General features: G+C 67.9%; 35 protein-coding genes and 2 pseudogenes. 12 read left to right on the top strand and 25 right to left on the bottom strand.

Annotation, left to right across the window (positions count from 1 at the left end; translation table 11 throughout):
- Positions 1–125 precede the first annotated feature (125 nt).
- The 4 genes and pseudogenes from IC63_RS08780 to IC63_RS17455 form a co-directional block, all read right to left on the bottom strand.
- Positions 126–821: pseudogene (locus tag IC63_RS08780) on the bottom strand (phage tail tube protein); the annotation flags it as partial.
- Between the two features lie 24 nt (positions 822–845).
- A complete protein-coding gene (locus tag IC63_RS08785; RefSeq protein WP_036719251.1) occupies positions 846–1,265 on the bottom strand; it encodes a hypothetical protein in 420 nt (139 codons plus the stop codon).
- Between the two features lie 33 nt (positions 1,266–1,298).
- Positions 1,299–1,814 carry a hypothetical protein gene (locus IC63_RS08790; protein ID WP_036719253.1) on the bottom strand — a complete coding sequence of 172 codons (516 nt, stop codon included), beginning with the start codon at positions 1,812–1,814 and terminating at the stop codon, positions 1,299–1,301.
- 8 nt (positions 1,815–1,822) lie between these two features.
- Positions 1,823–3,064, bottom strand: coding sequence for a helix-turn-helix domain-containing protein (locus IC63_RS17455; protein ID WP_198026289.1), 1,242 nt, complete (start codon positions 3,062–3,064; stop codon positions 1,823–1,825).
- Between the two features lie 143 nt (positions 3,065–3,207).
- On the opposite strand from IC63_RS17455, the gene IC63_RS08805 reads away from it, so the two are divergent.
- Positions 3,208–3,438, top strand: a complete 231-nt coding sequence (locus IC63_RS08805; RefSeq protein ID WP_232222563.1) for a DUF2188 domain-containing protein — start codon at positions 3,208–3,210, stop codon at positions 3,436–3,438.
- Positions 3,439–3,485: 47 nt separating this feature from the next.
- On the opposite strand, the gene IC63_RS08810 is transcribed toward IC63_RS08805, so the two are convergent.
- From IC63_RS08810 to IC63_RS17460, 14 genes are all read right to left on the bottom strand, one after another.
- Positions 3,486–4,115, bottom strand: a complete 630-nt coding sequence (locus tag IC63_RS08810) for a DUF6441 family protein (protein WP_036719261.1) — start codon at positions 4,113–4,115, stop codon at positions 3,486–3,488.
- A 5-nt stretch (positions 4,116–4,120) separates the two neighbouring features.
- Positions 4,121–4,432, bottom strand: a complete 312-nt coding sequence (locus IC63_RS08815) for a head-tail joining protein (RefSeq protein ID WP_036719264.1) — start codon at positions 4,430–4,432, stop codon at positions 4,121–4,123.
- On the bottom strand, positions 4,432–4,767 hold the full coding sequence (locus IC63_RS08820; RefSeq protein WP_036719266.1) for a DUF2190 family protein: 336 nt from the start codon (positions 4,765–4,767) through the stop codon (positions 4,432–4,434). Before IC63_RS08820 ends, IC63_RS08815 begins: the two co-directional genes overlap by 1 nt.
- Positions 4,768–4,844: 77 nt before the next feature.
- Positions 4,845–6,878: a prohead protease/major capsid protein fusion protein gene (locus IC63_RS08825; protein WP_232222564.1), complete on the bottom strand. Its 2,034-nt coding sequence runs from the start codon at positions 6,876–6,878 to the stop codon at positions 4,845–4,847.
- A gap of 4 nt (positions 6,879–6,882) precedes the next feature.
- Positions 6,883–8,394, bottom strand: coding sequence for a phage portal protein (locus IC63_RS08830; protein WP_036719269.1), 1,512 nt, complete (start codon positions 8,392–8,394; stop codon positions 6,883–6,885).
- 64 nt (positions 8,395–8,458) lie between these two features.
- Positions 8,459–11,065: a nitrate reductase gene (locus IC63_RS08835; protein WP_036719271.1), complete on the bottom strand. Its 2,607-nt coding sequence runs from the start codon at positions 11,063–11,065 to the stop codon at positions 8,459–8,461.
- Positions 11,062–11,397: a nitrite reductase small subunit NirD gene (gene nirD, locus IC63_RS08840; protein ID WP_036719273.1), complete on the bottom strand. Its 336-nt coding sequence runs from the start codon at positions 11,395–11,397 to the stop codon at positions 11,062–11,064. Before nirD ends, IC63_RS08835 begins: the two co-directional genes overlap by 4 nt.
- Complete coding sequence (gene nirB, locus IC63_RS08845) at positions 11,394–13,829, bottom strand: nitrite reductase large subunit NirB (RefSeq protein ID WP_036719276.1); 2,436 nt, start codon at positions 13,827–13,829, stop codon at positions 11,394–11,396. Before nirB ends, nirD begins: the two co-directional genes overlap by 4 nt.
- Positions 13,830–13,852: 23 nt before the next feature.
- A complete protein-coding gene (locus IC63_RS08850) occupies positions 13,853–15,082 on the bottom strand; it encodes an MFS transporter (protein ID WP_036719280.1) in 1,230 nt (409 codons plus the stop codon).
- 263 nt (positions 15,083–15,345) lie between these two features.
- A complete protein-coding gene (locus IC63_RS08855) occupies positions 15,346–16,473 on the bottom strand; it encodes a CmpA/NrtA family ABC transporter substrate-binding protein (protein ID WP_036719282.1) in 1,128 nt (375 codons plus the stop codon).
- A complete protein-coding gene (locus tag IC63_RS08860; protein ID WP_036719285.1) occupies positions 16,470–17,054 on the bottom strand; it encodes an ANTAR domain-containing response regulator in 585 nt (194 codons plus the stop codon). Before IC63_RS08860 ends, IC63_RS08855 begins: the two co-directional genes overlap by 4 nt.
- Positions 17,055–17,371: 317 nt before the next feature.
- Positions 17,372–17,662 carry a 4a-hydroxytetrahydrobiopterin dehydratase gene (locus IC63_RS08865; protein ID WP_052042046.1) on the bottom strand — a complete coding sequence of 97 codons (291 nt, stop codon included), beginning with the start codon at positions 17,660–17,662 and terminating at the stop codon, positions 17,372–17,374.
- Positions 17,663–18,134: 472 nt separating this feature from the next.
- On the bottom strand, positions 18,135–18,575 hold the full coding sequence (locus IC63_RS18790; protein ID WP_232222565.1) for an SOS response-associated peptidase family protein: 441 nt from the start codon (positions 18,573–18,575) through the stop codon (positions 18,135–18,137).
- Positions 18,532–19,467 (bottom strand): tyrosine-type recombinase/integrase, encoded by a 936-nt coding sequence (locus IC63_RS17460; RefSeq protein ID WP_232222566.1) that lies wholly within the window; start codon positions 19,465–19,467, stop codon positions 18,532–18,534. Before IC63_RS17460 ends, IC63_RS18790 begins: the two co-directional genes overlap by 44 nt.
- 393 nt (positions 19,468–19,860) lie before the next feature.
- On the opposite strand from IC63_RS17460, the pseudogene IC63_RS08880 reads away from it, so the two are divergent.
- From IC63_RS08880 to IC63_RS08890, 3 genes and pseudogenes are all read left to right on the top strand, one after another.
- Positions 19,861–21,085 (top strand): annotated as a pseudogene (locus tag IC63_RS08880) (IS3 family transposase).
- Positions 21,086–21,665: 580 nt separating this feature from the next.
- Complete coding sequence (locus tag IC63_RS08885; RefSeq protein WP_036719293.1) at positions 21,666–22,505, top strand: sulfotransferase family protein; 840 nt, start codon at positions 21,666–21,668, stop codon at positions 22,503–22,505.
- Positions 22,506–22,623: 118 nt separating this feature from the next.
- Positions 22,624–23,841 carry a polysaccharide pyruvyl transferase family protein gene (locus IC63_RS08890; RefSeq protein ID WP_036719297.1) on the top strand — a complete coding sequence of 406 codons (1,218 nt, stop codon included), beginning with the start codon at positions 22,624–22,626 and terminating at the stop codon, positions 23,839–23,841.
- Positions 23,842–24,093: 252 nt separating this feature from the next.
- Here the strand turns inward: IC63_RS08890 and ychF are convergent, their stop codons facing one another.
- Positions 24,094–25,191: a redox-regulated ATPase YchF gene (gene ychF / locus IC63_RS08895; protein ID WP_036719300.1), complete on the bottom strand. Its 1,098-nt coding sequence runs from the start codon at positions 25,189–25,191 to the stop codon at positions 24,094–24,096.
- A 148-nt stretch (positions 25,192–25,339) separates the two neighbouring features.
- Between ychF and trpA the strand changes: the two genes are divergently transcribed.
- From trpA to IC63_RS08910, 3 genes are read left to right on the top strand one after another with little or no spacing between them, the layout of a single operon-like run.
- Positions 25,340–26,137 (top strand): tryptophan synthase subunit alpha, encoded by a 798-nt coding sequence (gene trpA / locus IC63_RS08900; RefSeq protein WP_036719303.1) that lies wholly within the window; start codon positions 25,340–25,342, stop codon positions 26,135–26,137.
- 5 nt (positions 26,138–26,142) lie between these two features.
- Positions 26,143–26,724, top strand: coding sequence for a VOC family protein (locus IC63_RS08905; RefSeq protein WP_036719306.1), 582 nt, complete (start codon positions 26,143–26,145; stop codon positions 26,722–26,724).
- Positions 26,721–27,212 (top strand): GNAT family N-acetyltransferase, encoded by a 492-nt coding sequence (locus tag IC63_RS08910; RefSeq protein WP_036719309.1) that lies wholly within the window; start codon positions 26,721–26,723, stop codon positions 27,210–27,212. The genes IC63_RS08905 and IC63_RS08910 overlap by 4 nt, the downstream gene beginning before the upstream one ends.
- A gap of 10 nt (positions 27,213–27,222) precedes the next feature.
- On the opposite strand, the gene IC63_RS08915 is transcribed toward IC63_RS08910, so the two are convergent.
- A complete protein-coding gene (locus IC63_RS08915; protein ID WP_052042050.1) occupies positions 27,223–29,574 on the bottom strand; it encodes a ComEC/Rec2 family competence protein in 2,352 nt (783 codons plus the stop codon).
- 112 nt (positions 29,575–29,686) lie between these two features.
- Here IC63_RS08915 and gltX point away from each other — a divergent pair, with 112 nt between their 5' ends.
- The 3 genes from gltX (at position 29,687) to IC63_RS08930 (ending at position 33,864) form a co-directional block, all read left to right on the top strand.
- The gene (gene gltX, locus IC63_RS08920) at positions 29,687–31,081 is read left to right on the top strand and encodes a glutamate--tRNA ligase (RefSeq protein ID WP_036719313.1); all 1,395 of its coding nucleotides are present in this window, start codon (positions 29,687–29,689) and stop codon (positions 31,079–31,081) included.
- A gap of 53 nt (positions 31,082–31,134) precedes the next feature.
- Positions 31,135–32,427 (top strand): citrate synthase, encoded by a 1,293-nt coding sequence (gene gltA / locus IC63_RS08925; protein WP_036719315.1) that lies wholly within the window; start codon positions 31,135–31,137, stop codon positions 32,425–32,427.
- 126 nt (positions 32,428–32,553) lie between these two features.
- The gene (locus IC63_RS08930; RefSeq protein WP_036719318.1) at positions 32,554–33,864 is read left to right on the top strand and encodes an NAD(P)/FAD-dependent oxidoreductase; all 1,311 of its coding nucleotides are present in this window, start codon (positions 32,554–32,556) and stop codon (positions 33,862–33,864) included.
- Between the two features lie 5 nt (positions 33,865–33,869).
- Here the strand turns inward: IC63_RS08930 and IC63_RS08935 are convergent, their stop codons facing one another.
- The 4 genes from IC63_RS08935 to folK all read right to left on the bottom strand — a co-directional run bounded on the left by IC63_RS08935 (position 33,870) and on the right by folK (position 37,728).
- Entirely contained in the window at positions 33,870–34,478 is a 609-nt protein-coding gene (locus tag IC63_RS08935) for a DUF2062 domain-containing protein (RefSeq protein ID WP_036719322.1), read from the bottom strand.
- Positions 34,479–34,547: 69 nt separating this feature from the next.
- A complete protein-coding gene (locus tag IC63_RS08940) occupies positions 34,548–36,668 on the bottom strand; it encodes a RelA/SpoT family protein (RefSeq protein ID WP_232222567.1) in 2,121 nt (706 codons plus the stop codon).
- 26 nt (positions 36,669–36,694) lie between these two features.
- Complete coding sequence (rpoZ, locus tag IC63_RS08945) at positions 36,695–37,051, bottom strand: DNA-directed RNA polymerase subunit omega (RefSeq protein ID WP_036719325.1); 357 nt, start codon at positions 37,049–37,051, stop codon at positions 36,695–36,697.
- A gap of 65 nt (positions 37,052–37,116) precedes the next feature.
- Positions 37,117–37,728 (bottom strand): 2-amino-4-hydroxy-6-hydroxymethyldihydropteridine diphosphokinase, encoded by a 612-nt coding sequence (gene folK, locus IC63_RS08950; protein ID WP_036719328.1) that lies wholly within the window; start codon positions 37,726–37,728, stop codon positions 37,117–37,119.
- 26 nt (positions 37,729–37,754) lie between these two features.
- Between folK and IC63_RS08955 the strand changes: the two genes are divergently transcribed.
- Both IC63_RS08955 and IC63_RS08960 read left to right on the top strand, forming a co-directional pair.
- Positions 37,755–38,339: a LabA-like NYN domain-containing protein gene (locus IC63_RS08955; protein ID WP_052042054.1), complete on the top strand. Its 585-nt coding sequence runs from the start codon at positions 37,755–37,757 to the stop codon at positions 38,337–38,339.
- 73 nt (positions 38,340–38,412) lie between these two features.
- Positions 38,413–39,135 carry a PAS domain-containing protein gene (locus IC63_RS08960; protein WP_232222568.1) on the top strand — a complete coding sequence of 241 codons (723 nt, stop codon included), beginning with the start codon at positions 38,413–38,415 and terminating at the stop codon, positions 39,133–39,135.
- A gap of 5 nt (positions 39,136–39,140) precedes the next feature.
- On the opposite strand, the gene IC63_RS08965 is transcribed toward IC63_RS08960, so the two are convergent.
- Positions 39,141–40,571 (bottom strand): class II 3-deoxy-7-phosphoheptulonate synthase, encoded by a 1,431-nt coding sequence (locus IC63_RS08965; protein ID WP_052042055.1) that lies wholly within the window; start codon positions 40,569–40,571, stop codon positions 39,141–39,143.
- Positions 40,572–40,655: the final 84 nt, after the last annotated feature.

Below are 40,655 nucleotides of genomic sequence, written 5' to 3' on the forward strand. Positions count from 1 at the left end.
CCCTGCACGAATGCCGTGTTCGATGCGCTTCGCAAGATGAAGACCATGCGCCAGATCGAGGCGGCTGAACTGCTGGTCAACGCGAACAACTACTCCGTCGCCTACGTGAACGCGATCCTTGCGGGAAAGCGCACTTCCACCCGGCCCGTCAGCGCGGCCATGCCGAGGTCGGCCCCCTCGATGCGCCCGTCAGAGCGGATCGTCTCGATGCGGTCGAGGCCGTTGGAATAGGTGATCTCGGCCGAGATGACGTTGCCGAGGGGCGAGCCGTTCCGCGTGATCGCGCCATTGAAGTGGCCGAAACGCTGCAGCGCCAGCGAGGTGGGCGTGCCTGCGGCTGTGGTGGCGGCGACGTTCTCGCCCTGAGCCACCAACCGTGCGGTCGCCGGAAGCAGCCCCGACCGTGCCATCTGCCACGACAACTGATCGCAGACGCAGCCGGTGTACATCGCATAGCGCGGCACCTCGGGCATCGCCGTTTCGATGGACATGCTCGGCAGCGTCCAGTTGCCGGACTGGAAGGTGTGGGTCTTGGGCGTCGTGCCGGTGGTCGTGGGCTGACCGAAGGCCGCTTTCAGCCACAGGCCGAAGTTCTCGACATCGATCGGCACGACGACGTCGCCATCGGCGGTGACCGCGTCCTTGATTGGGGCCAGCGGATCGCGTCCCTGGCCCAAGAGTTCCGAGGCGATCAGCGGCTGCTCGGAGCCGAGCGTGGTGCTGGCGAAGGGCACCGTGCGATAGCCCGAGGCGGGCGCGGTGCCATAGACGGTCTCGAACGCAAGCGCCATCTGCGCCCGCGCCCCATGGGCTCGTGCCATCGTAGTCTCCTGTGGTGAAGGGGGTCAGCCGAGCGGGTCGGCCGTGGAATAGTGCAGGACGATCGGGATCACCGCCGCCTTCAGGCTGGCGGCGCCCTCGACCGGCAGATCGACCGGACGCGGCGCTTCTGCCTCGACCCAGTCGCAGAGACCGCCCATTGTGCGGTCGGCGGCGATCGCCGCGCCGATGCTGGCGCATAGCGTGTCGAAGGCTGCGTCACGGGTGGCTCCCTGCACGACCGCCTCGATCTCGGCCCGGTGCTGATAATGGTAGCGCAGCGGTGAAAGCGTCACCTCGGGCTCTCCCGGCTCGCCGTCGCGCAGGATCAGGAGGCCTGCGGCAGGCACGCGCTCGGGCAGGACGTCACCGCGGAGGGCGGTGGCGGACAGCGCCGATAGCCGCGCGTGCAGCGCGGCGAGGATGGTTTCGCGGGGGGTGGGCATGTTTCCGCCTTGGCACGTTAGCGGTTTGCACGGTCAGAGAAGTTCCCTGAAGCTCCCGATCTTCAGTCTGAAACGGTGGTTCGTCGCCCAATCGTCCTTGATGGCGTCAGCGACCTCTACACTTAGCAAACCTTCGACGATCATTTGTCTGGTCAGGTCGACCGTGCCGAGAAGGACCAAGCCATCGCTGATGCGGCGGGCTTCATTCGCAGCACGCCTGTCATCCAGCGCGACGCCGGCCCCAATCGACACCGCATGTGCGATCGTCGCACTTTCGCCGATACCAAGGCGATGCGTACCCGTGAGCTGCCCAAACATCTCCAAGGCTGCATCGCTCTCCACCCGGCAAACTTCGCAGCATCCTGCGGTCAACGCAGCTTCGAACCGCGCCAATTGGTCCCCATAGACCTCCGTGATTTCGCCGACGGCATGGTCTGTCACGAGGAACTGCGGTGAAAGGTTCCGGATCAGATCCATCCGATCGATGCGGAGGAAGTTCACCAGCACAGAGGTGTCTGTGACGAGGACAACGGGCGGAGGATTCAGCATGTTGGACGTCACTCAGCTCGCGCGGCCTCAGCAAGTTCGAGCAACTTGCGCCCATCGACGCCGATGGTCTTACCCACATCCAGAAGGCGTCCTCGCGAAATCTCGCCCAGCCGATAAGCCTCAAGGGCCAGGTGAGCCACGCGGCTCCGAAGCTCTCGGGTTCCTCTCTTGTTGCTGACTGGCGCCTCAATATCCTCGAAGAGGTCCAAGGCCCGCAGGTAGTCCTTTCCCGCTTCCTCTTGCTCGGGAGACAGCAGCAGGTCGCTTTCCGGCTGATTGATGTGGCGCAGGCTCTTCAGTCGATAGACCGCCGCCTGATAGCTTGCGCCGAACCTGTGCGCGATAAACGCGACGTCTTGAAAGCCGATCGTCTGGGAGCGAGGTGCCGGACGCAGCTGGCCCTGTATGCTTCCACCGGTCGCCACATCAAAGACGATCTGATCGGTACGTGCAGGCTGACCCTTGCCGAGCTGTCGCAGCTCTTCCTCGAGACCGGCCTCCGGAAGCAGGAAGGCTGCGGCGAAAGCGTTCGCGCGCTGTTCTATGCGCTCACGGCTGTTGTCGGCGCTGCTCACGCCAACCACACGGTCGCGATCAAGAAGGGCATGCGCATACTCATGCGCTAGTGAGAAACGCTGGCGCGCACGCACATGCGCCGCATTCACGAGCACTGCCATGCCAATGCTCGGATGATGCAGGAACAGTCCTGACATGGTGTGAGGAAGATCCACCACCGATGCCCAGATCCCCTGATCGCCCAGCAGTCCCGCCATGTCGGCAATCGGAGCGCTCCCAAGTTCGAGGCGTCTCCGTTCCTGTTCAGCGACCCGCTCGCCCTGAGCGACAGCTTCCCCGGTCGATCTTGGTACTGGCTCACGGTACGCAGGCGGCCCATCGCGCTCTTCACGCCCGAGCAACTCTTCCAAACTGACACCTTCACGGCAGATCTGCACGCAGCGGTCTACCTCGATCCGGATTTCCGGAGTTGCATCGATGCCAGGTGCAATCCGATGCAGCGCCACTACTACGTCTTCATCCGCGTCCGGAACGTCTGCGAGGAACCAGCTGACTGGCCGACGATAGAGGTCCGCCAGTCGCGCAAGTTCCATGGTGGATACCGCGCGGTTCCCTCCTTCGATCTGCGTGACAGCCGTACGGGGAAGGCCAAGAGCTTCAGCCACGTCACCCTGACTGATTGATGCGAGTTCTCGTGCCTCCCTCAGTCGACGGGACAATTCGATGCGATTCATGACGGGTTCCTCGGTGTGCATGTCGGGCTTCTCCCGGCCCTTGCATGGGCACAAGATAGGCTGCCAGAACCATAACGTCAAATTCTTACTTGAACGTTCGATTGTCACACACCACATCGTCGGCATGCCACCGAAAGGAGGTGATGGAAATGGCAGGCAAGAACCAGCACGTGGTTCGGCGCGAGGACGGTTGGGCAGTCTTTGGCGCTGGGAACAACCGCGACACGGCGCGTTACGGCACTCAGGCCGAAGCAATCAATCGGGCCACCGAGATTGCGCGCAACCAGCAGAGCGAAGTTCTGATCCACGGACGTGACGGCCGGATCCGCGAGCGCAATAGCTACGGAAACGACCCGTTCCCGCCCCGCGGCTGAGAAACGCGCGGAGGACCTTTATGGTCCTCCGCGCGACCACTCGCGCCTCAGAGCTGCCCCTCCACCCAGTTCGCCACAATCAGCCCCGGCACCGCGTCATGCGCCCGCTCCGCGTCCCGCGCGAGGTCCAGCCGCTTCGGCAGCTTGACCTGCGGCACCAGCAGGAAGATCGGCACTGTCACACGGTCCCGGCCGGTCTTCGACCGTGAGGCGACGGCAAGGCCCTTCGTGTTCAGCCGTCCCTCGGCCACCAGCAGGCTAGGTCCCCTGCGTCGATAGATGAACCGCAGGCGCAGGCCTGTGCGGCGTTCCCATTCGCCGGGGGTGATCCGGCCGCCGCGCCGGGACTTGCCTGCGGCGGGGAGCGGGATCGCTGGCCAGAAGCCGTTCTTCGAGCGGATCAGCGGGCCGGTGTCGTGCGCACCGACGATGACGGGGGCATAAGACCAGACCACGGTTGCCGCGTTCAGGCTGGGCGTCGCCTTGGGGAACTGCTCCGACCGGATGGTGCGGGCAAGCCGAGGCCCGAGCCCCGCGCCGGTGATCTGCAGCCGCCAGGCGGCCTTCAGCCCGGTTCCGGCCTCGCGGATCGCGGCCGACACGGCCCGCTCGCCCGCCGCGACCTCGGCCGCCATCATCGCGACGATGTCGGGATCGATGTCGAGCTTAAGTTTCATCACGGTCACGCCGGGCGCAGATCGACGGTCCAGACCAGCCGCTCGCGGTCGCGGACGGGCTCGCCTTGGATGAGGAAGGCGTCGCCGTCGATCTCGATGCGGTCGCCGGGGCGTGGGTTCGCCACCTCGACGACCCGCAGGTCGATCCGGGTGGTCTCGGACCAGAGTCGCGCGTCGCCGAAGTCTGTGACGGTATCGGCACGCCTGGCGACGACACGCACCAGGACCGGCGCGCCGCCATCGGCGATGTAGACCGCATCGCGCCCGATGTTCGGATCGGCGAAGAGCGCGCCGACGGCGGCGGCGAAGGCGCTCATCAGAACGCGCCGTTCAGCCGCACCCGGCCGACCACATCGCCAGCACCACCCGCCACCGCCTCGGTCGCCACGCCGATCAGCGTGTTCGAGGTGGTGACCTTGGTGGTTTGCCGGGCGGTGTTGTCCCAATAGATGCGGTCGCCGACGGCCCATGCCTGGGAGCCGAGCTTCTTCAGCTCATAAACGCCGACGAGCGCGGCTTCGACAGTTTCGCCGAGGGCGGCGGTGCCGGAGGCCACGCCGAAGATCGAGCCGACGAGCAGGCCATCGCCCGATGCGACGGCATATGGCGCGGTCAGGGTGATGGTGTTGCCGGGCTGGACGTAGGTTTTCATGGGAAGGATCCTTGTGGAAAGACGAAGGGCGGCCCGTGAGGACCGCCCGTGTGTCAGGGTTCAGCATGGGGTGCCGGTTACGCGCCCGGGTTCTTGTAGAGGCCGCGCCAGTCGATGGCTTTGGCGCCGAAGTCGAGGCGGCACTTGATCTCTACCCCGTCGACATCGAAGCCGTTGCGGGTCTCGATGTAGGCGCCCTGCTGGCCCTCGAGATAGGCGTATTCGATGGTGTCGATCTGGTTGGGGCTTGCGGCCAGATACCAGGCGGTGGCGCTGGCCGCGTCAAGGCGCGGCTCGCTGATCGGCGAGAGCGTCCGGATCGACTCCGGCACCACCTTGGCGCTGTCGGCGGGGACGAGGTTCTGGGCCACCAGCTGTTCTGCTTTCAGTTCCAGCGCGGCCGGGACGATCAGGAAGGCCGGGCGGATGTTCAGCACCGTCTTCTTGTCGAGGCCGGTCTGCAGGGCCATCGCAGCCCGGGCCGCGCCGACGCTGGCGACGTCCAGGGCGGCACCGGTGCCTGCGAGGTTCTTGTGCGTGGTGTGGAACAGCGCGTTGCCGTCGGCCATGGCCGGGTTCGAGGTGATGATGCCCCAGACAACGTCGCTTTCCAGCTGGGCGATGGAGTTGCCGTACATCGCCGGGATCCGGGTGAAGGCGTCGAGATCGTCATTGATCAGCACCTGCCGGGTGATCGCCACGACGCGGCCATAGGTCTTGACCTTGTAGCTCTCCTTGCTCTCGCCAAGCGTCCCGCGCTTGAACTCGCCGCTTTCGCCCACTTCGAGGAGTTGCGGCGCCTCGCCCAGTTGCACCCGGTGCATCGACTTGAAGTCGGTCGCCAGCACCTGGCGGCAGAAGAGCGCGAAGGTCCGGGGATAGGCGTCATAGGCCTGCCGGAGCGTCTTGTTGGTGACGGCCGACAGGATCTCGGGGAAGTCTGAGGTCGAATGCAGCGCACGCGTCGCCACCTCGTCGCGCGACAGGCCGCGCGTGTTCACCCCGGCATTGCCGAGGCTTTCGCGGGCGAGTTCCAGGAGCGTCATGCCGCGATACTGGCGCGCGGCATCCTCGAGCGGAAACAGCGTTGGGCTGTAGCGGTGCAGGAGCGCGTTCGCCACCGCGTCGCGGCGGGTGATGCGCTCGTCCCGGCCACCGAGGGGGACCGAGACATGCGGGAAGGTCCGGGTCTCGTCCGACTTTGCGGCGACCTGGTCGAGGATCAGGCGGCGGGACTCGTCCACGCTGACGCCGCGCTTGACCAGATCTTCGGCGAAGCTGCGTTCGAGGCTCAGACGGCTGGTCAGATCGTAGATCGTGGAGACGCGGTCGCGTTCGGCCTCGCGGGCGCGGGTGGCGATGGCCTCGCTGTCGGGCGCAGGCGCCGGCTCCGGCATGCGCGCGGCGGTCGGTTCGGGGCTCGCCGGGGCCGCGACGGGCTGCTGGCGGGTGTCATTGCTGGCGGGGACATCCCCGGCCACGGTGGTCGTGCTCTCAGGCATGGATGCCTCCTTTTGAATGCGGGTGTCGACGATCTCGACGGGATAGCTGGCCTGATCCGCGGCGCGGACCTGCGCGCGGGGATCGGCGGGAACGGTCACGAAGCTGACTTCCAGCGGGGTCCAGCGTTCGACAATGCGTTGCTCGACCTCGCCCTTCGCGGCGGGCTCGACCACCTTCACCCTCTCAATGGAATAGCCCACCGAGACGTTGCGGATGATGCCGTCGCTGATCAGGCCGAACATGCGGTCAGCGGCCTGGTCGAGCCCTTCGCGGGGGAAGCGGATGGTGGCCTTGCCTTCCTTGCCCTCGATCCAGGCGCGCTCGACCACGCCCACCTGCGAATGCGAGGACCAGACCGAATGGCTGTCGAGCGCCGGGGCACCGGCATTGAGGCGCGTCAGGTCCACCGCCCTGTCGCTGACCTCGAGGATTTCGTCGAAGGGAACGGAGGTGTCCCAGCCGGTCCAGCGCCGCCGCCGGACGGCCGCGCCGGTGGTGAAGACCACGTCGACCGAACGGGCCTCGGTGTTGACGGTCGCAGGCAGGATGGGCGCGCGCCGCAGCTGCATCGGCAGGGCGACCGGGGCCGCCATCATCGTGTCGGGCATGGCCCTATTCCTTCTCTGGTTCGGATGCGGGGGCGTCCGGGACACTGGTCGGCTCGCCCGCCTGCGCGCTGCCGGTCTTGGTGACGCGGCGCGGATCGCTGTCGAGCACGAGGCCGAGGCCATCGAGCTTGGCGTTGGTCGCGGCGATTTCCGCGAGAACCGCGTCCGGGTTATGGCCCTGCCGGGCGATGGCCTGCGCCAGCGTCATCGTGCCTGTCCGGATCGCCAGCAGGTCGGCCATCGCGTCCTTGTAGGGATCGACGGCGTCGAACTTCGGTGGCGACCATTCCACCGGCACGTCAGGGATCGGGATCTGGCCCGCTGCCCATGCGGCCTCGGTGAACCAGCGCCAGACCGGCGCGCAGAGCATAGGAATGAAGAGCTGCCACTGCACGGCGTCGATCATCCGGCGGAACTCGACGAGCCCGGCCCGGATCGAGGAATAGTTCACCTGGCTGAGGTCCCCGGTCAGCAATTCATAGGGCACCCGGAACCCGGCCGAGATCGTGTGCAGGCTGGCGCGCTTGTATTCGCCGTAGCCGCCCGTCGCCGAAGGTTGGTTGAACCGGATGTCCTTGCCGCCGCGGGCATAGGCGATCAGCCCCGGCTCGAACTGCTCGACCCGGTTGCCATCGGCATCGACCACGGAGGGCGCAATCCCCTGCTGGGCCTCGTCGTCGCCAAAGACGATGGCGGTGACGCAGGCCTCGGTCTTCTTGCGGACCAGTTCGGCCACCTCGTAATCGTCGAGATCGCGCAAGCTGCGGATCACCGGCGCGCCCCAGGGGACGCCGCGCGCCTGCGTGCGCTGCTTCTCATAGACATGGGCAATCTCGGTCGCGGGGACCGGGCGCGACCCGAGCCCGCCCTGCAGCGCGCCCCAGGCATCGCCGGGGTGCTCGCCATGCAGCCAATAGGCCCGGCGCTTGCCTACCGGATCGAACTCGATCCCCTGCACCAGCCGAGCACCGCCAAGGACGCCGGATTTCGTGGCGTCGAGGAAGTCCGCCTCCAGCACCTGCAATTGCAGCGGCACCGGCAGGCCATCGCTTGCCCGCCGCAACCGGCGGCGCACCAGGACCTCACCCGCCTCGATCATCTCGCGGCAGATCAGCGTCTGCAGACCGTAGAAGTCGAGCTGGCCATCGGCATCGCACTCCGCTGTCCACCGCTCGAACAGCGCATCGACCGTGCGGTCGAGCTTGTCGTCGCCGCTGGCGGCGCGCGGCATGATGCCCGCGCCGATGATGTTGTTGACCAGCACTGCGACGGCTTTCGCCGCATGCGGGTTGTTGCGCACCAGATCGCGCATGCGGTCGCGCAAGAGCGCCCCGGCCACGCCGATCTCGGTATCGGCGGAGGATCCCGGTGCGCGCCAACCGTCCGTGCGCCGTCCCTTGGACGCGCCATCATAGCCGCGCGTCAGGGTTTCGAAGGCCTGCCGCGCCAGCACTCGCCGGGCCGCCATCCGGGGTGCGACCGAAGCAATGGCATGGTCCATCCAATTCGCGGGCATCAGCGATCCCCGCGGCTGAAGCCTGCCAACCCGGCCACAGGCAGCGGCCGCGTGTCTTCATCGACTATTCCGCCGCCATGGCGGGAACGGAGGCAACGGCGATCAGCGCGGCGATCTCGGGACGGCAGGCGCCGCATCCGGTGCCCGCACAGGTCGCGGCGGCGACCGCCGCCACGTCGCGGGCGCCCGCGTCGATGGCGGCGGCGATGCGGTTGCGGCCGACCCCCATGCAGGCGCAGAGGATCGGGCCCTCGTCCGGTTGATCCGTCCCGGCACGCGGGGCCAAGCTCTCCCGTCCGACGGGAGCGCCGATCCGCGCGATGACGCTCTCCCGGGCAAGGCTCACCGGCGTCGGCCCCGCGAACAGCAGTGCCCGGATCCGGCCACCCCTGACGAAGCAAAGCGTCGTCAGTTCACGCGCCGGGTCGTCGGACCGGATCAGTTCGGCGTCGGGCAGGCCGAAGAGGACACGGGCGATGGCCTCGGCGCCCTCGGACGGAGGGGTGAGCGCGGCCAGTTCGGCCGCAAGTCCGGTTTCGGTCTTGCGGCGCGCCCAGTAGGGCGTGGACGGGGCAAGGACGTCGTCGCTGACGGCGAAGGCGAACCAGCCTGCAGTCCACGGCGCGAGAGTCACGGCCGCTGCCTTGGATTCAGGCTGGCCGGAGAGCGGATCGGTCGCAGCGGCGATGACCGCGTCGATCCGGCCGGTGGGGGCGGTTTCGCCGGTCCAGTGCATCGGCGCGAAAAGCTGGCCGCTGGCGACGCGATCGGTGACGACGACGCGCAGGATCGCCCGGCCGGAGTCGCTGGTGACCTCGGCCAGTGAAAAGGGAGCCAGGCGCAGCCGAAGCGCATCCGCCGGGTTCACCTCGACGAAGGGCTCCCCTAGGTGCCTGTTCAGCCGAGGGGCGCGGCCCGTGCGGGTCATGGTGTGCCACTGGTCGCGGATGCGGCCGGTGTTCAGGCGGAAGGGCCGTTCGGGCGTCAGCCCCGCCGCGGGCGCGCGGGCGGTCACGGGAACCATGCGGGCGCGGCCGTCGGGGGTCAGGAAGTGGCCGTCCGCGAAGAAGCGGCCGCCTTGCCGGGTGGCGGTGAAGGGCCAGCGGAACGGCTCCATTGCCTCGTATTCGGCGTCAGGCATCCCGGCCTTGCCCGAGATGTCGAAGTCGCGCCCGAGCCCGCCCGCGATTCCCGACAGCGCCGCGTGCTCGCGGAAGATCGCGGCCGGCCCGTCCCAGTCAAAGCCCCCAAAGCCCATCCGCCGTGCGACCTGCGCCAGCGCCCACCAGTCGGGCCGCGCCTGCCCCGGCGGCGGCAGGGCGGCGCGCTGGCGGCTGACCGTGCGGTCCGAGTTGGTGACGGTGCCCGACTTCTCGGCCCAGGCGGCGGCGGGCAGCAGCACATGCGCGAGCCGCGCGGTGTCAGTCGCGCCGGTCACGTCGCTGACTACCACGAAATCGCAGCCGGCGATGGCGGCGCGGACGGCATCGGCCTCGGGTAGGGTCACGGCGGGGTTCGAGTGGATGATCCACAGCGCCCTGATCCGTCCGTCACTCACCGCGCGGAACATCTCGACGGCCTTGAGCCCCGGCCGCTCGGCCATCCTTGGCGCGTTCCAGAAGCCCGCCACGGCAGCACGGTGGTCCGGGTTCTCCAGCGACAGGTGGCAGGCGAGCTGGTTGGCAAGCCCGCCGACCTCGCGCCCGCCCATGGCGTTGGGCTGGCCGGTGACGCTGAAGGGACCCATGCCGGGCCGGCCGATCCGGCCCGTGGCCAAGTGGCAGTTCAAGATCGCATTCACCTTGTCGGTGCCGCTGCTCGACTGGTTCACGCCCTGCGAGAAGACCGTCACGACGCGCTCGGTTCGGCACCACAACTCGATGAAGCGCGCCAGCTCGGCGAGGGAAAGGCCGGTCTCGCCGCTTTCGGCGCAGGCCGTGGCAATCGCCTCATCGGCGCCTGTCACATGGGACAGGAAACCCGCATCGGTCAGCCCCCGATCGGCAATGGCGGCCAGAAGGCGGTTGAACAGCGCGACATCCGCGCCCGGCGCGATGGGCAGATGCAGGTCGGCGGCCTCGGCCGTGACCGATCGGCGGGGGTCGATCACGACCACCCGCGTGCCACGCGCCGCGCGTGCGGCCTCGACCCGCTGCCACAGCACCGGATGGCACCAGGCGAGGTTAGATCCGACGAGGACGACCAGATCGGCCTCGTCCAGGTCCTCATAGGTGCCGGGCACCGTGTCGGCGCCGAAGGCGCGGACGTGCCCCGCGACGGTCGAGGCCATGCAGAGCCGCGAGTTCGTGTCCACGTTGGCGCTGCCGATGAAGCCCTTCATCAGCTTGTTGGCGACATAGTAATCCTCGGTCAGCATCTGCCCTGAAAGGTAGAAGGCCACCGAGTCCGGCCCATGCGCCGCGATGGTCTGACGGAAGCGCGCGGCGACATGGTCGAGGGCGGTGTCCCAACCCGCCTCGGCCCCGTCGATCACGGGCGACACCAGCCGCCCCGACAGGCTGACCGTCTCGCCCAGCGCCGTGCCCTTGGAGCACAGCCTGCCGCGGTTGGCGGGGTGGTCGGGATCGCCCTTGACCGTCAGGCCGTTCCCGGCCGGGCTCAGGATCACCCCGCAGCCGACGCCGCAATAGGGACAGGTCGAGCAGATCATGCGACCCGCCTCGCCATCAGGCGCTCGGCGTCGATCAGCACCCGGCCGGCCTCCACCCGCGCCGGATAGGTCGCGACCGCGCCTGTGTCGGCGCCCTGCGCCATGCCGGTTTCCAGGCTGAACACCCAGGCGTGCAGCGGGCAGGTGACGGCGTGGCCGTGGACGATCCCATCCGACAGCGGCCCGCCTTTGTGGGGGCACCGGTCGTCCAGCGCGAAGACCCGATCGTCGAAGGTGCGGAAGACCGCCACGCAGCCCTGCGCGGTCCTGACGGTGCGGGCGCCCCGCTGCGGGATGTCGTCCAGCGCGGCGATGTCGATCCAGATGGTCATTCGGCGGCCTCCAGCGAAAGATCGGCAACGGGGCGGAAGCGGCGCGCCGCGTCCGGGCGGGCACGCTCGGCCCAGGGGTCCTTCTGATAGACGCGCTGCGACAGGTCGAAGCGCTCGATCAGCCCGGCGCGGGTGGCGGGATCGGCGATCTGGTCGCGCACCCAGTCCAGCCCGACCTTGGCGATCCACTTGTAGGGCCGGTCGAGATACTTCGCGTGCTCGCGGTAAAGCTGGACAAAGGCCACGGTGATCTCGATGGCCTCGGCCTCGGTCCCGGCCTTCAGCAGCCGCTGCGTTTCCTTGACGTCCATGCCGGCCGCGCCGCCGACGCCGATCTCGTAGCCGGAATCCACGCAGACGATGCCCACGTCCTTGCAGGTCGCCTCGGCGCAGTTGCGGGGGCAGCCCGAGACGCCCAGCTTGACCTTGTGGGGCGTCCAGGACCCCCACAGCCGCTGTTCCAGCGCAATCCCGAGGCCCGTCGAATCCTGCGTGCCGAAGCGGCAGAACTCGGACCCCACGCAGGTCTTCACGGTGCGCAGGCCCTTGGAATAGGCGTGGCCCGACACCAGCCCCGCCGCGTTCAGGTCGGCCCAGATCGCGGGAAGGTCCTCTTTCCGGACGCCCAGCAGGTCGATGCGCTGGCCGCCCGTGACCTTGACCATCGGCACGTCGTATTTCTCGGCCGCGTCGGCGATGGCGCGCAATTCGCGCGGGTTAGTCACGCCGCCCCACATGCGCGGCACCACGCTGAAGGTGCCGTCCTTCTGGATGTTGGCGTGCAGCCGTTCGTTGACAAGGCGGCTCTGCGCGTCGTCGCGATAGTCCAGTGGCCAGTCCGCCAGCAGGTAGAAGTTCAGCGCCGGGCGGCAGGACGGGCAGCCGCAGGAGGTGCGCCAGCCCAGTTCCTGCATCACCGCCGGCATGGATTTCAGCTCCTGCGCCTTGATCAGGCGGCGGACCTCCTCATGCGTCAGGTCGCTGCAGCCGCAGATCGGCTGGGCCGCAGGCTTCTGGAAGGCATCGCCCAGCGTCAGCGCCAGAACCTGTTCCACCAGCCCCGTGCAGGTCCCGCACGAAGCCGAGGCCTTTGTCTGCGCCCGCAGTTGCGCGATGTCGGTCGCACCGCCCTCGATCGCCTGCACGATCCTGCCCTTGCATACGCCGTTGCAGCCGCAGATCTCCGCCTCAAGCGGCAATGCTGCAACGGCTGCAAGAGGGTCCGACTGAACGCCCCCCGCGAAGGCCGGGCCGAAGATCAGCGTCTCGCGCGTGGCGCTGACGTCGGTGCCCTCCTTGATCTTCTGGAAGAACCAGTTGCCGTCGGCGGTGTCGCCATACATGACCGCGCCGATCAGGCGGTCGTTCTCGATCACCAGCCGCTTGTAGATGCCGCGGCCGGGGTCGCGGAAGACGATCTCCTCGCGGCCGGGGGCCTCGGCGAAGTCGCCGGCGCTGAACAGGTCGCAGCCCGTGACCTTCAGCTTGGTCGCCGTCTGCACCGGCCGGAAACCCGCGTCGCCGCCGTTCAGCACATCCGCCAGCACCCGCGCCTGATCGTAGAGCGGCGCGACAAGGCCGAAAAGCTGGCTCTCGAACTCGACGCATTCGCCAAGTGCGAAGATCGACGGGTCCGAGGTCCGCATCCGGGCGTCCACGGTGATGCCCCGCTCGACGTCCAGCGCGGCGTCGGTGGCGATGCGCACCTCGGGGCGGATGCCCACGGCCATGCAGACGAGGTCCGCGCCGTAGACGGTGCCATCCTCCAGCAGCACGGCCTCGACCCGGTCATGGCCCAGGATCGCCTTGGTCGCGCCCTTGCAATGGACGCGGATGCCGCGCCGTTCCAGGTCCTTCTGCAGCAGGTAGCCCGCCGCCGGGTCGAGCTGGCGCTCCATCAGGTGGCCCATCAGGTGGATCACGGTCACGTCGGCGCCGCGCGCGGCCATGCCCGCCGCGGCCTCCAGCCCCAGAAGGCCGCCGCCGATCACCACCGCCTTCGCGCCGGGTCGGCTGGCGGCAATCATCGCGTTGGTGTCCTCGAGGTCGCGGTAACTCACCACGCCCGGAAGGTCGCGGCCCGCGACGGGGATGATGAAGGGGGCCGAGCCGGTGGCGATGACGAGCTTGTCATAGGGCGTCTCGCCTCCCTGCGACACCACCACCTTCCGGGCGCGGTCGATGCGCGTCACCGTCTCGCCGAAGCGGCAGGCGATGCCGCGGGCGGCATAGAAGCCGTCGTCATGGGTGACGATCTCGGCATAGGTCTTTTCGCCCGACAGCACCGGCGACAGCATCAGCCGGTTGTAGTTGCCGCGCGGTTCCGCGTTGAAGAGGGTGATGTCCCAACCCTCGGGAGCGCCGTCGAGCAGGTGCTCGATCATCCGGCCAGAGGCCATGCCGGCGCCGATGACGACAAGTCGCTGTGTCATGGGAAGTCCTCGCATCAGGGGGGTCATGCCGGCTGGCCTGCGGGCGCGCGGTCCAGCCGCCGCACGGTCAGGTGCATCCAGGCGAAGCAGGCGGCGACGATCAGGAACAGCACCATGAAGCAGCTGGACCACAGCCCCGTCGCGTCCTTGAGCCAGCCGAAGGCGATGGGCAGGACGAAGCCGCCGAGGCCCCCGATCATGCCGACCATGCCGCCGACCGCGCCCACGTTCTGGGGGTAGTAGACCGGGATGTGCTTGAAGACCGCGGCCTTGCCGATGGCCATGAACAGGCCCAGCACGAAGACCAGCGCGATGAAGGCCGCGGGGGCCATCGCCGTCTGGCCAGTGGGCAGCGACAGGGCAAGGGCCGCCAGCGCCGAGACGCCGAAGGTCCAGTAAAGCACCGCCCTTGCGCCGTAGCGATCCGACAGCGCCCCGCCCCAGGCCCGGAAGATCGAGCCGGGGATCGAGTAGGCCGCGCCGATCAGGCCCGCGACGGCCACGTCGAAGCCGTAGACGCCGACCAGATAGCGCGGCAGCCACAGCGCCAGCGCGACAAAGCCGCCGAAGACGAAGAAGTAGTAAAGCGAGAAGCGCAGGACGCGGATGTCGGCCAGCGGCGCGAACTCGGCGGCGAAGCTGCGGGCCGGGGCCTCGCCACAGGTGCGCGCGGCGGTGACGGGGTCTTCCTCGCTCAGCCACCAGAAGAGCACGGCGGTCGCGGCAAGCACCCCGGCGTAGACCTGCGCCGCCCCCTGCCAGCCGAGCGCGAGCATCAGGAAGGGTGCCGCGAACTTGGTCACGGCGGCGCCGACGTTGCCGACGCCGAAGATCCCCAGCGCCGTGCCCTGCCGCCCGGCCGGGTAGAAGCGCGAGACATAGGCGACCCCCACCGCGAAGGAGCCGCCGGCGATCCCGACGCCCAGCGCGGCGAGCAGGAACTGCGGATAGGTCTGCGCGAAGGACAGAAGGAATGTCGCCGCGGCGGCGGCCAGCATGGTCAGGGTGAAGACGGTGCGGCCGCCCAGGCGGTCGGTCCAGACGCCCAGGAGGACCCGGATCAGCGACCCAGTTAAAATCGGCATCCCGACCAGCAGGCCGAACTGCGTTTCGGAGAGAGAGAGCGTTTCGCGGATCTGCAGCCCGATGATCGCGAAGATCGTCCAGACGGCGAAGCAGATGGTGAAGGCCCCGGTCGAGAGGACAAGGGCGCGGGTCGGGTGGATGGCGGGGGAAACGGCGGGATCGGCCATGCTTCGGGCTCCGGATGGCGTGGCATCGAAGAAAGCGGGCATGCGGGGGCCGCGACGGGCCGGCATGTCGGCGGTGAATGTCCAGGGGTCCGCGGCGTCGCGGAAGGGTGGCACCCGAGGTGCCGGAAGGCTGCGCCGTTGCAGGCTTCCTGTTCTGCAGGACAGCAGGCTTGCTGCGCTGCCGCAAGCGCGAGGGTGGAAAAACTTGGACTTAAGGATCGTCCTGCCCGCCCGCGCCGCGTCTTTGCGCAAACGCTGGGCAGTCAGTCCACCGGAGGATCAAAAATCCAGCCGTCGAAGAACCTGTCGGGTGCGAGAATCATCGTTCCGCGCTCGGATGCGACGGCGGTCGGGTGGGCCAGCGTCCCCTCGACCTTCATCGAGGCGCCGGGCAGGTCCGCGCCCGCCGCGCGCATGTGCTTGCGATACAGATCGGTGCGGAAGATGGCGGCGCCTGCGCGGCCGGCCGGTTCCTGCGGCAGGTCGAAGCGCCGGGCAAGCTGGGCGGCGATCAGCGCGCCTGTGCTGCGCCAGGGAAAGCTCGCGGCGCCGTCGTGAAAGGTGAAGAACGGTCCCGGCGGGGGGGCCAGGACAAAGGCGGTGCGGTCGGTCAGCGACGCTTCCAGCGTCTCGGCCGGCAGGCCCAGGTATTCGGGGCGCGACAGGATCTCGGCGGCGATGCCCCGGTTGCCTCGCCCGTCGAGCCAGCGCCCTGCCCGCCAGACCGCCCGCATCAGCGCCCCGGCCGCCTCGGGGCGCGCTTCGGCCCATCCTGCCCTTGCCGCCAGCACCTTTTCCGGGGGCGCGGCCCAGATCGAGCGCCCCGAGGCAAGGATCGTGCCCACCCCCGCCTCGGCCGCAACGGTGCCCCATGGCTCGCCCACGCAGAACAGGTCGATCTCTTTTCCCGCAAGGGCGGCAGCCATCTGCGGCGGGGGCACGGTGCGGATCTCGATCCCCGGCCCCAGCCAGCGCGCCATCAGCAGCGCGTGGGTCGAGAAGGTGAAGGGCACGCCGATGCGCAGGCGGGGCCCGGCCGCCGACCGGATGGCTCCGGCCGCCTGCGCCGCATCCGTCAGCCGCGGCAGGTCGCGGGCCAGCGCGGCCGAGGCCCCGATCACCTGCCCGCCATGCGACAAAACCATCAGCGCCTCGACCGGCGGCAGCGAGGGCAGAAGCCCCATCGCCCGCGCCACTGCCATCGGCGCCAGCATATGCGCCGCCTCGACCGCCCCGGCGGCCAGGAAGTCGCGCAGCAGCGCCCATGACCGCGCCTGCACAAGCTCGAGCGCGATGCCCTCGGCGGCCGCAAATCCCATTTCCCGTGCAATGATGACAGGCGCGGCATCGGTGAGCGGCACCCAAGCGACGCGGAGGGTTCCGATGCTCATCCCAGAAGCCCTGCCGCCGTCACCAGCGCCGCGGCGACCTCGGCCAGCTTCTTCTTCTGGTCCATGGCGGTCTTGCGCAGCAGCGCATAGGCCTCCTCCTCGGGCAGGCCACGCGCCCGCATCAGGATGCCCTTGGCGCGGTCGATGACCTTGCGCTCGTCCAGCGCGCGGCGGGTGGCCTCAAGTTCCAGCCGCAGCCGCCGCACCGTGGCGAACTGGGCGATCGCAAGGTCGATCACCGGGCGCAGCACTTCGGGACGGACATCCTCGGCGACATAGGCCGAGACGCCCGCCTCGATGGCCGCGCGCATGAAGGCGGTGTCGCCGCCGGGCGCGAACAGGGCGACCGCGCGTTCCTTGGGCGAGGTCGCGACGGCCATTTCCTCGATCACGTCGCGCGAGGCATGGGCGACGTCGATCAGCACGACATCGGGGTCCATCTCAGCGATCCGGCGGCCAAGACCGCTCGTGTCGGCCAGGATCACGACCCGGCAGGTGCCATCCGAGGCCAGCGCTTCGGCAACGGAATGTGCGCGCGTCTCGTCGGATTCGATCACGAGGATGTTCAGCTGCCTGTCCATGGGAAAAGCCAAGGCATCTGGAAGCGGCGAACGCAACTCGTCGTCGCATGTGCGGCACGCAAGCCTGTCGACAAGGCAACCGCCTGCCGACATCTTGAGCAATGGTGCCGCCACATGGAGCCACCAAAAGAATGCTGCCCGGCGTGCAGGCAGGGCATCGCGGTCTTTTGACCTTCTTGCGAACGGCAAGACGGAGCTGTCCTGAACACAGCGTCTGATCCTCTATCGCTTCCGCCGCAATCGTTCGGAGATGCGGCTCAACATCTCGGTGCGAATGGATAAATCAGCCATCGCGCCGAGCAGGCCGCGTTAGCGAGTCAATGGTCAGAGATTGCGTTCAGCCGTGCGGCGCAGATCAGGTCATTCTCGGTCAGCCCGCCCGCAGCATGTGTGATGAAGGTCACCTCGCAGTAACCCCTACCGAAGCGCACGTCCGGGTGATGCCCTTGGGTCCCGCCCAGCCATGCGGCCAGGTTCACCATCTGCACGGCCCGTGCGAACCCCTTGAACTCCCATCGACGGGTCAGCGCCCGGCCGTGGGCGGCAAGTGTCCAGCCGGGCAGCGTGGCAAGGGCCTTTTCGGCCGTGCCTGCATCCATGGGCGGCATGGCTCCGGTGTAGGGGGTGCAGGTGCGGGTCGCAAGACGCTCATGGTGCAATGCCACGACGAAGGCGCAGGCAATGCAAGGAGGTTGCCGAAGCCTGTATGCCTCCGGCGTGCCCCGAGCGGCGGCGATCGGACATGATCCCGGCGATTTTCGAAGGGCGGCGGGAAACCGGCCCGGGTAAGCCGGTGAAGGATCCGGGGCCTGCTTCGTCTCCTCAGCCCTTGTTGATCCTGCCGAACCAAGCGCCTACCATTCACGGACCGACAGAAGGAGATCGATGCTCAGAGGCTTGGATTGCGTTGCGGGCCACCGTGAAAAGTTCCTGTCTGAGATGCTGCAGCATACATGAAGGACCGCTTTGGGGGAGCTACGCCGTTTCGCGGTGCCGGGCTCGAACGGCTGCTATGGGCCGACAGCTGTCGACCGCTCTTCTCCCCAGTCAGCCTGTCATGGCGTGGAGTGCAGCGCGATCTTACACGGCCCGCGCCACGAGCCGCAGCGCTCCGTCGGGCAGAGGGCGCTGCAGCTTCGCAGCCAGCTCCCAAGGTCCCGATAGCCAGCGCTCCCACTCGTCCGGCTGTGTCAGGATCACGGGCATGGCCTTTGGGTGGACCCTGCCGACCTCCTCGTTCGGCGCGGTGGTCAGAAAGGCAAACAGGTCATCGGTCGTTTCCCCATCCTTGACCTTCCGCACCGACAACCACCCCCGGACCTCGATGCCGGCAAAGAACATCGGCGCGTCGCCAGTAGTCGCGAACCACTGATTGCCGCGCCCAGCCCCCAGGGGCTCGGCAAATGACGTCAGCGGCACAAGGCAGCGGTGCGCCGGGCCTACCCATGTTCGGAAGGAGGTGCGGAAGCCGTGCACGTCAGCGTCGAAGCCAAGCTCTTTCACCAATTTCGAAAGTGTCATGTCCGACAGGGGCACGCCGTATCGGGTGCCGGGGAAGACGACTTTGGAGCCGTCGCCGAACGCACGGGCTTCGTTCAGGATGGTGAGGGCTGGCGCCGACAGCGGCACGCGATGGGCGCGCTTGGCCTTCATGCGCGCCGCCGGAATGACCCAAAGCCTGTTGTCCAAGGTCTATCTCGTCCCATACGGCATCCCGGACCTCGCCAGATCGCGCTGCGGTCAGAACGAGGAATTCCAGCGCCAGCTTCGTCGACGTTATGGCTCGTGACCGCCTGATCGCCGCTAGACAGTCGGCAATGTCCGTGTAGGGCAGCGATTTCCGATGGACCTGCGTCTTGGCGACCTTGGGCAGGGCCTGTGTGATGCTGTCAGCAGGGTTGTCCTGCCGCCAACCCTGCGCAACCGCCCATTTCAGCACTGTGCCGATGCGCTGGCGCACGCGGCGCGCCGTCTCTGGCTTCTCCGTCCAGATCGGGGTCAGGACCCGCAACACGTCGGCCGCCGTCACCTTTGACGCCGGGACCTTGCCGATGAGAGGGAAGGCGTAGCGTTCCAGCGACGAGATGAAGTCCAGACGGTACTTGGCATTACGCCATGTCGGCGAATGCAGTTCGTGCACGCGGCGGCTGGCCTGCTCGAATGTCATGACGGCCTGCTGCTCGCGGCGGGCCGCCAGCGGGTCACCGCCCTCCCGCGCCATCTTGCGGTTAACCAAGGCCTTCTCCCTGGCCTGAGCCAGTGAGACAAGTGAGACACTGCCAAGGCCCAGCTCGCGCCGCTTGCCGTGGATCACGATCCTCTGCACCCAGAACTTGGTGCCATTGGGCTCGACGCGCAGGTACAGACCGTTCCCATCGAAGTACTTGCCTGGCTGACTGGCGTTCTTCACCATGAGGGCCGTCAGGGCCTTCTCCGGCCTGCGCGCGTTTTGAGTAACCATACCTTATCTGTCCACCATCTCTTCCCCCACCATGACACGGATTGTGGCGGACGCAAGTGGAAACCACCGGACGACTGACGACTGGGTTATAGCACGTTTTCAACGGCTTGCGATACTTTCTCGGACAACGCTGGACGATCGACCCGTGGACCTTGGCTCCACCAAATATCCCGCATATCTTATTGAATTACCAGAAAATCTGGGTAGGCTTTCTGCACGAACGCCAGAAATTCGGCCAGCAGGTTCCAGGAAGTCGGCCGATCTTTCCCCGGAACCTCTCGGCTGGCACTGAACTGGCCCCCTTTTCGACCGGACACCTGGGCATAATCATGGAGGCTTAGGCATATGCCTGAGCATGTGCTCATGTCTGAGATCGAGATCATCACCGACGGCGGCCGCCGTCGTCGGTGGAGCGCGGCCGAGAAGCTGCGCATCGTCGAGGAGACGCTGGACGAGAGGGCCAGCATTTCGGTGGTCGCCCGCCGCAATGGCGTTGCCCCGAACGTGCTCTATCGTTGGCGCCGCCTGATGCTGGATGGGGGAGCCGTGGCCGTGTCGGAAGATGACGATGTGACCAGCAACCGGACCGTCCGGCAGATGGAAGACCGGATCCGCGAACTCGAGCGCCAGCTCGGCCGCAAGACGCTGGAGGCCGAGATCCTGCGCGAGGCCCTGGACAAGGCACGCTCAAAAAAACCGACCTTGCTCGCGCGGTCGCCTCTCAGGGACGGTTTCCGGTGAAGGTCGTGGCCGAGACCCTGGGGGTGGCCCGTTCCAACCTGATCGACCGCCTGCACGGCAGGGCGAAGCCGCGTCGGCGCTATCACAAGGCGCAAGACGCGGCGGTGGTGCCGTTGATCATGGCGCTCGTGTCAGCGCGTCCCACATACGGCTATCGCAGGATCACGGCGCTTCTGAACCGCCAACTGCGGGCGGAAAGCCTGGCGCCCGTGAACCACAAACGGGTTTACCGGATCATGAAGGCCACAACCTGCTGCTGGCGCGGAAATATTCCGAACGCCCCGAGCATGTGCACGACGGCAAGATCATCGTGATGCGCTCGAACCTGCGCTGGTGCAGCGACGGGTTTGAGTTCACCTGCTGGAACGGCGACATCGTCCGCGGCGCCTTCATCATCGATGCCCATGATCGGGAAATCATCGCCTGGCGGGCTGTGGTCAACGCCGGGGTCAGCGGCTCAGACATCCGGGACCTGATGCTCGAGGCCGTCGAGCGCCGGTTCGGCACATACCGTGCGCCTGCGGTCATCGAGATGCTGTCCGACAACGGCTCGCCTTACATCGCCAAGGACACGCAGGTCTTCGCCCGCCAGCTGGGCCTGAAGCCCTGCTTCACGCCGGTCCAGAGCCCGCAAAGCAACGGCATCTCGGAGGCTTTCGTGAAGACGCTGAAACGCGACTACGTCCAGGTCACGCCGCTGCCGGATGCCAGGACCGCCCTCGGATTGATCGGCGCCTGGATCGAGGATTACAACGAAAACCACCCGCACTCAGGGCTGAAGATGCGCTCGCCTCGCGAGTTCATCAAAGTTCAAACCGCAACGGCCTGAGTGTCCGGCGAAACGGGGGCAAGACCAGGCACAAGCTCGCGCCCTAGCACACACCAAGGGGAGTTAACTTGGCAAACATCATGGATGTTCTTCGCCGAGTAACGCGATCTGACCGGAGGACTCGTGTAGCCCGCGCCCGAACGTGATACTGTTCGTACGACGATCGATAGGCACCATGCGGATAAGCAACTCGGGTACGATTCCGGGGATGGCTTTACTGTCTCAAGCACGGGGCGGGCGCGTCGCGCAACTCGCCCAGGTCTAGGGGGAGGCCTGTCGGGTGCGACGAAGCTTGACTGAAACCAACCACGCAGTACGCTATCTTGATAAGCCCACCGGCGAAGCCGGATACAATCCTGATAAGCCCATCGGGCATGGCGGATACCATCGCCAACACTTCTGCGGGCTCCGAAGATAACGGGGGGACCGTCCCGGATCAGCACGGATATTCACGGTCCAGGATCAGGCGCGCGGATAGCGCTCGCTGAAGGGCTTCGCCGCCTGAAATGCGAACTCGAATAAATCTTCTTCACACTGCTCGCTTTCTGAACGAGATCATCACTTGGGGTTCCGCTAGAAGATGCAGCTAAATGACATCGACTTCGTCATTATCGGGGCCGCGAAATCGGCAACTACATGGCTCCAGGCGCAGTTGCAGTCGGACCCGGCTGTCTACATGCCTGACCCGGAACTTCATTACTTCTCCCGTGAGTACGATCGTGGAACAGACTGGTATCTTGCGCAGTTCCGCGAGCAGGCAGCCGAAAAAACCATCGGCGAGAAATCCAATTCCTATCTTTACGCACCCGATGCGGCGGCGCGCCTTCATCGAGACCTGCCGCAGGTGAAACTGGTCGCGCAGCTTCGCAATCCCGTGGAGCGGGCCTATTCAAACTACTGCATGCTGTTCAGGCGCGGCGAGGTCGGGAAGGATATCGAGTCCTATCTCGACCCCTCGCGGGGTGAAAATATCCGATTTCTGGTCGCCGGTAAATTCGCGTCGCACCTGCAGTCCTACATCGAACTCTTCGGGCGCGAGCGGCTCCTTATCCTTTTTTACGAAGGGGTGTCGTCCGACCCGGAAGGGCAAATATCGCGGCTGCGGGCCCACCTGGGGTTGCCGCCGCGCCCTTTGTCACAAAACAGCCAGGAGAAGGTCAAGGACAAGACGGCGCCGATTGTGCCCGCCGGATTGCGCAAGCGTCTCGCGTTGATGAAACCGATCGTGCGCCCCTTGAAGGGGACCCCCGCTTTCGGGGCGATCCGAGGGCTCATTGCGCGCGAGACCCGCTATCCGCCTTTGACCCAAGAACTGCGAACGCGCCTCGGTGAATATTACCGGCCCTCGATCGAAACCCTTGAGCAACTCAGCGGCCAATCGCTCGATCACTGGTACAAGCCAGCAGACCGGATCAGTTGAACGGCAACCGCCCGTTTCGGAAACCGAAACATCGTTGCTTTTCCAAGGTCCAGACGCTAGGCTTCCAGGATGCGTGCGCGCCGCGGCGTACGCTGGGATACCGATCCGGGGGGACGGAATGAAGACATTCATCGTGACGGGCATCCAGATGAGAAACAAAGGCTCTCAAGCCATGTTTCTTTCATTGTGTCATACCCTGAAATCCCTGTTCAAGGACTGCGAGGTCATCGGCTTCGCAAACAAATACGACTCACCCGAGCAATATAATTTCAAGTTACTGCCATTCGACGACTATACCCGCTTCGCCTTGAAATACCGCCTGTACAATGTACCGCCCCTTGTATCCGCATCGACCTACGTCGTCGGCAAGCTGAGAAAAAGCGGCAAATGGCGTGGTGCGGTCTCGGAAATGGAAAGCGCACTGCGACGAGCAGACGCCATTCTAGATGCCAGCGGTTACACGCTCGGCTCCGGCTGGCCCAAGCAGAGCGGCAGGACGCTGCTGCAAACGATAGACCTGGCCAGGCGATACAAGAAGAAAATCATCCTGTTGCCCCAAAGCTTCGGTCCATTTGACTGGGGCGAGAAGGACGATGCGAAATTTCTCGAGGAGGTCAAACGAACGCTGCGTTATGCCTCGAAAATCTACGCTCGCGAACGAGAAGGATATGAGTGCCTGACCCAACTCGGCCTCAATAATGTCGAGTTATCGGCAGATATGGTGATCAGGGAGAGAATGTTTCCCAGCGCCAGCGACATCTTGAGAGAGCACGCCAGGAGAGAGATAGAATACCCGCCTGACAATTCTGTTGGCTTCATCATAAATCAGAACGTGTTCAGGATCGGTGACGCGCCGGCGGTTCTGGACCTGTATGCGAGGATGATCAAGGAGTTGATCGATAACGGCGAGAAGGTATGCATCCTCAACACATCCACCGCGGATACCAATCGGGTAAGGGATGTCCTTGACAAGGTCACCGATCGGCACAAGGTCGACGTGATCACCGGAGAATACTCAAGCCCGGAATTGATAGAAATCATATCCCGGTTCAAGTACGTTGTCGCGTCGCGCTATCACTCGGTGGTGTTCGCTTACAGAAGCGGCGTCCCGGCAGTCATCCTGGGGTGGGCGAGCAAATATGTCGACCTCGCGCTCCTCTTTCAGCAACAGGATTATGTGTTCGACATCAGGGCTGCGAGTGCCGACCAGATCATGAGAAAGGTCAGCGAGATGGGGGCGAACTATAAGACGGAGTCACAACGCATCAAGAACTGCCTGGAGAACGTTCAGGCCACCTCCGTCGTGCGGCAAGCCATGTCTGCCTTGCAGGGGTGAGTTGTCGTCGAATGCTCCGACACACGGGGAAAGACGCCGCTCATGCAGGTAGTTGACCTGCCGCGCATGCCGATCCCGCTTACCTTCCTGCCGCTATCCGCCCCTGATCAGTAGGCGTTGCGGGAAGCGGCGCCGCGCTCCGAGAGCGAAACGATGATCCGGCCCCAGGAGCCCTTCCTGACGCATCGGTGTCCGCCCTTGCCACACGCCGTCGAACGCACCCTCCCGACGCACCCTACCCGCCCGCAGCGATCACGCGTTGAACAGGAAATGCAGCACGTCGCCGTCCTTGACTTCGTAGGTCTTGCCCTCGACGCGGAACTTGCCGGCCTCGCGGGCGCCTGCTTCGCCATTGCCCGCGACATAGTCGTCATAGGCGATGGTCTCGGCGCGGATGAAGCCCTTCTCGAAATCGCCGTGGATCTCGCCCGCCGCCTGAGGGGCCAGCGTGCCCTTGCGGATCGTCCAGGCGCGCGCCTCCTTGGGGCCGACGGTGAAATAGGTCTGCAGCCCCAGCAGGTCGTAGCCGGCCCGGATCAGCCGGCCGAGCCCGGCCTCGTCCAGCCCCATCTCGGCCAGGAACATCTGCGCCTCGTCATCGGGCAGCTGGCTGATCTCCTCCTCGATCCGGGCCGAAATCACCACGTGGCCGGCGCCCTGGGCGCGGGCCATCGCCGCCACCCGGTCGGACTGGTCGTTGCCGGTGGCGGCCTTCGCCTCCTCGACGTTGCAGACGTAAAGGACCGGCTTGGCGGTCAGCAGCTGCAGCATGTCCCAGGCCCTGCGATCGTCCTCGGCCACGGCGAGGCTGCGCGCCGGCTGCCCGGCCTCGAGCGCGGCCTGCGCCTGCTTCAGCAGCCGCTCCTGCGCCGCGGCCTCCTTGTCGCCGCCCTTCAGCTTGCGCTGCAGGTTGGCCAGCCGGCGCTCGATCGATTCCAGGTCGGCGATCATCAGCTCGGTCTCGATCGTCTCGGCATCGGCGACCGGGTCGACGCGGCCCTCGACATGGGTGATGTCGCCGTCCTCGAAGCAGCGCAGCACATGGGCGATGGCGTCAACCTCGCGGATATTCGCCAGGAACTGGTTGCCCAGCCCCTCGCCCTTGCTGGCACCCTTCACCAGTCCGGCGATGTCGACGAAGGTGATGCGGGTCGGGATCGTCTGCTTCGACCCGGCGATCCCGGCCAGCCGGTCGAGCCGGGGGTCGGGCACGGCGACCTCGCCGACGTTCGGCTCGATGGTGCAGAACGGAAAGTTCGCGGCCTGCGCGGCGGCGGTCCGGGTCAGGGCATTGAACAAGGTGGACTTGCCCACGTTCGGCAACCCGACGATCCCCATGCGAAAGCCCATGCGATACCCTTTCCTGCGCGCGTGTCGGGGCCTTCTAGGGCAGCGCGGGGCAGCCGTCCAGCAAAGCGCGCGGCCGGCGGAGCAACACCCTTTCGCTCTTGGCCCAGCCATCCTATGACGGGCCGGTCGCGCAGCAGGAGGCCACGGAATGTCCCGGATCAACGCTCTTTTTTCCCGGCTTGCCGAAGCCGGCGGCAAGGCCTTTGTGTCCTATGTCATGGCCTTCGATCCCGACCGCGAAACCTCGCTGGAGATCATCCGGGGCCTGCCGGGTGCGGGCGTGGACATCATCGAACTGGGGATGCCCTTCACCGACCCGATGGCGGACGGCCCGACGATCCAGGCCGCCGGCCAGCGCGCGCTGGCGGCGGGCGGGTCGGTCAGCGGCGTGCTGGACCTCGTGCGGGCGTTCCGCGAGGGCGACGACAGCACGCCGATTGTGCTGATGGGATACTACAACCCGATCTATGCCCGGCAGGGCGGGGTCGACCGCTTCGTCGCCGAGGCGGTCGAGGCCGGGGTCGACGGGCTGATCGTCGTCGATCTGCCGCCCGAGGAGGATGCCGAGCTGTGCCTGCCGGCGCGCGCGGCCGGGCTCGACTTCATCCGCCTCGCCACCCCCACGACCGACGATCGGCGGCTGCCGGCGGTGGTCCGGAACACCTCGGGGTTCGTCTATTACGTCAGCGTGACCGGGATCACCGGCGCGCAGGCGGCACAGGCGGCCGAGGTGGCGCCCGAGGTCGCCCGCATCCGCGCCGCGGCGGGGCTGCCGGTCGTCGTGGGCTTCGGCATCACCACGCCGCAGGCGGCGGAAGCGGTCGCGGGGGTCGCGGACGGCGCGGTGGTGGGCTCGGCCATCGTCGCGCGCATCGGCGCGGGTCGCCCGGTTCCCGAGGTCCTGGCCTTCGTCCGCGAGCTGGCCGACGGCGCGCATCGGGGCTGAGGCAGATGCGGTTGGACCACATCGCCATCGCCTGCCGCGCCCTCGACGAGGGCGCGGCCTGGCTGCGCGACCGGCTGGGGGTCTCCCCCGAGGGCGGCGGGCGCCACCCGCTGATGGGCACGCATAACCGGCTGCTGTCGCTGGGCCCCGGCGAATATCTGGAACTGATCGCGATCGACCCGGACGCGCCTGCGCCCGGGCGCCCGCGCTGGTTCGGGTTGGACGGGTTTTCCGGCCCGCCGCGGGTCGCCGGCTGGGTCCTCCGGGCGCCTGACGGCACGCCCGCGCCGGCGGGCAGCGCCTGGGAAACCGCCCGCCGCGGCGATCTGAGCTGGCGGATCACGATTGCCGACTCGGGGCGGATGGGCGGCAACGGCGTGGTTCCGGCGTTGATCGACTGGGGCGCGGCACCGCATCCGGCCGAGCGGCTGACGGATCACGGGCTACGGCTGGGCGGGCTGCAGCTGAGCGGAGACGGTGCCGCCGACGCGGCTCGGCTGGCCGACGATCCTCGGATCACGGCAGTCAGCGGCCCCGAGGGGCTGTCGGCCACGATCCTGACCCCGCGGGGCGAGGTAGTCCTGTGATCCGAGACGCGCTGCCGCAGGATGCCGCGGCGATCGGCGCGATCTGGAACCCGATAATCCGGGATACGGCCATCACCTTCTGGCCGACCGAGCGCGATCACGACTGTATCGCCGCCATGATCCGCGACCGGCAGGCCGCGGGGCACGGGTTCTTTGTCGCCGAGATCGGTGAGGCTGTGGCGGGATTCGCCAGCTATGCGCAATTCCGCGCGGGCGCGGGTTATGCGAGGTCGCTGGAACACACGATCAATCTCGGCCCTGCGGCGCGCGGCCGCGGGATCGGCGCGGCGCTGTTGCAGCGGGTCGAGGACCACGCCCGCGCCGCGGGCGGCCGGCTGATGATCGGGGCGATCACGGCCAGCAACCAGGCCTCGCTGAGATTTCACGCCCGCAGCGGCTATGCCGAATGGGGCCGGATCCCGGCGGCCGGCTGGAAATTCGGCGCCTTCCACGATCTGGTCCTGATGGGGAAGGACCTGGCGGGCTGAGGTTTTGCCCCTACGGCGCCGTGTCGGCCGAGCCCATGCCGTCCGGCCCAGCGCCATCGACGGGGGCTGCGCTGGTCTGACGCTCCGTCCGCGTGCCCGCGCTGTCGTGCTTCCCTGCAGTCGCCTCGGTCTTTCCCGGCCATCGCGGCCGCTGGCCGCCGATGCCGCGATCCCGCCGGACGCGGGCCGAGCTCCACAGCCGCGCCCCGCTTGCCGCCTCTGCGCTGAGCCAGCGGATCTCGCCGCCCGAGACCCACGCCGCTTGCGCGCCGATGTCGCGCAGGCGGCGTTCGTCCAGCAGCAGGCACGGCCCGTCGGCCCCGGCAGGCGCCACGCCGTGCAGCACCACGATCCCGCCCCCGGCACAGGCGGCGGCGACGCGATCCGCCGCGCCCTTGCCCGACAGATGCACCAGCGGCCGGCCGGCGAAGGCGGTTTCGCGCGTGCCCTTGGCCCCGCTCCACGCGGGTCGCGCCGCGGCCAGGTCGGCGCCGGCGACATCGCCATCGGCGCGCAGCCAGCTGTCGGCGGTGAAGGCGCCGGCCGGCTTGGCCAGCGCCCGCCCCTGCGCGGTCATCACCCCCACCACGCTGCCATCGCCCGCGACCAGCAGGTCCGGCCGCCGGGCCGTCACCCAGATCACCGCTGCAGCCAGCAGCAGGGCGACCCCGCCGCGGACCAGCCAGCGCGCCGCGCGCCGCCCCGCCGGCGCGTCCAGCGCCAGCAGCGCCACGGTCGCCCCGACCCCGCCCAGCGGCAGGACGATCCAGGGCGGCGCCGGCACCGCCAGCACCGCTCCGCCCCAGTCCGCGACCCGCTCGCCCACGAACAGCATCCAGCGCGTGCCCAGCCCCATCGCCCACAGCGCGGGGCCGGCCAGCCCCAGCGGCCCCAGCACGGCGGCGATCACCCCCGCGGGCATCACCACCGCGCCCATCACCGGCACCACCAGCAGGTTGGCGATCAGCCCGTATTGCGCCGAGCGATTGAAATGCGCGGCCGCGATAGGGGACGTCGCGATCCCCGCGATCAGCGACGACAGCACCAACAGCGCTGCGCCGCGGACAATCCAGGGCAGCCGGTTGGCGTGACGCGACCAGGCCGGAAACACCAGGATCAGCGACGCGGTGGCGGCGAAGCTCATCTGGAAGCCGGGCGTCACCAGTGCCTCGGGGGCGACCGCCAGGATCGCGATGGCCGCGACTGCCACCGTCCGCAGCGAGATCGCGCGCCGGTCCAGCAGGATCGCGCCCAGCATCACCGCCACCATCAGGAACGCCCGCTCGGTCGGCACGCCGCCAGCCGACAGCCACAGATAGCCGGCCGACGCCGCCAACGCCCCGGTGGCCGCGGCCTTGTGGATCGGCCAGCCGGCAAAGCGCCGGCCCACCGTCGCCTGGATCGCCGCCAGCGCCAGCCGCAGCGCGCCATAGACGAAGGCGGCCAGCATGCTCATGTGCAGGCCCGAGATCGACACGATGTGATAAAGGTTCGAATCCCGCATCGTCTGGTTGGTCGCCTCGGCGATGCCCGAGCGGTCGCCGGTCATCAGCGCCGCCGCGACCGCGCCCTCCTGGCCGCCGATCGCCTCTTGCATCGCCCGCGACAGGCGCAGGCGCAGCGCGGTCGCATCCAGCAGCCGCGGCGGCGCCGGGGCCACCGTCACCACCGGGTTCCGGGTATAGCCGACTGCGCCCAGCCCATCGAAGAACGACGCGCGGCGGAAATCGAAGCCGTTGGGCTCGGCCGGACCGGGGGGCGGCCCCAGATGCCCGGTCAGCATGACGCGCTGGCCCGGCGGCGGCAGGTCCTGAGGTTCGGTCAGCGACAGGCGCACCTGCCGGGGGGTGCGGTCGGGCGCCATGTCGCGCAGCACGACGTGGTCGAGCGTCAGCCGCATCCGGTCGCGGGCCGAGCGGTCGATGCCCGCGACGCGCCCCTCGATCGGGCCGTAATATCGGAAATCCAGCACCGGCGCGGCGACCAGATGGGCGCGCAAGCCGGCCAGCAGGAAGCCCGTGCAGGCCAGCGCCAGGGCTGTCGCCAGCAGCCTCAGGACATCCGCGCGTTCCCAGCCGATCCGCCCGGCCAGCGCCCGGCGCCGGACCACGGCGGCCGCGGCGACCAGTCCCGCGGCGGCGGCGGCCACCGCCAGATAGGCCGCGCCGCCGGGTTCGAACCGCAGCGCAAACCACAGCGCGATCCCGCAGGACAGGATCACCGGCACCCAGACCATCAGCCCGGCGCGCTGCACCCGGTCGGGAATCGTCTCGGCCGCGGTCTCGGACCGGGCGAACAGCCGCACGCGCCAGTCCGCGGCGCGGCGGCGCAGCGATCCTGCCGGGATCGCGGGCTCGATCACCGCCAATCCTTGTCTCTCCCCTGCCGCTTCGCGTATCCCTGCCGCGATCCTAGGCGCGCGCTCCTTTCCGAAGGGTTAACGCGCGCCGCTTTCAGACTGTCAGGACCCTCTGATGCACGCTGCCGCCCCCGTCGTGACCCGGTTCGCGCCCTCGCCCACCGGCTATCTGCATATCGGCGGCGCCCGCACCGCGCTGTTCAACTGGCTGTATGCCCGTGGCCGCGGCGGCAAGTTCCTGCTGCGGATCGAGGATACCGACCGCGCGCGATCCACCCCTCAGGCGACCGAGGCGATCCTGCAGGGGCTCACCTGGTTGGGGCTCGACTGGGACGGAGACCCGATCAGCCAGTTTGCCCGCGCCGAGCGCCATGCCGAGGTCGCCCGGCAGATGCTGGACGCCGGCACCGCCTATCCCTGCTATACGACCGCCGACGAGATCGCCGCCTGGCGCGAGGCGAACCCCAACCAGGTCTTCCAGAGCCCCTGGCGCGATGCCGACCCCGCCACCCGCCCCGACGCGCCCTATGCGATCCGCCTGCGCGCCCCGCTTGAGGGGGTGACGGTGATCCGCGACGCCGTGCAGGGCGACGTGACGTTCCGCAACGACCAGCTGGACGACATGGTGCTGCTGCGGTCGGACGGGACGCCCACCTACATGCACGCGGTGGTCGTGGACGACCACGACATGGGCGTGACCCACATCATCCGCGGCGACGACCACCTGACCAATGCCGCCCGGCAGGCACAGGTCTATGCCGCCAACGGCTGGGCGCTGCCGGTCTTTGCCCATATCCCGCTGATCCACGGCACCGACGGCAAGAAGCTGTCCAAGCGCCACGGCGCGGTCGGGCTGCACGAATTCGCGGCCATGGGCTATCCGGCAGCGGCGATGCGCAACTACCTCGCCCGGCTGGGGTGGAGCCACGGCGACGACGAGCTGTTCGACGACGCCAAGGCGCAGGCGTGGTTCGACCTGGACGGGATCGGCAAGGCCCCTGCCCGGCTGGACTTCAAGAAGCTCGAGCATGTCTCGTCCCACCATATCGCCGCCATGTCCGACGACGCGCTGATGGCCGAGATCAAGGCCTTCCTGACCGCGACCGGGCAGCCCCCCCTCGACGCGACGCAGCGTTCCCGGCTGGTCCCGGCGCTGGGGGCGCTGAAGCAGAAGGCCAGGACCCTGCCGCAGCTGCTGGAGCAGGCGCATTTCGCGCTGATCGGCCGGCCGGTTCAGCCCGACGAGAAGGCCGCGGGCAGCCTCGATCCGGTATCCGTTGGTATACTGTCAGAATTGACCGCTGCGCTGCAGCATGCTAAGTGGAATCGGGACGAACTGGAGGCCGTGGCGCAGCGGATTGCCGCGGCGCACGGGCTTGGACTGGGCAAGATCGCCGCGCCCCTGCGCGCGGCCCTGGCCGGGCGAAGCTCTACCCCCAGCGTGTTCGACATGATGCTGGCGCTGGGCCGCGAGGAATCGCTGGCCCGCCTGGCCGACGTGGCGGCCTGAGCCGCCCCTGGCATACCCGGTCCCGCGGGACCACAGGCGAAAAGGAACGTGCGATGGCCGAAGCCAAGACTGCCCGGATCACCGTGAAGGACAAGGAAATCGACCTGCCGGTGCTGACCCCGACCGTCGGCCCCGAATGCGTCGACATCCGCAAGCTGTATGGGCAGGGGGGCGTCTTCACCTTCGATCCCGGCTTCACGTCGACCGCGGCCTGCGAAAGCGCGATCACCTATATCGACGGCGACGTGGGTGAGCTGTGGTATCGCGGCTACCCGATCGAGCAGCTGGCCGAAAAGTCGCACTACCTGGAAGTCTGCTACCTGCTGCTGAACGGCGAGCTGCCCAATGCCGAGCAGCTGGAAAAGTTCGAGACCCTGATCACGCGCCACACCATGGTGCATGAGCAGATGCATTATTTCTTCCGCGGGTTCCGCCGCGACAGCCACCCGATGGCAACGATGGTGGGCGTGGTCGGCGCGATGTCGGCCTTCTATCACGACTCGACCGACATCAACGACCCGGTCCAGCGCGAGATCGCCTCGCACCGGCTGATCGCCAAGCTGCCAACGATCGCGGCGATGGCCTACAAGTACTCGATCGGGCAGCCCTTCGTGTATCCCAGGAACGAGCTCGATTACGCCTCGAACTTCCTGCACATGTGCTTCTCGGTCCCGGCCGAGAAATACGAGGTGAACCCGGCGCTGGCCCGCGCGATGGACCGCATCTTTACCCTGCACGCGGACCACGAACAGAACGCCTCGACCTCGACCGTCCGTCTGGCCGGGTCGTCGGGCGCCAACCCGTTCGCCTGCATCGCGGCCGGCATCGCCTGCCTGTGGGGGCCGGCGCATGGCGGCGCCAACCAGGCCGCGCTGGAGATGCTGCAGCAGATCGGGTCGGTGGACCGGATCCCGGAATACATCAAGCGCGCCAAGGACAAGGATGATCCATTCCGACTGATGGGCTTTGGCCACCGGGTCTACAAGAACTTCGACCCGCGGGCCAAGATCATGAAGGAATCGGCCGACGAGGTGCTGGACATCCTCGGCATCCACAACAACCCGACCCTGCAGGTCGCCAAGGAACTGGAAAAGATCGCCCTGGAAGACGATTACTTCGTCTCGAAGAAGCTGTATCCGAACGTCGATTTCTATTCCGGCATCATCCTTTCGGCGATGGGGTTCCCGACCTCGATGTTCACCCCGATCTTCGCGCTGTCGCGCACCGTCGGCTGGATCTCGCAGTGGAAAGAGATGCTGGGCGACCCGGACAACAAGATCGGCCGTCCGCGCCAGCTGTATGTCGGGTCCGACAAGCGGGACTATGTGGACGTCGCCAAGCGCTGACCTTCGCAGAACGACCTGGACACGGGGGCCCGACGCGGCCCCCGTTTTCGTTTTTCGCCACCGCATGTTCCGCGGCCGCGCGGTCCGTGCTAGGGCGCCCGAGGGGATGACTGCACGGGGCCCGCGATGAACCTGCTTTTCGCCAATGACCGCCGCGGGGAATATCCGCCCAGCCTTTACGCCGACCAGAACACGCCGCTGCCCCCCTTCCCGCCGCTGCGGGGCGAGGCCCGCGCCGACGTGGTGGTGGTGGGCGCGGGCTATACGGGCCTGTCGGCCGCGATCCATCTGGCCCGCGCCGGGCGGCGGGTCATCGTGCTGGACGCCCAGAGGGTTGGCTTTGGCGCCTCGGGGCGCAATGGCGGGCAGCTGGGATCGGGCCAGCGGCTGGACGTCGAGGATCTGGAACGGCTCGCCGGTAAGGACGCCGCCCGCCGGCTGTGGGACATGGCCGAAGCGGCCAAGGCCCTGACCCGCGCCCATGCCGAGGCCGCGGGCGTCACGGTCCACCCCGGCGTGGCGCACGCCGCCCGCAGCGCCGCCGAGGTCGCCCATGCACGGCAGAACGCCGAGCGGCTGGCGCGCGATTATGGCTATGACCGCGTCCAGCCGCTGAGCCGCACCGAGATGCAGGCGCTGGTGAAATCGCTGCTTTACATGGGCGGCGACATCGACCGGGGCGCCGGGCACCTGGACCCCCTGGCGCTCGCGCTGGGGATGGCGCGGTTGGCCAGCGCGGCGGGGGCGACGATCCACGAACTCAGCCACGTCCACGCCATCCGTCACGCCCGCAAGGCCGGCGAGACGACCATCGTCCAGACCGGCACCGGGCGGGTGATCTGCGACCACGTGATCTTCGCCGCCAACGGCTATCTGGGCCACATGGAGTTGGGCATCGCCAGCCGGGTCATGCCGCTGAACAACTATATCGTGGCGACCGAGCCGCTGGGCGACCGGGCCGAGACGATCCTCGCCGAGAACGTCGCCGTCCACGACACCCGCTTCGTTGTGAACTACTGGCGGCTCAGCGACGACCGGCGGCTGATCTTTGGCGGCGGCGAGACGGTCAGCTATCGCTTTCCCGAGGACATCGCCGGCAAGGTCCGCAGGCCGCTGGAACAGGTCTATCCGCAGCTGAAGGGCGTCACCATCACCCACGCCTGGGGCGGCACGCTGGCGATCACCATGAACCGGATGCCGTTGTTCGCGCGCCCGGCGCCGAACTGCCTGTCGGCCAGCGGCTTTTCGGGACACGGGGTGGCGCTGTCGAACCTCGCCGGCAAGCTGATGGCCGAGGCGGTCCAGGGCCAGTCCGAGGGCTTCGACACGATGGCCGCCCTGCCCTCGCGGCAGTTTCCGGGGGGAGCGGCGCTGCGCTGGCCGCTGCTGGTGGCGGGGATGGGCTGGTATTCGCTGCGCGACCGGTTGGGGGTCTGACCGATCTACGCCCCATCGGGCGGCGGCTTGCGGGCCAGGCGGGCGGCGCGCCGGGCATGATAGGCGCTGACCAGCGGCACGGTCATGTAATGGAACGCGACGGCGGCCAGCAGTCCGGGGCCGAGCCCGCCCACCAGATAGGGCAGGAAGATCGTCTCCATGAAATGCGCCAGCCGGTCCCACTCCGCGACCCGGCCATCGAACGCCGCCAACGCGTTATGCGCCAGCTGCCGCCCGGCGGCCGCGAACGCCTCGAAGATCGCGGCGGGCGCCATGCTGCCCTCGACCCCCAGCATCCAGCGCCCCAGCCCCAACGACGTGACGGCGATGATGGGGATCGTCACCGGATTACCCACGAAGCTGCCGATGACCGAGGCCAGCATGTTGCCCCCGATCCCCCAGGCCAGCGCCATCGAGCCGACGAGATGCAGGCCGAACAGCGGCGTGAAGCTCATCAGCGCGCCCGCGGCCACCCCGCGCCCGATCCGGTGCGGCTGGTCCGGCAGCCGCCGCAGCCGGTGCAGCGCGTATTGCGCCGCCCGCAGCCAGCCGCCGCGCGGATAGACCATGTCGCTGGCCATCTGCGAATAGCTGCGCGGCTTGCGCTTGAACACCGGCCTGCCTTTCGGTCGTTGATCCGGGGGCAGTCAACCAGCCCCGGGCCCGAAGGGCAACCGGGGGGACTAGACCGTGGCCGAGGCGTCCCGGATGCGCGCCACCTGCGCCACGTCGCTTTCCGCTTCCAGCGCGGTCAGCAGCGTGTGCAGGTGTTCCCGGTCGCGCAGGTCCACATCGACCCGCAGGCGATAGAAATCCGGCTTGCGGTCGAGGAATTCCAGGTCCGAGATATTCGCCCCCTGCGCCCCGATCAGGGTGCAGATGCGGCCCAGCACGCCCGCGTCATGGCGGATCGTCAGCCCCAGCCGCGAGGAATAGACCGGCGGGTGCCGCCCCTCGCGCCAGCGCAGATCGACCCAGCGGTCCGGCTGATCCTCGAAATCCGCCAGCACCGGGCAGTCGATGGCGTGGATCACCACCCCCTTGCCGCGATAGGTGATGCCGATGATCCGTTCCCCCGGCAGCGGGTTGCAGCAGGGCGCGCGGGTGAATTCCTTGTCCGCCTCGAGCCCGGCGACGGCGCGGCTGGTGTCGATCTCGTCGGCCGAGGGGGCAAGGTCGGGATACAGCGCCGCGATGACCTGCTGGGCCGACATCTCGGCCGACCCGATCCGGGCCAGCATCTCGTCGGCATCGGGCAGCGCCAGCGTCTTGGCGGCGGTGCGCAGCGCCTTGTCCGTGGCCTTGCGGTTCACATGCTCGAAGGCCACCCGCACCAGTTCCGATCCCAGCCGGATGAAGCGCGAGCGGTCCTCTTCGCGCAAGGACCGGCGGATCGCCGACTTGGCGCGGCCGGTGGCCACGATGTCCAGCCACGTCGCCTGCGGCCGCTGGCCCGAGGCGGCGATGATTTCCACCGACTGCCCGTTCTTGAGCCGCGTCCACAGCGGCACCCGGATGCCGTCCACCTTGGCGCCCACGCAGCCATTCCCCAGCCGGGTGTGGATCGCATAGGCGAAATCGATGGGCGTGGCACCCTTGGGCAGCTGGATCACGTCGCCCTTGGGCGAAAAGCAGAAGACCTGGTCCTGGTACATCTCGAGCTTGACGGCTTCCAGGAACTCGTCGTGATCCTCTTCCCCGAACCGCTCGGTGAGGCTCGCCAGCCATTCCCCCGGGTCGATGGCGAAGGGGTTCTTGGACCGCACCCCGTCGCGATAGGCCCAGTGCGCGGCCACCCCGGCCTCGGCGACCTCGTGCATGGCGCGGGTGCGGATCTGCACCTCGACCCGGGTGGCGTCGCGGGCCGAGACGGTGGAATGGATCGAGCGGTAGCCGTTCGACTTGGGCTGGCTGATATAGTCCTTGAACCGGCCCGGCACCGCCCGCCACTTGCGGTGGATCACCCCCAGCGCGCGATAGCAATCCGCCTCGGACCGGGTGATGATGCGAAAGCCGTAGATGTCGGACAGGCGGCTGAACGACAGCTGCTTTTCCTGCATCTTGCGCCAGACGCTATAGGGCTTCTTGGCGCGGCCGAAGACCTCGGCCTCGATCCCCTCGGCGTCCAGCGCGGCGCGGATGTCGGCGGTGATCCGGGGGATCACGTCGCCGGTTTCCTTCTGCAGCGTCACGAAGCGGCGGATGATCGAGTTGCGGGCCTCGGGGTTGATGACCTTGAAGGCGAGGTCTTCCAGTTCCTCGCGCATCCACTGCATCCCCATCCGGCCGGCCAGCGGGGCGAAGATGTCCATCGTCTCGCGCGCCTTCTGCACCTGCTTGTCGGGGCGCATCGACTTGATCGTGCGCATGTTGTGCAGACGGTCCGCGAGCTTGACCAGGATGACTCGAAGATCGCGCGACATCGCCATGAAAAGCTTGCGGAAGTTTTCCGCCTGCTTGGAATGGGTGCCGGACAGTTGCAGGTTGGTCAGCTTGGTGACGCCGTCGATCAGGTCGGCGATGTCGCGCCCGAACAGCTGCGCCACGTCGGTCCAGGTGGACCGGGTGTCCTCGATGGTGTCGTGCAGCAGCGCGGTGACGATGGTCGCGTCGTCCAGCCGCATCTCGGTCAGGATGGCGGCGACGGCGACGGGATGGGTGAAATAGGGCTCGCCCGAGTGCCGGAACTGCCCCTCGTGCATCCGGCGGCCGTAATCATAGGCCTGCCGGATCAGATCCTCATTGGTTCGCGGGTTATAGTTGCGAACAAGGGCGATCAGGTCTTCGACGTCGATCCGGTCCAATCGAGTCCCCGTCAGCCCCGGCCCCGTCAGCCCCGGCCCTGCGCTTCCAGCATCATGCGCAGCATGCGCTCTTCGCTTTCCTCGTCGGCGGGCTTGGGCCGGTCGATTTCCGCGCCCAGCAGCAGCGCCATCGCGTCCTCTTCGGGCTCGTCGACCTCGATCTGGGTCTGGGTCTGTTCGATCATCCGCTCGCGCAGGTCATCGACGGGCTGCGCCTCGTCGGCGATTTCGCGCAGCGCGACGACCGGGTTCTTGTCGTTGTCGCGGTCGATGGTCAGCGGCGAGCCCGCCGCGATTTCGCGCGCCCGGTGGGCGGCCAGCAAGACGAGGTCGAACCGGTTCGGGACCTTGTCGACGCAATCCTCGACGGTGACGCGGGCCATGACATACCTCTTGCGAATCAGCGGGTGGGGCAAGGCGACATAACTGGATGCCGCGCCGCGGAAAGTCAAGCAGACGTGCGGTTTCCGATGCTTTCGCTGGCAGGCAGCGGGAGCATCCCGGAAAGCCCCTCAAGCTTCAGCGCGGCCAGCATCTGCGCGACGTTCCTTCCGGTGCGGGGGTGCACCCAGCCGGGCGCGATCTCGGCCAGCGGCGCCAGCACGAAGCCGCGATCCTGCATCCGCGGATGCGGCAGGATCAGCCGGTCGGGGGCGATCCGCGCCTGCTCTTCGGCCGGCAGGTCGCGCCACCCGTCCTGCGTGGCCGCGTCGGGCAGCACCGCGTCACCCACGGCGATCAGGTCCAGGTCGATGCCGCGCGCCTGCCAGCGCGCGCCGTCGCGGACGCGGCCCAGCGCGGCCTCGATCTCGTGCAGGATCGCCAGCGTTCCGGCCGGATCGGTCGCCGCGTCGATCGCGGCCGCGGCATTGACGTAATCCGGACCGCTGCCCGGCGGGTGCGCCGGGGTCCGCCAGAACCGGCTCAGCGCGACGATGCACAGGCCCCGCGCCTGCATCATCGCCAGCGCCGCTCGCAGGCTGTCGGCCGGCGCACCTGCCCAAGAGGACAGGTTTGCGCCCAGCGCGACCAGCGCTAGCGTGGGCTGCGAATTTTCCACAGACTCCGGATTGAAAGGAAAAGCCATTGTTTTACAAGGATGACCGACTGGCATTGTTCATCGACGGATCGAACCTGCACGCTGCCGCCAAGGCGCTGGGGTTCGACATGGACTACAAGCTGCTGCGGCAGGAATTCGAACGTCGCGGCAAGCTGGTGCGGGCTTACTACTATACCGCCCTGCTGGAAAACGAGGAATATTCCCCGATCCGGCCGCTGATCGACTGGCTGAACTATAACGGCTACCGGATCGTCACCAAGCCGGCGCGGGAATACACCGATTCGATGGGCCGGCGCCGGGTCAAGGGCAACATGGATGTCGAACTGACCGTCGACGCGATGGAACTCGCCCCGCGGCTGGACCACGCGGTGCTGTTCTCGGGCGACGGCGACTTCCGGCCGCTGGTCGAGGCGCTGCAGCGGCAGGGGGTGCGGGTGTCGGTCGTCTCGACCCTGCGCAGCCAGCCGCCGATGATCGCCGACGAGCTGCGCCGCCAGGCCGACAACTTCATCGAGCTGGACGCGCTGCGCGAGATCGTCGGCCGCCCGCCGCGCGAGGGGCGCGAACATACCGGCGTGACCGGGGTCGCGACCACGCCCACCGAGACCTGATCTTAACCTTGCATTAAGATCGGGGCGTACGATTTCCGGCCCGGATGCGTTATATTCCGCACGACTGCTTGGGATGACGACGATGATACACGACGGCGAAGACGGACCGTCCTTCCGCGATTCCGACCGCGTTCTGCGGCTGGCCAACTTTGACCTGCGGCAGCCGGAACGCATCGTTACCGCCATGCGGGACTACTGGTCGTCGCTGCGCCAAGGCCGGGCGATCCCGGCGCGGGCCGATGTGGACCCCGCCGGGCTGCGGACGATGCTGGACTTTGCCTTCATCCTGGAACGCGTCGCGCCGGGGGCCGCCCGCTTCCGGCTGGCCGGCCGCCATCTCATGGACCTGATGGGGATGGAGGTGCGGGGCATGCCGCTGTGTTCCTTCCTGAACGCGGGGTCGCGCGGGCGCCTGTCGGACGTGCTGGAAACCGTGTTCAAGGGCCCGCAGATCGTCGAGATGGACCTCGTCGGCCCGGCCGGTTACGGGCGCCCCGCGATCACCGGCAAGCTGCTGGTCCTGCCGCTGAAATCCGACCTGGGCGACGTCACCCGCGCGCTGGGGTGCCTGGCCACCGAAGGCGAGATCGGCACCGGGCCGCGCCGCTTTGACCTGATCGCCGACCGCAGCGCCCCGGTGATCGAGGGCGCGCGGCTGCTGGAACCGTCGCCCTCGGCCCCCGGCTTCGCCGACCCACCGGCGCCGTGGAAACCCGCCACGCCGCGCCCGGCGATCCCCGAGGCGGAAACGCCCGAGGAACGCCGCGCCCGCTTCCGGGTCATTTCCAGCGACTGACCGGGTCAGCTTGCGTCGCGCAGCCCCGCCGGCGTGCCGGTGCGGCGCGCGCGCAGTTCGTCCGCGACCAGGAACGCCAGTTCCAGCGACTGGCTGGCGTTCAGCCGCGGGTCGCAGGCGGTGTGATAGCGCGACGAGAGATCCTCGTCGGTGACGGCCCGGACCCCGCCGGTGCATTCGGTCACGTCCTTGCCGGTCATCTCGAAATGCACCCCGCCGGGAACCGTGCCCTCGGCCTCGTGCACGTCGAAGAACTCGCGCACCTCGCGCAGCACCGATTCGAAGGGCCGGGTCTTGAAGCCCGAGGCCGACTTGATGGTGTTGCCGTGCATCGGGTCGCAGGACCAGACCACGTTCGCGCCTTCGTCCTGCACGGCGCGGATCAGCCGCGGCAGGTGATCGCCGACCGAGCCGGCGCCAAAGCGCGCGATCAGCGTCAGCCGCCCGGCCTCGTTCGTGGGGTTCAGCCGCGCGATCAGCGCCTTGAGATCGTCGGTCGAGATCGACGGCCCGCATTTCAGCCCGATCGGGTTCTGCACGCCGCGGCAGAATTCGACATGGGCGCCGTCCACCTGCCGGGTGCGGTCACCGATCCACAGCATGTGGCCCGACCCCGCGACCGGCAGGCCGGTGGTCGAATCGATCCGGGTCAGCGCCTCTTCGTATTCCAGCAGCAGCGCCTCGTGGCTGGTGTAGAATTCGACCTGGCCCAGGTCATGCGCTGTTTCCGAGGTGATCCCGGCCGCCGCCATGAACGCCATCGCGTCCCCGATCCGGTCGGCGACGGCGCGGTATTTCTGCGCCTCGGGGCCGCCGGTGAAATCGCTGATCCAGCTTTGCACCCGGTGCATGTCGGCATAACCGCCGGTCGAAAACGCCCGCAGCAGGTTCAGCGTTGCAGCCGCCTGGGTGTAGGCCATCAGCATCCGCTGCGGATCGGGCACCCGCGCGGACGAGGTGAAATCGAAGCCGTTGATGATGTCGCCGCGATAGCTGGGCAGTTCCACCCCCTCAACAACCTCGGTCGGGGCGCTGCGCGGCTTGGCGAACTGCCCGGCCATGCGGCCGACCTTGACCACCGGCATCTGCGCGCCCCAGGTCAGCACCACGGCCATCTGCAGCATGACCTTGAAGGTGTCGCGGATGTTGTCCGAGGAGAACTCGGCAAAGCTTTCGGCGCAGTCTCCGCCCTGCAGCAGGAATGCGCGCCCGGCCGCGACGTCGGCCAGATGCGCCTTCAGCCGCCGCGCCTCGCCGGCGAAGATCAGCAGCGGAAATCGCGCCAGCTGCGCCTCGACCCCGCCCAGGGACGCGGCGTCGGGATAGTCCGGCATCTGGATGCGCGGATACGCCCGCCACGACCCGCGATCCCAGCCGTCCACGGCCACGGCGGGCGCGTTCGCGGGGATAGTCTGGGGGCGGCTGTCCTGCGGCATGGCTGAGGTCCTCATGAGCTGTCGGGGGACTATAAGGACGCGGCCGGCGGGATGAAAGCCTTGCCGGGCCGGGTGGCAACGGGG

This window comes from Paracoccus sphaerophysae (assembly GCF_000763805.1).
GTDB classification, from domain to species: Bacteria; Pseudomonadota; Alphaproteobacteria; order Rhodobacterales; family Rhodobacteraceae; genus Paracoccus; species Paracoccus sphaerophysae.

Coding starts and splice junctions, on each gene's coding strand:
- nirB (WP_036719276.1), bottom strand. CDS start 13,829: ATGACACAGCGACTTGTCGTCATCGGCGCCGGCATGGCCTCTGGCCGG.
- IC63_RS08820 (WP_036719266.1), bottom strand. CDS start 4,767: ATGAAAACCTACGTCCAGCCCGGCAACACCATCACCCTGACCGCGCCA.
- trpA (WP_036719303.1), top strand. CDS start 25,340: ATGTCCCGGATCAACGCTCTTTTTTCCCGGCTTGCCGAAGCCGGCGGC.
- IC63_RS17455 (WP_198026289.1), bottom strand. CDS start 3,064: ATGAATCGCATCGAATTGTCCCGTCGACTGAGGGAGGCACGAGAACTC.
- IC63_RS08850 (WP_036719280.1), bottom strand. CDS start 15,082: ATGGCCGATCCCGCCGTTTCCCCCGCCATCCACCCGACCCGCGCCCTT.
- IC63_RS17460 (WP_232222566.1), bottom strand. CDS start 19,467: ATGGTGAAGAACGCCAGTCAGCCAGGCAAGTACTTCGATGGGAACGGT.
- gltX (WP_036719313.1), top strand. CDS start 29,687: ATGCACGCTGCCGCCCCCGTCGTGACCCGGTTCGCGCCCTCGCCCACC.
- IC63_RS08960 (WP_232222568.1), top strand. CDS start 38,413: ATGACGACGATGATACACGACGGCGAAGACGGACCGTCCTTCCGCGAT.
- IC63_RS08930 (WP_036719318.1), top strand. CDS start 32,554: ATGAACCTGCTTTTCGCCAATGACCGCCGCGGGGAATATCCGCCCAGC.
- nirD (WP_036719273.1), bottom strand. CDS start 11,397: ATGACCATCTGGATCGACATCGCCGCGCTGGACGACATCCCGCAGCGG.
- IC63_RS08830 (WP_036719269.1), bottom strand. CDS start 8,394: ATGCCCGCGAATTGGATGGACCATGCCATTGCTTCGGTCGCACCCCGG.
- IC63_RS08965 (WP_052042055.1), bottom strand. CDS start 40,571: ATGCCGCAGGACAGCCGCCCCCAGACTATCCCCGCGAACGCGCCCGCC.
- IC63_RS08785 (WP_036719251.1), bottom strand. CDS start 1,265: ATGCCCACCCCCCGCGAAACCATCCTCGCCGCGCTGCACGCGCGGCTA.
- gltA (WP_036719315.1), top strand. CDS start 31,135: ATGGCCGAAGCCAAGACTGCCCGGATCACCGTGAAGGACAAGGAAATC.
- IC63_RS08890 (WP_036719297.1), top strand. CDS start 22,624: ATGAAGACATTCATCGTGACGGGCATCCAGATGAGAAACAAAGGCTCT.
- IC63_RS08905 (WP_036719306.1), top strand. CDS start 26,143: ATGCGGTTGGACCACATCGCCATCGCCTGCCGCGCCCTCGACGAGGGC.
- ychF (WP_036719300.1), bottom strand. CDS start 25,191: ATGGGCTTTCGCATGGGGATCGTCGGGTTGCCGAACGTGGGCAAGTCC.
- IC63_RS08835 (WP_036719271.1), bottom strand. CDS start 11,065: ATGATCTGCTCGACCTGTCCCTATTGCGGCGTCGGCTGCGGGGTGATC.
- IC63_RS08815 (WP_036719264.1), bottom strand. CDS start 4,432: ATGAGCGCCTTCGCCGCCGCCGTCGGCGCGCTCTTCGCCGATCCGAAC.
- IC63_RS08885 (WP_036719293.1), top strand. CDS start 21,666: ATGCAGCTAAATGACATCGACTTCGTCATTATCGGGGCCGCGAAATCG.
- IC63_RS08855 (WP_036719282.1), bottom strand. CDS start 16,473: ATGAGCATCGGAACCCTCCGCGTCGCTTGGGTGCCGCTCACCGATGCC.
- IC63_RS08865 (WP_052042046.1), bottom strand. CDS start 17,662: ATGCCGCCCATGGATGCAGGCACGGCCGAAAAGGCCCTTGCCACGCTG.
- IC63_RS08860 (WP_036719285.1), bottom strand. CDS start 17,054: ATGGACAGGCAGCTGAACATCCTCGTGATCGAATCCGACGAGACGCGC.
- rpoZ (WP_036719325.1), bottom strand. CDS start 37,051: ATGGCCCGCGTCACCGTCGAGGATTGCGTCGACAAGGTCCCGAACCGG.
- IC63_RS08825 (WP_232222564.1), bottom strand. CDS start 6,878: ATGCCCGACACGATGATGGCGGCCCCGGTCGCCCTGCCGATGCAGCTG.
- IC63_RS08810 (WP_036719261.1), bottom strand. CDS start 4,115: ATGAAACTTAAGCTCGACATCGATCCCGACATCGTCGCGATGATGGCG.
- IC63_RS08805 (WP_232222563.1), top strand. CDS start 3,208: ATGGAAATGGCAGGCAAGAACCAGCACGTGGTTCGGCGCGAGGACGGT.
- IC63_RS08790 (WP_036719253.1), bottom strand. CDS start 1,814: ATGCTGAATCCTCCGCCCGTTGTCCTCGTCACAGACACCTCTGTGCTG.
- IC63_RS18790 (WP_232222565.1), bottom strand. CDS start 18,575: ATGACACTTTCGAAATTGGTGAAAGAGCTTGGCTTCGACGCTGACGTG.